Origin of the sequence: Erythrobacter fulvus, assembly GCF_028595285.1 — a bacterium.
GTDB classification, from domain to species: domain Bacteria; phylum Pseudomonadota; class Alphaproteobacteria; order Sphingomonadales; family Sphingomonadaceae; genus Erythrobacter; species Erythrobacter fulvus.
Genome location: NZ_JAQQXQ010000004.1, coordinates 1 through 54,855 on the forward strand (window position 1 = coordinate 1; position 54,855 = coordinate 54,855).

The following is a 54,855-nucleotide window of genomic DNA, read 5'->3' on the forward strand; positions in this document are numbered from 1 at the left end:
GATCTCCGCTTCACGCAGCTTGCCGATGATCTCTTCCGGCCTGTGCTTCCTTGCCATTCCATTCCTCCTTCGTGACCAATTCTAAAATAGAAATTGGGCCACTCAGAAGGGGGCAGATCACGAACGCGCGGAGGTCCGCTGCCATTCTAGCACTACTCTGGAGGGGATGTGCAGGATATGCCGTTAGCCACGATCTTCTGTTGTGCGGGTGACATCCGTCTGAGAACACAAGGCATCGGCATACCCGCAAAAATGATGCCCCATTACCATATGATCAACGTCTTTGACGCGATCGGCACCGGAGGTTTCGTCCGTCATTCCAAAGCAAACTGTTCTCGTTTCCGACCAGACAGGTTCGAGGCAAACCGCTCGGCAACATCGGCATGTCAAGCTTAGCAATTACTTACGCCGAGGTCCAACCGACATCAAGCGCGTGCAAATCCGCTTGGCGACAATGCGCGGATGGAAGCGTTCCCTCGAAAACCGGGCGGGAATTGATTGTGAGCCCAAAAGGAAAGTGGTCAGGGCTTGAATAGAACTAGACACACAGAAAATTGATTTCCTTTGATTAAATTCAAATCAAAGAAACTACACCCACATTCTCCCCCACACTCGCGCCGAGATTGACGCTGAGATTGCTATCTCGACCTACTTTAGCGAACGGTCTCGCGCGCACCCGCGCGGACGAAAAAACTGTGTTAGCGGTTCTACAGAGAATTGGCCCCGCTCTACGTTCGCGCGGCCATCAGGATTTTGCCGCCCCCTCTTTGGCTTAATCTGACGATGCGCTAAAATGCTACGAGATACGAAATGGGGGCCGCCAATGCTCAAGAGTTTGATTGCCTGCACAGTCTTACTAACGACGGTGCCTATTGCTGCTCAAGATCGTCTTTCCCTCATTTGTGACGGTGCGTTCAGAGGACAATTCAAAGACCGTGGAGTAGGTGGAGCCGTGGTCACTCCCGAAGGCCGGGTGTATTCGGGCGGCGCGGCAAGTTCACAATACGGGGATGTTCCCACCACGGCCCTATTCGAACTTGAAGATGGAACGGCCCGACTGAATTTGCCTCAGCCGCCCACGTGCTCAATCTGTGTTGGCGAAAAAGGCTGGCGGGATGTCAAAGATCTTCAGGTCAACGAGGACAAGATCGAAGGCCGCATTCGCTATGGCCTTTTCTCGGGGACAAAATTCATGATCGACCGCCGCACAGGCATAATGACGGGCGACAACGGCTTTACGGGAATGTGTAGGGCGCAAGACCTTGCTGAGCGCAAGTTTTAGGACAGCACGCCGGATTGCTCGAAGCTATAGACACTATCTACGCGCCCGTGCGGAATGAGCAATAAATCCAGCCGCGTCCCTAGCTTCGCGCCCGCGCGTATTGCTCCGCGAACCCTCTAATTGCGTCTACATTAGAGGCATTGAGCGGGAACGTCCGCTTTTAGGTTAGGGCGGGATTGACCGGCATGACCGCAACTGGGTGGGAAGCCGACCGGCGGCGCTCGCTATTCCTGTTCGACTCCCGCACTTGGCGGGCTCACGAATTCGCCTAGCCTTGCATTGTCGTTGAATGCTTCTTGAAGATCGGGACGTCCTCGAAAAATCTCCGGATCGGGCGCGACCTTGTTCGAAGGCAGATCTGCAACCGTCATTCGGTTATCGATTGGACGCGGGGATGGTTCAAACTCTTGTGCGACCGGTGGACTCGCCTGGCCCGGCTGAAGCGAAGAACGGCTGACATCATCAAATCCTTCGCGATAATCTCCGACCCAATCGGAGAAGAATGCAATGAGCACCAAGGCAGCAATTGCACCCAGACCGAAAAGTTTCGCGTTATCGCTCACTCACAAAGCCACTCAGGATCACGCAAGTCTTCGCTCGACCAGAGCTGGGGGGATGAGCCATCGCGTGAGCCGATATAGACATCGACATTCCGCCAGTTCACACTGAAACGGTAGAGGATTTGCGAATTGTCGCAGCTATAGGCAAGGTTTGCATCCCTTGCGTTGAAAAGCGGTTCCGCAAGGTTACCTTGCGCATCATGTTGCTGGAGCAGCCCGCTTTCGTTGTCTCGCACGGCGATCCGCACCAGGCCCGAGGATGCGGGCTTTGACACTTCCATCGAGCTATCAAGGTTCCCGCCCGTCACGATCTCGCGCGTGGCTCCGTTCTCGAGGTTATAGGCCACGACGATATAGCTCGCTGTCAGAGCTGTGAAAAACACCTCGTTCGTAGTCGCGAAATTCGGGCTGAAATTGGGGTCCGAGACGCCGTATCCGACTTCGATCCGCTGTGGCAGATCGTTGGGGACGTCAATGTTCACAACGACAAGGTCGCGTGTGTCGTCCTTGATTTCCGTATGATAGGGAAAAACCAACTTCGAGCCATCGGGCGAAAAGTCGATATTATTGATATCGTTTCGGGTGTCGCTCGGGAGGGCCGGAACAAACGGAGTGGAGCTGACCTCAATCTTGCATGGATCGGTGTCCCAAGTTGCAAGATAGAGATCATCGTTAAGCGCGTAGGCGATGCGCTTTCGTTTGGCCGAATAGGCAAATCCGCGCAGGCGTCCGGCAGCGTTGTCTTTATTGACCCGCAACACGAGGCAGGATTGATCGCCTTCAATATTCGCCAGGCGAATATCTTCGTATTTACTGGTTTCGACCTTGTAGGCGATCACGGGCACGAATTCGCTCGGGGGATCAGGCTCGCCTCCTCCTCCGCCGCCCTTACCTTTGCCTTCGGGTGGAGCGGCGATTGCCGAACCGAAGAGCGAAATAGCAGCGATCGAGGCTGAAACAATAAATAACCGGCGCAAAGTCTTTCTCCCCCCAAAAGAAGGCAAAGCGACTCCTGATTATTCTTTGGTTAATTCAAAAATATATATCCAAAACAGCTCCTGTCAAATCACTTGAAAATGATATGATTTTTTAGGACTTTATATGAGTCTGATTGCTTTGAAAATTTCGCTGAAGATTCTGGTGGCACGAGAGACAAGCGGCAATGGCAACAACGGGGTTGTTAGCCGACAGGCGGCTTTTTTCGTGTCGGCAGGGAAAGCCGATGCTCCCAGCTACCCGCAAGACAGATTCCGGCTCATCCCGCACCGCTTCCCAATGATGCGCCCGCCGTATTCGTGTCGTATCCCGATCGCCGCCGCCGCGTCCGGCTCCGCGCCTTTCAGGACGTAGGCCAGCGCCGCCCCCAGATTTTCGGTATAGAGCGCGCCGTCCGGCTGGCCCGCGCCCCCGATTTTTTCGGTTAGAATAACGGTGCGCCGATAGGGATTGCCCGTGATGCGCTCCACCCAGCGCATCGATCGCCGCCCGCTTATCTCGCGGCCTTTCGGCAAATGGGCCAGGATGTGCAGATGCGAGCCTTTCCCGTCGCCGTTCTCGCGCGTCCAGATGTAGGCCGTTTCGCCGCGCAGCCATTCGCGCCAGTATTTCAGGAAAGCGGTGGTCGCCTGCATCGCGTCCGCATCTGTAAGGCCAGCCGCCTCCCAATGCACCGTTATTAAACGGGTAAACGGCTTTCCGATCGCGCTGGCCCGCCGCGTGGCCGCCACCAGTTTCCGCGCCTTGTCGAGCGTCAGTCCCTCGCTTGTCCGATCGGCACGGTTGCGAGGGCCGCCATGTGCAAACCGGGAGCGCGCGGCAGCCGATGGCCCGCACCCTAGCGGTATAGGTATAATCGCAAGAGCCGTGCCATTGCCCAAGTCAGCCGCGCAATCCGCTGGCATCGCACCCTTTTTTAGGGCTTCCGAAAACTCCCCGCATCGCCCAGCGCCAGCGCCAGCCGCTTCGCGTAAAATACGCGTATTTACGGAAACTTGATCGCCCTCGCCTCGCGGCATCTGCAAAGCCTGTCTTGTTTTTCAAGTGAACGGTGGCGAACGGGTGACGGGAACGGCTCGCAATGTCCGCCCCCGCCCCGTTATCGCCTGTTTTCTGCCTGTATTAACAGGCAGCGCCGTCGCGCTCGATCGCCTGCAATCCGGCCATCAATTCGCCCAGACGCTCAAGCGGGATGGCAAAGCCGCCACCATAGCGCGCGGCACATGGCCGGAGATCGCCGCCGTCCTTGGGACGATACCACGGCCACACTTGTAGCCGCGCCTCGCCATTCCAGACAGTCGCCTCAAGCCGCCAGACGTGCCGCCCGTGCTCTTGCTCGAAGATCAGCATGGCGCACCGCCTTTCAGGACGGCCACAGGGCCGCTTGCAAGCGCCTTGCTGGCGCTGTGGGCGGTTGCCTGTCCGCTTGCCGTCCAATCGCCACAGGATGGCCTCACGCTATCCTGTAGGCCGCTCGAAGCGCCTTTTCGGAGCAAGGCGAGCGCCGTCTCCAGTGGCAGCTTGCGCCACCCAGCCGGGAGCGCCCCGGCATCACGGCTGGCGAGCCAAGCGGGAGCCGTTTTCGACAAAGGCCGGACGCGCCACAACTTGCAATCCGTCACCGGACAGCAGGACACGTGCTCACGCCAATTGGCTCCCGCGTCACAGGCTCCACAATCCCGGCACTTGCCATCGATCGCCGCGCGAAGGGAATGGCCGCTCATGGCGCACCCCCTTCCCCTCCGGCTGGCATCAGCGCGGGAATTGATTGCCCTGCTTGCGGGGCGGGGTTAGGTGAAGGCGTCGAGCGCCTAGCTTTGACACCAGTCGAGCCGGGAGCGGTTGCCGCCGTCCCGGCTCGCATTGTTTGGGCCGCCCGCATCTCAAGCGGCCTCGCCCATTTGTGCTTTCTCCACCAGTCGCCGGATGCTTTCGACTGTCACCAGCCGCCGCGTCCCGATCGTCACGGTGTCGAGCAACTGCTCCGAGATCAGCGCGTAGGTTTTCGTTTTCCCAATGCCCAATGCCCGCGCCGCGTCCGAGACGCTGCATAGGACGGGTTCGAAGTTACTCATAACCATGGTTTCCCTTGTTGGCCGTGCCTGCTCGCACGATTGCGAGAGGTGCCGCAGGGATACGCAAGGGCTTAGATCGAGTCGGCCAATATGGACAATTTGAGGCCAGAAACCGGAGTTATTGGCCTCCGTCCCTTAGCTTCTGCATTTCCTCGAAAAGCTTTTTCGCTCGTGGCCTCACGGATGAAAGCGCGGGTTCTTTGCCCTGATTTGAAAACCAGTCGAGCAACTTGCTTTCAACGTCTGCCTGCAAAGCTGGTTGCCAATTTGTATCGCCCCATAGAAGGGCGACGGCAGCTATCGCTCGCTCCCAATCGTATTCGGGTGTGCGACCGCCCTTCGCTTTGTCAGCAGGGGTTACCGTCTGCCCCTGTTCGGGCTGCTCGATGCAGATGTCCCAAGCCGAAAACCATTCCTCCCTGTATCCCTCTTCGAAAAGGCTACCGGAGCAAGTCGCATAGCCGATTTGATCTTTCGGCCATTCATATCGCCCGATCTGCAAGTCCTCTAATTCCAAAATTTCGAGATTAATCCGCTTCGATGTAGTGAATCGCCCTGCAATTAAATGGGTTCGCAAGTCTGCCCAGCGCGTCGCCGAAATGCGGCCCGGCCCCTCCTCGAAGAAATGCCCATCATCGGCATATGCGCGCCATTGAAATTCCGCCCATGACGAAAGATCGCCATTTGCGAGCAGCTCCAGAAGCAAAATCGCTGGAGATGGTAGCCCTTCAAATGCAAGCCGATTGATAATCTGCGATAATGACCACGATCGTGGTAGCCGCTCATCATATAACCATTGCTCCCACTCTAGGGCTGCAATGATCTCTAGAGCGCGTTTGCTATCTTCCATGCCCCCGCTTCCCTTGCGGCTCCCGATAAATGGGGAAGCGCGTGGGAAGCGCGCTTATCGGCTGGCCTGCCTATCCCCTGCAATAACTTAGCCAGCATTTGCCGCGTTTGGGAAGTCGATCACCGTCCCGCCCGTGCGGCTTGCGCAATATGCGCCCCAAGCCTCCATCAGCTTCGCGCGCTTCTCCAGATGCGTTGTCCGGCGATAGGCCGCTTCCGTCGCGTCGGGTGTCTTGTGTGCCTTCGCCGCGTCCACCACGGCATTGGCAAAGGTGGTCTTGTCCGCCGCCCAATCGGTAAAGGTCGATCGAAAGCCATGCACGTGGAACGGCTCGTCCGCATCGCGGAGCACTTTCAGCAAGGTCATGTCGGACATTGGCTCGCCGTTCATGCCGGGGAAAATCAGGTTTGTGCCTGCTAGCTTGAGCGCCGCCGCCTTGCGCAGCACCGCCAGCGCCGCCTCGCTTAACGGGACGATATGCGCCTTGCCCCGCTTCATGTGCTCGCCGGGACACGTCCACAGCTTCGCCTCCAGGTCGATCTCATCCCACCTGGCAAGCCGCGTCTCTTGGCTCCGCGCCGCCGTGAGCACCGTAAATTCCAACGCCAGCCGCCCGAAAGACGGCTTTGCGCGCATCTGCTCCAGAAATTCCGGCACGGCCTTGTAAGGCATAGCCTTGCGGTGCTGGCGCTCGCCCGTTTGCTTGGGCAGGCCATTGCCTGCTTTCAGGGAGCCGCTGCTCGAAGGCGCTTCATGTGTCCGCCACCCGCGCGAATGGGCGAAATTCAGCACGGTGCAGACGCGGTGCCGCACCCGCCGCGCGGTTTCGGGATATTCCTGCCAGATAGGCAACAGGGCCGCGATGATATCGCTCGCGGCAATGTCGTTTGCAGGCCGATCGCCAAAGCGGGGAAAGACGTGGCGCTCAAGGCTGGCGAGCCATTGAGCCGAATAGCCTTCGCTTTTCCAGCCGCCCTTGTTCTCGCCGTGATACCGCTCGGCCGCTTGCCGGAATGTCACGGCCTCTGCCCTGTCCTTGCGCCGCTCCGCGATAATGTCGCGGCCTTCGATCTTGATTGCCTTACGCGCCAGCACGGCCATCCCCCGCGCCTCTGCCAGTGAAATCAGCTTGGCGCTCCCAAGAGAAACATCCCGCCGTTTTTTGTCCCGCTGCACCCGCACATACCATGAGGCTCCGCCGCGCTTATCCACCTTTAGAAAAAGGCCGTCGCCGTCCTGATAGGCTCCCGGCACTTTCAGCGCGTCTTTCACTTGCTTGGCAGTCAGCTTCCCCATGTCGATCTCCAGCCGATCGAAAGTGTGGGGGGATTTGGCCGAAAATGGCCGGGACGTTCTCACTCCCCCACATTTTCCACCCACACTTTACCGCGAATTGGGGCGGCTGGCAATGAACGGAAGCGCGCACGGGTGGACGGTTTTTCCTTGGGAAACCGCGCTTTCCGGCGATGTGGAGTGGTTCTCAGCGAAAGGGAAAGTGGTGGACAGGGCTGGATTCGAACCAGCGTACGCTTGCGCGGGCAGATTTACAGTCTGCTGCCTTTAACCACTCGGCCACCTGTCCACACAGTCCCCTTGTGCAAGGGGGGCTTTCCTGAGCGTTGCCGCTTCCGAAAATGCGCGAGTCCGCAAGGGTCCCGCTGCCGAGAGGCGCCCCTTTGGCGAAGCACTGCTTGCCTGTCAATGGCCCTGCTGGCAGGGGGCAGGTTATGGTGCCGGCAAGGAGTGAAAATGGCCAAGGTTGAACGCAAGCGTGCATTACGTGGACGCGCGGGACGGATGAAAGGCGGACGCGGTTCGGGCCGGGCCAGCACCGGGCAGGTGCGCCTGTGGGGCCGTCACCCGGTCGAAGCTGCCTTGAAGAACCCGGAACGCCAGCATCGCAAGCTGTGGGCGACTCGTGAAGGCATCGCCAGCCTCGATGGCGAGCTGCCGGCCGATTTCCCGATCGAATATGCCGACGTCGCCGATCTCGCGCGGCTGGTCGCCAAGGATGCGCCGCACCAGGGGCTGGTGCTCGAATGCGCGCCGCTGGAGGACGTGTTCCTCGACGAAGTGGCGCTGGGCGAGCCCGATCGCCCGGTGGTGGTGCTCGACCAGGTCACCGATCCGCATAATGTGGGCGCGATCCTGCGCTCGGCTGCTGCGTTCAATGCCGCGGCAATCATCACACAGGACCGCCACGCTCCGCCCGAAAGCGGGGTGCTGGCCAAGTCCGCTTCCGGCGCGCTGGAAACCGTGCCCTGGGTGCGGGTCGTCAACCTCGCCCGCGCGCTCGAGGAGCTGGCCGAGGCCGGATACTGGCGCATCGGGCTCGCCGGAGAGGCACAGGATGCGCTGGCCAACATCATGCCGACCGGACCGCTGGCGATCGTGCTCGGCGCGGAAGGTGAAGGCCTGCGTCACAATATCGCTGCGCATTGCGACGCGTTGGCGAAGCTGCCGATTTCCTCCGCTATCGAGAGCCTCAACGTTTCGAATGCGGCAGCGATTGCGCTTTATGCGGCCGCCACGCGCGGGTAGAAGGCGCGAAGGGAGGGAATTGCCATGACTATGTTTTCGTCTATCCGCCTGCGCGCCGCGGCGCTGCTGGCAGGTTTCGCACTGGCCCTGTCGGGCTGCTTCATGGCGCCGGGCAAGTTCACCTCTGAGTTGACCCTCACGGGGCCGGACAGCTTCACCTTCACCTATGACGGCGAGATCTTCTTCCTCGGCCTGTCCAAGCTTGCGCAGATGGGCGCAGCAGCCGACACCGAGACCTTCACGGCCACCTGTTTCGACGAGGAAACCTACGAGGAACGCGCCTGCACCGCCGCGGAAGAGGCCGAACAGCGCACCGAATGGGAGGCCGGCGCCGCCCGCCGCGCAGAGGAGAAGAAGAAGGAAGCCGAACAGATGGCTGCGGTGATGGGCGGGATCGATCCGTCAGACCCCAAAGCGGCAGAGGAAATGGTACGCCTGCTCGAACGCCAGAAGGGCTGGAAGCGGGTCGTCCACAAAGGAGACGGGCTGTTCGAGGTGAGCTACGAAGTCTCCAGCACGCTGGGCCATGATTTCATGTTCCCGACGATCGAGGGTTTCCCCGCGACCAATCCCTTCGTCCAAATGATCATGCGCGACGGCGGCCAGGTACGGATCAACGCGCCCGCTTTCGTGCTGCAGAACAAGGACAACCCGATGACCGCGCTGATGGGCGGCATGGCACCGCTGGCCAATCTCGCCACAATGAACGCCAGCGCCGAAGACGGGGTTGCCGAGGACGAGGAGCAAATCCCGGGCATGCCGATGCTCGACGGCATCTTCACCATACGCACCGCGATGGGCATGCGGATCCTCGCCAATAATACCGACGAAGGCCCTGCGGCCATGGCGGGCGGCGGCGAGATGCTGCGCTGGGAGATCACGCCGCGCACCGGCACCGCGCCAACCGCGCTGATCGTGACCGGCGGCTGAAGCATCCGCGACAGCCGGGCAAAGAAAAAGCCCCGCCGGCGATAGCGCCAGCGGGGCTTTTTCTGTTGACGCTCTCGCCGGTTGCGGGGCGCGTCAAACGATCAGTTGACCGCGTCCTTGAGACCCTTGCCCGCCTTGAACTTGGGCTGGTTCGACGCCTTGATCTTCATTTCCTCGCCGGTGCGCGGGTTGCGGCCGATCGAGGCCTTGCGCTTGGCAACCGAAAAAGTGCCAAAGCCCACCAGCCGCACTTCATCGCCGCCCGACAGGGCCTTGGTGATGGTGTCGAACACGCTTTCCACCGCGTTCGAGGCATCGCTCTTGGAAAGGCCGCTGGCATCGGCAACGGCGCTGATCAGGTCGTTCTTGTTCATCTGGGAACCCCCTCGGCTCGAGATTTTGTCGTTTAGGTGAATCGCCCCACGAAAAGTCCGAAGTTGAGACTGTTTCGGCAAGGCTGTCAAAGGCAAATCGCCCCCGATGCCAGAAGCCGGCGACATGGCGGCGGTTTGCGTGACTACGCAGCCCGCCACAACTGGCATCGACGGTTCCTTGGAACGGAGTTGAAGGCGACCCTGCCGCGAATCACGGCAAGCGTCGGCCTTCTAGCGATTCAATGCGCGGTTGGCACCTCCGAAGCGGTCGTATTTGCACCCGAAGCGGCGCTTCCCGGCTGGCTGGCAAGATCGTCGGCCTCGGTCCATTCGATCGCCTCAAGCGGCTGCACCAGCGCGCGGGCCAGCACTTCATCGACGTGGCTTACCGGAATGATCTCGAGCCCTTCCTTGGCATTGGCCGGAATCTCGGCGAGATCCTTGACGTTCTCTTCGGGGATAAGGACAGTCTTGATCCCGCCGCGCAGCGCAGCGAGCAGCTTTTCCTTGAGGCCCCCGATCGCCAGCACGCGTCCGCGCAGCGTGACCTCGCCGGTCATCGCCACGTCCGGACGCACCGCGATGCCGGTCAGGGTCGACACGATCGAGGTGACCATCCCGATCCCCGCGCTCGGCCCGTCCTTGGGCACCGCCCCTTCGGGCAGGTGGATGTGGACGTTCTTGCGGTTGAACAGGCTCGGCTTGATCCCGTAGGCAGGTGCCCGCGCCTTGACGAAGCTGAAGGCCGCCGCGACGCTCTCGTTCATCACCTGACCCAGCTTGCCGGTGGTCTTGATCTCGCCCTTGCCCGGCGTGGTGACGCTTTCGATCGTGAGCAGCTCGCCGCCGACCGAAGTCCACGCCAGACCCGTCACCGCGCCGACCTGCGGTTCTTCTTCCGAAACACCGTGCTTGAATTTGCGCACGCCGGAGAAGTCGCCGAGGTTTTCAGGTGTGATGGTGACGCTGTCGGTCTGCTTTTCCAGAATGCGGCGCAGCGCCTTGCGGCACAGCTTGGCAATCTCACGCTCCAGCGTCCGCACCCCCGCCTCGCGAGTATAGTAGCGGATCAGATCGCGCAGCGCGTCCTCGGTGAGCGTGAATTCGCCCGCCTTCAGCCCGTGCGCCTTGACCTGCTTTTCGACGAGGTGTCGCTGGGCGATCTCGACCTTTTCATCCTCGGTATAACCTTCGAGGCGGATGATCTCCATGCGATCAAGCAGCGGCTGCGGCAGGTTCAGACTATTCGCGGTGCACACGAACATGATGTCGGAAAGATCGAGGTCGAGCTCGAGATAGTGATCCTGGAACTTGGCGTTCTGTTCCGGATCAAGCACCTCGAGCAGCGCCGAAGCCGGATCGCCGCGGAAGTCCTGACCAAGCTTGTCGATCTCGTCGAGCAGGAACAGCGGGTTCGACGTGCCGGCCTTCTTCAGATTGGCGACGATCTTGCCCGGCATAGAACCGATATAGGTGCGCCGGTGGCCGCGGATCTCGGCCTCGTCGCGCACGCCGCCCAGCGACTGGCGCACGAATTCGCGGCCGGTCGCCTTGGCGATCGACTTGCCCAGCGAAGTCTTGCCCACACCCGGCGGGCCGACGAGGCACAGGATCGGGCCTTTCAGCTTGTTGGTGCGCGCCTGCACGGCAAGATATTCGACGATGCGGTCCTTGACCTTTTCCAGCGCGTAATGATCGGCATCGAGGATCGCCTGCGCCTTGGCGATGTCCTTCTTCAGCTTCGACTTCTTGCCCCACGGCAGGCCAAGCAGCACGTCGAGATAGTTGCGGATCACCGTCGCCTCGGCGCTCATCGGCTGCATTGCCTTGAGCTTCTTCAGCTCGGCATTGGCCTTGGCGCGGGCTTCCTTGGAAAGCTTGGTCTGCTCGATCTTTTCGGTGAGCTCGGCGATTTCGTTGCCGTCCTCGCCGTCACCACCGCCCAGTTCAGACTGGATCGCCTTCAATTGTTCGTTGAGGTAATATTCGCGCTGGGTCTTCTCCATCTGGCGTTTCACGCGCCCGCGGATACGGCGTTCGACCTGCAGCACCGACAGCTCGCCTTCCATGAAGGCCATCACCAGTTCGAGCCGCTTGAGCGGATCGCTCTCGGTCAGAAGACCCTGCTTGTCCGACACCTTGGCGCTGATCGCAGCGGCGATGGTATCGGCCAGCTGGCCGGCATCGTCGACATCGGTAAGATCGATGCCGGCATCCTCGCCCAGCTTCTTGTTGAGCTTCACATATTCGCCGAACTGTTCGGTCACCTGACGCATCAGCGCGGTAACCTCGCTACCGGACACGGTTTCGGGTTGCTGGGGTTCGACTTCGGCAAGCAGGTACGTGCCGGCATTCTCCAGCGCGGCCAGGCGCGCGCGGGTCTTGCCTTCGACGAGAACGCGCACCGTGCCATCAGGCAGCTTCAGCAACTGGAGCACCTGCGCGATCACGCCGACATCATACAGATCATCGCCTTCGGGATCGTCGCAGCCCGGATCAAGCTGGGCGATCAGGACGATGTCCTTGGAAGCTTCCATCGCGGCTTCCAGCGCCGCCACCGACTTGTCGCGCCCGACAAACAGGGGCACGACCATGCCGGGAAAAACGACGATGTCGCGCAAGGGGAGGAGAGGGTAGGTCTGGGTCATGTTCTTGTCCGCGGCGGCCATATGGGCCTGCCTTCAACGGGAATATGGGTAGCCCCCCGCCCTCTCGCAATGGCGCCGCGCAGCTTAGCTGTGGACGCCGGACGCTCCTGAAGCGCTCAACCCAATCCGGGCAGGTTGAACCCCGGCGGCAGGCCCATGGAGCCCTGCATTTCCTTCATCTGCTCGTTCGACACACGGTCGGCGCGGTCGCGGGCATCGTTGAAGGCAGCGGCAACCAGATCCTCGACAATCTGCTTGTCTTCCGGCTTCATCAGGCTTTCGTCGATCGTCACGCCGAGAATGCGGCCCTTGGCGCTGGCGCGGACCTTCACGAGGCCGCCGCCGGCGGTGCCCTCGACCTCGATCGAATCGAGCTTCACCTGCATGTCGTTCATCTGCTTCTGGATGGTTTCGGCCGCTGCTTGCGCTGCCTTCATCATCTCTTCCATCGACTTCATCGGGGCGTACTCCTCAGTTCCAGGGGGGACGGGCCGCGCGGGCGACGTTGCCCTCGGTCCCGAGCAATTCGGCCTCGGGGAAGGCCGCGAAGGTTGCCTTGACGAGCGGATCGGACCGGATGCGCGCATCTTCGGCCTCGGCCTCGGCCTCGGCAGCTTCGTGCAAGGACGGTTGCGCAGGGCCGGAGCCGCGCTCGACATGCCAGCGCCGACCGGTCAGCTTGAACAGCGCCTCACGAATCTCGGGCGCGGGATCATCGGAAAAATTGTCGACCCGCTCGAACACGAGCCGCTCCGCTGCGAGTTCAATCACCCGCACGCGGCTGCGCATCATCTCGGCGGCGTGAAGCTGGCCCGAGGCATCGACCTGTTCGACCAGCCTCGCCCAATCCGGCAAATCCGCGGACGCTGGCGGCGCTGCGGCACCCGGCGCAGCAGGCGCGACACTCTCGGTCGCCGCAGCGGTAGCCGTAGCGGGAGCCACAGCGAACCCTCCCGCTGCCAGTTCCTCGATCCGCTTCGCCAGCTTACCGGGATCGGGCATCTGTGCAGCGTGCAGGATGCGCAGCAACGCCATCTGCAAGGACACGAGCGGATCGGGGCCCGTGCGGATCTCGTCATGGCCCTTGAGCAGCAATTGCCACAGGCGGTGCAGTTCCCCTGCCCCCAGCCGCGACGCGAAATCGGCAAGCGCGGCGCGTTCTTCCTCGGCCGGAGCATCGGGTTCCGCACCGGAAACCTGCGCCAGAGTAATGCGGTGCGTCAGATCCATCAGCGCGCGCATCAGCGCCAGCGGTTCGACTCCGAGCGCATATTGCTCGTCCACCGCAACCAGCAGCGCCTTGGCGTCGCCTTCGAGCAGATGGCCGAGCAAGCGGCGCTGCGCGCTCTTGTCGGCAAGGCCCAGCATGTCGCGCACGCGCTCAGCAGTGACCTTGCCCTCCCCGTCGAGATCGGCGTGGGCGATCGCCTGATCTAGGATCGACAGCCCATCGCGCACCGAACCTTCGGCGGCATTGGCAATGATGCTCAGGGCCTCGGCTTCGGCCTCGACCCCTTCCAGACCGCAGACCCTGGCGAAATGTTCGGCCAGCATCGGCGCGGGAATGCGCCTGAGATCGAAGCGCTGGGTGCGGCTCAGCACCGTCACAGGCAGCTTGTCGACCTCGGTTGTGGCGAACAGGAACTTCACATGCGGCGGCGGTTCCTCAAGTGTCTTGAGCAAGGCATTGAATGCGTTGCGCGACAGCATGTGGACTTCGTCGATGATGTAGATCTTGTAGCGCGCCGAAACCGCAGCATAGCGCACCTGTTCGATGATCTCGCGCACGTCATCGACCCCGGTGTTCGAGGCCGCGTCCATCTCGATCACGTCGATATGGCGTCCTTCGGCGATCGCGGTGCACGGCTCACACTTGCCGCAAGGATCGATGGTTGGCCCGCCCTCGCCGTCCGGTCCGACGCAGTTCAGCGCCTTGGCGATCAGGCGCGCGGTCGATGTCTTGCCGACCCCGCGCACGCCAGTCATCAGGAAGGCGTGGGCCAGCCGGTCACGCGCGATCGCGTTGGCCAGCGTGCGCACCATCGCTTCCTGCCCGATCAGTTCGGAGAACGTCTGGGGACGATATTTGCGCGCCAGAACCCGATAGGGCTGGTTGGCGGCTACGGGTGCTGGTGCAGGTGCTGGTGCAGGCTCGGGCACCGGAGCCGCTACCGCAGCCGCCGGCGGCTCGGCCTGTGGCGCGGGATCGCCAAACAGCGCGTTCTGACCGGCAGCCTCCAATTCGGCAGCGGTCGGGCCGGTATCTTCTTCACCCGTGTCTTCGGGGGGCAGTTCGGGATCGGAATCGCTCATGGCGCAAAGCTAGGCGCTTGGGGCCGGTTTGTCATGCTGCGCATGGCGGCGATTTTCGTGGAAAAGGAGCCGGGCGACCCGCCGCAATCCACCTGGGCTGCTTCCTTCCGGACCTGACCCGGTGAGCAGACGCAAACGTCCACCCGACTCCCGGGCGGGCATATGGCGGGGTTGGCGACGGATTTCAAGCCAGCATTGACGAGAGAGATCGACCCGCAGGTCCGCAAGGGCGACGGCCCGCCCGCAGCTGGCTCAGCTCTGCTGCGCGCCTAGCGAGGACGCGGCCCCGGATGGGGCTGCGCAAAGAAATCAGCGAAAATTATCCGCGTAGGCCTGCAGCTTCAGCCGCTTTGGCGGGGTCGCATGGACGCGCGCGGTGATGCCGTATTTGGCTGCATAGGCCTGCGCCGCCTCTTTCGAGGGGAAAGTAAGCCTGACCTGCGACTGGGTGTCGCCCGTGCCGGTCCAGCCCATCAGCGGATCGGCAAAGCGCGCCTGCGACTGTTCGAACTCCAGCACCCATTCGTCGGTGTGGGCCTTGCCGGACTGCATGGCATGCTTGGTCTTCTGGTAGATTCTCGCGCTCATGAGCCGCCCCTTAATTCACGAATCGCTGCGGTTGAAGGCGTTTTTGGTCTTCATGCTCGGCTTTTCGGTCCACGGCTCATCGGGCCAGCGGTGCTTGGGATAGCGGCCCTTCATGTCCTTCACCACATCGCGCCAGCTTCCGCGCCAGAAGCCGGGCAGATCACGGGTCGACTGGATCGGGCGACCTGCGGGACTGGTAAGCTTGAGCAGCAGCGGGGTGAGACCGATCATCGGTTGCACATCCAGCCCGAACAGCGCCTGCACCCGCACCTCGACGCTAGGGGCATCGTCCCCGGCATAGTCGATCGCATGGCGGGTGTCGGCGGGGGAGGTGAAATGGGTGGGCGTAGCGCGCTCAAAGGCCTGCCGCTGGTTCCAGTCGAGCAGGCCCAGCGCGGCTTCGGCATAGCGGTGCGGCGGCAAATCGAGATCGCGCCGCCCGGTAAGCAGCGGCGCGAGCCAAGCGCCGGCATGCTCGCACAAGGCCCCTTCCGAAAGGGCATCGACCCCTGCGAAACGCGCGCGGGCGAGGAAGCCTTCCGGCAAGAGTTCCCCCAGCTTCTCCAGCGCCTTCTCCACAAGGATATCCACAAGCAGCGCCGGATCGGGCGCAGGCTCGGGCACGCTCGCCAGCACGATCGCACCGAGCCGCCGTTCGCGCCGCGCCTCGACGCGGTCTTTCTCCTTGTTCCAGCGGGTTGTGATGCGTTCCTGAAGTTCGTCGGCAAACAGCACGGCGATCCGGTCGGGCCCGATTTCGCACCCGGCGGTGATGCGTGCGCCCTTCGCTTGCCCCTGCGCGTCGCCGATCACGATCCATTCGGCGCGCGCCAGCGGCGAGGCGGGGTCGAGCACATAGCCGCGCCCGCCCGCGCTCAGCCAGTTCTCGCCGCTTGCATCGCGCCGCCGGGCGACGAAATCCGGCCGCGCCAGCGCCAGAGCCTCGGCAGCGTCGGCGGCGGGGCTTTTGCCGATTGCACCGGCGAGCTTGCCCGCCTGCCCTGCCCAGCCCTGCGCGATCCGCGCTGCCGATACGGCGCGCGGGTTGCGGTCACCGCGCCACCTCGCCAGGCGCTGCATCAAATCCTCTCCGCGCCCGCCCAGCCCGCGTTCCTGCAACAGCATCACCAGCCGCGCCGCGTCCTCGCCGCAGCCCGCGTTTGCGCCGTGAAGCAGCGCGGCAGCCTGATCGGGGGCCATCGGCAGGGCGGCTATCGCTTCCCCCAGCGGCGTGATCCGCCCCGACGCATCCAGCGCGCCTAGCGCCTCAAGCGCCGCGCGCCCCGCCGCAACCGAAGGCGCGGGCGGCGGATCGAGCCACGGCAGCCCCGCCGGATCAGCCGTGCCCCACTTCGCCAGCCGGAGCATGAGCGGCGCGAGATCGGCCTGCATTATCTCGGCGGGAGCGAATTCGGGACGGCCTGCATGGCCCGCCTCTTCCCACAGGCGATAGGCCACGCCCGGCCCCTGCCGCGCCGCTCGGCCCGCGCGTTGCGCTGCCGATGCCTGCGAGGCGCGCCGGGTGACGAGATGTGTGGTGCCCGCCGCACGGTCAAACTCGGCAAGGCGGGCGAGCCCGCTATCGACCACCACACTCACTCCATCCAAGGTCAGCGAGGTTTCGGCAATCGCGGTGGCCAGCACGATCCGGCGGCGGCCTTCGGCGTCGCGCCGGATCGCGGCGCGCTGCGCTACGGGTTCGACCTGCCCGTGGAGCGCGTGGATCGGCACATCGGAAAGCCGCGCCTCCAGCCGCTCGCGCACCCGTTCGATCTCGCGCACGCCTGGCAGGAAGGCGAGGATATCGCCTGACTGTTCGCGCAATGCGGTAAGGACGGCGGCGGCCATACGATCCTCGATCGCCTGCGAGGCGTCGCCGCCAAGCCACCGGATTTCCAACGGAAAGCTGCGCCCCTCGCTTGTCAGAACGGGTGCATTATCGCCCAGCAGCCGGGCGAAGCGCGCACCATCGATGGTTGCCGACATCACCAGCACGCGCAGATCATCGCGAAGCACGGCACGGGTTTCGAGCGCTAGTGCGAGGCCCAGATCGCTATCAAGCGCGCGTTCGTGCGCCTCGTCGAACAGCAGCGCAGAAACGCCGGGCAGTTCCGGGTCTTCCACCAGCCGGTTCACCAGAATCGCCTCGGTAACGACAAGGATGCGCGTCCTGCCCGAAACCTTGCTGTCGAGCCGGGTCATGTAGCCCACGGTCTCGCCCGGCTTCTCTCCGAGCATTTCCGCCATACGCTCGGCAGCGGCGCGGGCGGCGACACGGCGGGGCGAGGTGAGAATGATCTGGCCGGTGCACCACGGCTCGCCCAGCAGCTCGGGCGCGACAGCAGTCGTCTTGCCCGCCCCGGGCGGTGCCACCAGCACGCCCACGCCGTGCTCTGCAAGCGCGGTGCGGATCGCCGGAAGGACGGCGCAAATGGGAAGGTCGGGGTGCATTGCCCCGGCCGATAGCCCGCTCAATGCCCGCGCGCGACCGCGAATTGCGCCGCTTCGGCCATCGCCGCGCGCGCTTTGCTGTCGGGGAAGATCGAGATCGCATCAATCGCGCGGTGCGCGAAGTGGCGGGCGCGTTCGCGGGTGTCTTCCAGCGCGTTATGCTTGCCGATCAGCGCGATTGCATGGGCAAGGTCTTCATCCGAGCTGCGATGCCCGATAATCGCATCCTTCCAGAACTTGCGCTCTTCCTCGTTGCCGCGGGCATAGGCGAGGATCACCGGCAGCGTCATCTTTCCTTCGCGGAAGTCGTCGCCCTGGTCCTTGCCCATCTCGGCGGCGTCGGAATCATAGTCGATGGCATCATCCACCAGCTGGAAGGCGACACCGAGGTTGCGGCCATATGCCTCAAGCGCGTGTTCCTGTTCTTCCGAACATTCGGCCACCACCGCGCTGATCTGGCTGGCGGCGGCAAACAGCGCGGCGGTCTTGGCGCCGATGATGTGGAGGTATTGTTCTTCGCTGGTGTTGATCTGGCGCTGGGCGGAAAGCTGCGAAACCTCCCCTTCCGCGATCACCGCGCTGGCGCGGGACAGGATCGAGAGAACCCGCAGCGAGCCGTCCTCGGTCATCAGTTCGAAAGCGCGGGAAAACAGGAAATCGCCGACCAGCACCGTCGCCGGATTGCCGAAGATGATGTTGGCCGCCGCCTTGCCGCGCCGCAGTTCGCTGCCGTCGACCACGTCGTCGTGCAGCAGGGTGGCGGTGTGGATGAATTCCACCGCCGCGGCGAGCTTGTGGTGGCGCGTGCCCTTGTAGCCGACCAGTTCCGCCCCGGCGAGCGTCAGCATCGGGCGCAGCCGCTTGCCCCCGCCCGAGATGAGATGCCCGGCAAGACGCGGGATCAGGGGGATCTCGCTCTGCATCCGGTCAAGGATTACGGCATTGACGGAGTTCATGCCCGCAGCCGTCAGCGACAGCATCGGATCCAGCGTCGGTGCCTTGCGCGGCAGAGGGACGATATCGGCACTCATGTCCCCCCGGCATTAGGGCCGCCCGCGCGTGCTTGGCAAGCGCAGAATTGCTGCTAGTTTCGCGCCCCATGCCGCAGGAAACGCAAGCCCCCGACGCCGTTCTGGCCGCCTATCGCAAAAGCATCGACAATATCGATGCGGCGCTGATCCATATCCTTGCCGAACGCTTCCGGATCACGCAGGCGGTGGGTGAATACAAGGCGAAGGCAACCTTGCCCCCTGCCGACCCCGATCGCGAGGCGCGCCAGATCGCACGGCTGAGAAAGCTTTCGGAAGAGGCCAACCTCGATCCCGAATTCTCCGAGAAATTCCTGCGCTTCATCATCGACGAGGTGATCCGCCACCACGAAAAGGCACGCGGAGGCTGACAGCTGCCTCAGGGCGCCTCGCGTTCGCGCGCAGGCGGTGGGGGCGGCGCGGGCGGCGGTGCTGTGTTGCGCCCCTGCGGCAGCGCCGGCGAACCGGGCGGGAGAGGCTTGCCGTTTGCGAGCGATTCGGAAATGTCGCGCTGCGCTTCGAGCGCGTCGGCACGATCACGCAGGAAGCGACGCTCGGCCCGGGTCAGCCGGATGATTTCCCCGTTGGCGAGCAGGGCATGGCGTCCGCGACCCGGATAGATGATCCCGCCCGAAGTGCAGATCGAACCCTGCCTGCGCGGTTCATCGCAGCGCGGGCCGATCGCACCGGGATCAATCACCGGGGGCACGTAAGGGTTGTTGAATACTGTGCGTTCAACATCGAACCCGGAAGAGGATGACGAAGCACAGCCCCCCAGTGCCAATGCGCCGGCGAGCAGAACCGTGCGAGTTGCCATCATCCCTGCGGCCTCCTGTGCGAATGGTACGAAATCAATCCCTTGGTAGGCGTGAACCGGGCCTGAACCTGACGGGTGGGGCCATGGCAGGCCACGCAGCCGGAGCTTGGCCGCGTGACCTGTGCCACATGTCAGCCGCGCGGGCGCTTGCCGCCCCGGGCGCGCGGCGACTTGCTGCCGGGTGCCGCGGTGCGCGGGCCGCTGCGGGTGATGTTGGTGCTCACCTGTCCGTCGGCGCGCGTGGTGGTGCGGTTGCGGTCATACACTGTCTCGCCCGCGCCGTTGGTTGCAGTCTGGCGCGCCCAGGAATTGCCCTTGCCGTCGCGCCCGCGCTCGCCTGCGAGGTTCAGCGTTTCGCCGCCGCGTCCGGTCGCGGTGCCGGTGAAGGTAGAACCATTATCGGTGCGTACCCGTTCGCCCGACAGGGTGCGGGTGTTTCCCTGCGGTCCGGTCTGCACGACGTTCACGGTCGAACCGGTATCGGTGCGCTGGCGAACGGCAGTCGTCGTCGCGGTGTTGCCGGTGGCGATGTTGGTGACTTCCCGCTCGCGTGTGGAAGTGCCGCTCTCCCGGTTGACCGTAGTCGTCCGCGTTCCGTTGACCTTCGGGCCTTCAAAGGTGCGGGTGCGGGTCTGATCCTGCGCGGCGGCAGGCAGGGAAAATGCCAGCGCGGTCAGCGTGGCGAGCATCAGGGGGGTCTTGATCATTGCCAAATTCCTCATCCGTTTCGTGACTTTCGGCATCCATCCCGCCGTGTCGGGGGCATGCGGCGGCGGACATGAGGAAAACGGACGGGGAGCGGCTACCCTTCGCGAAAGCTACGTTATCTTCGTTCAGCGGGGGCTTTCGTCCGGCGCTATGCCGGAGGGGGACACCACTTCCGGCATGTCCTGCGGCGGCGCTTCGGGAACCGGCCCATCGACCGCCGCCGGAACCCCGTCGCGCAGACGCTGCTGTTGACGCTGGCGCCAGGCTTCCATCAGCTCGCGGCGCTGTTCGGGCGGCAGGCGGCGCAGCGCCTCGCGCCGTTGTTCGGGCGTCATCTGCCGCAGCCGCTCAAACCGTTCGCGCCGTTCGAGCGCGCGGACATCCTCGCGCAAGGGGCGGATGATGTCCTCGCCGGTCAGCGCCTCGCCGCTCTCGATCCGCTCGCGCAGTTCCTCGCGCCGCGCTTCGATCCGCTGCGAGGCCAGCCCTTCGCGGCGCGTGCGTTCTTCCTCGATGCGCTGACGCAGGCGGGCTTCCTCCTCCGGAGTCGGCACGGGCAGCCCCGCAGCCCGGCGACGCTCCTTCTCGCGCTCGATGCGCTCGTCGAGCAACTGACGGCGGGCCTCCATCCGACCTTGCCGCACCTCATCGATCCGGCGGAAGGCCTCGGCAAGTTCCTCCGGGGTGTCGATCGCGCCCTCGATCCGCACCGGCGCGAGCGCGGCGGGTGCAGGGTCGGCAGGCGGCTTGATCGCGGGCGCAGGCGCGGCGACGACAGGCGGCACCCTTTCCTTGCCGGTGATGCTGGCCCACACCTTTTCTGGTGTGGGCACGGGGACGCCGACGCGTTCAAGCAGCCCGGTCGCGGCCGCTGCCGTTGCCAGCGCGCCGAAGCCGACCGCGCCGATGGCGATGCGCCGCCCCAGCCGCCAGCCGCGCGCGCCTCCGCCACCAGACCGTCGCAGTTCGGGAAGCGGTGCCGGACGTGCCTGCGCAGCGACCAGAACCTTGTCGGCAAATCCGGCAGGCAGTTCGGGCACGGCGAAATCGTCGAGCGCCCGGGCTAGCTGGCTGCCGCGTGCGATGGGGGCGTCCTGATCGTTTTCGTTCACGCTCATCGCGCGTCTCCCTGCGCGGCGAAGGCTTGCCGCAGGCCCGCGCGGGCGCGATGAAGCAGGCTCTCGAACGCCTTGATGTTCATGTCCATAGCCGCAGCCGCCTCGGCATTGGGCAGTTCCTCGTAATAGGTCAGCACGATCGCCGCGCGCTGACGTTCTGGCAGCGCCAGTACAAGCGCGCGCGCGGTGCCGTCGCGCTGATCGGCCTCGATCATCGCATCTGCCAGCGGCGCCTCGTCCGCACGCTCGGGCACTTCCTCGCCCGATACCCGCCGCGCCTGCCGCAGCCGGTCGATCGCGAGATTGGTGACGACCCGTGCCAGCCAGCCCGACAGCCGCAGGGCACCGCCCGCAGGCGTGCCCGCCGGATGCCGCGCGGCCAGCCGCGGCGCATGATCCCACAATCGCAAGCAAGCTTCCTGCACAATATCCTCGGCTTCGTGAGCATCACCGGTCATGCGGAAAGCAACCCGGTTGAGCGGCCCGGCATAACGCGCGATCACCTCGCGCAGAGCCACCGCGTCTCGCGCCGCCAGCCGCGCGACCAGCGCCGCGTCATCGGCCGCAGGGGCCGCGGGTGAAGGCTCACCACTGGCGGTCATGTCTGCGCGCAAAAGGCCTCGTCTACGGTTGCATCTTTCGGGTTGCTCCGGACCGTTAACGCGCGGCCGCGCGAAACCCTTCGCAGGTTCTTCACGCGCGGGGCAAGCGCAGTTCGACCAGCAATCCGCCGAGGTCCTCACTGGTGCCGAGTTCGACGCTGCCGCCGTAGATTTCCGCCACGTCGCGCACGATCGCAAGGCCAAGGCCGGTGCCCGGCTTGCCGGTATCGAGCCGCGCGCCGCGATCGAAGATGCGGGTGCGTTCGGCCGCCGGAATGCCGGGGCCGTCATCCTCGATCCAGATCAGGCATTGTCCGGCACGACTTTCGGCACCCTCATCCTCGGGGTCGATCGTAACGAACACACTGCCGCCGCCATATTTGGCCGCGTTCTCGATCAGATTGCCGAGCATCTCGTCCAGATCCTGCCGCTCGATGGCGACTTCGACGGTGCGGCTGCCGGCAATGTCGAGCCGCCCTTGCGGATAGAGTCGCTCGACCGCGCGCCGCACTGCCTCGGCACTGGCGAAGACATTGGTGCGTGCATGGCCAACCGCACGGCGGCCCACGGCGCGGGCACGGGCGAGATGGTGATCGACATGACGCTGCATCGTGCGCGTTTCGCGCATAACGGTCGCGCCCAGATCCGGCGCGCGTGCAGTGGCGGCATTGGTCAGCACGGTCAGCGGCGTCTTGAGCGCATGGGCGAGATTGCCCGCGTGGCGCCGGGCTTCCTCGGCCTGGCGCTCGGAATGTCCGAGCAGCGCGTTGAGCTCCTCCACCAGCGGCTGCACTTCCAGCGGCAGCGGCTCGGTGATGCGGCCCGCCCCGGTGGTGCGCAGGTTCTGGATCGCCGCGCGCACCCGCCGCAGGGGAGAAAGGCCGTAACGGATCTGCAGCAGCGCCATCACCAGCAAGCCCAGCCCCAGAACGGCGAAGCTCCAGATCAGGATCAGCCGCACCCGGTATATCTGTGCGTCCATCTGCTCGGTCGCGCTGGCCACGGCGAAGGTCCAGCGCGTCTCGCTGCCGGGCAGGATCACAGTGCGTTCGGCAATGCGCAGCGGCTCGCCGGGGAACTGCGCGGAATTGTAGAAATGCACATCGCTGTCGAAATGATCGGCATCGCTGCGCACGCCTTCCAGTTGGAGCGTGCGATCCCACAGGCTGCGCGAGGGCCAGGGTTCGTAGCTTGCTCCGCTGATCTGCCAATAGAGGCCGCTGCCGGGTTCCAGAAAGCGTTGGTCGCCCAGAGTACGATAGAAATAGACCTCGCCGCTGGCGTCGATCTCGGCTGAGGCGATCATCGCGGTAAGGATGTAGTCGAGCTGTTCGTCGAAGTTCGATTCCACCTGTGTGGTCAGCGTGCGTTCGAGCGCGATACCGCCGCCCAGCAGCAGGACGAAGATCCACCCAGCCGCGATCAGTACCATGCGCCGGGCAAGGCTGGCCCGCGGGCGGGCCGGCAGGGCTGCCAGTGCGGCGTCCGGCACGGCTTCGGCCTCGCCCGCGGGCAAGCCGGTCTGTGCGTCGCCGCCCTCGTCCGGCGCCTCAGGCGCGCGGAGCTTCGGCGGGGTCGTCGAGGCTGTAACCGAGGCCACGGATGGTCGTTATCACGTCTGCGCCAAGCTTCTTGCGGATACGGGTGACGAAGACTTCGATGGTGTTCGAATCCCGGTCGAAATCCTGATCATAGATATGCTCGATCAGCTCGGTGCGGCTGACCACCTTGCCCTTGTGGTGCATCAGGTAGGACAGCAGCTTGTATTCCTGCGCGGTCAGCTTGACCGGCTCGCCCGCCAGCGTGACCCGGCCCGAACGGGTGTCCAGCCGCACGTCGCCGGCGGTCAGTTCGGATGAGGTGTTGCCCGAAGCGCGGCGGATCAGCGCGCGCAGACGGGCAATCAGTTCCTCGGTCTGGAACGGCTTGGCGAGATAATCATCCGCGCCCGCATCAAGCCCCGCGACCTTGTCCGACCAGCTGTCGCGCGCCGTCAGCACGAGCACCGGAAAGGTGCGGCCCTCGCGCCGCCACATGCCGAGCACGGTCAGCCCGTCGATTTCCGGCAGACCAAGATCGAGGATCACCGCATCGTAATCCTCGGTCGAGCCCATGAAGTGCCCGTCCTCGCCATCGACCGAAAGATCGACGGCATAGCCGTTATGCTCCAGCGTCGACTTGAGCTGCGCGCCCAGCGTGGGCTCATCCTCGACGATCAGAATACGCATGTTCCACCATTTTCCTGCTGCCTGAACGGCGGTTTGGTGCGCTTTTGCCGCGCCAGCGTCAAGCAGACGCGACGGGAAGACCCGCCGCCTGTCCCCCGATCATGCGGCACTCAGCGCGACCGTCCGATCACCTTGCCCGTGCGGGCATCGACATCGACATAGGTTACGCGCCCGTCCTTGATGAACTTGAGCCGATAGGCGCGTGCAGTCGAATCATAGGCCGGGCCCAGATATTCGCTGTCGCGCATCTGCGGCAGGATGCGCCGCTCGATCTCGCGCAGCGAAAGCTGGGTGCCGGCCTGCGCGTCGCGCCGCGCCTCGCCCTGATCCCCGCGCGGCGGCTCCTGCGCCGCAGCCGGTGCGACGAGACCCGCCACTGCCAGAGCGGCGAGAATACCTGCAAAGAAAGAACGAAGACGTTTCATGGTGTCTCCATGCCTAGCGGCGCGGCTTTGAACAAGGTGTGAATGGGCCATCACCCTGCCTCGGGTGTATCCTTGTTGACTAGTTCATAGGTGATCGAGATGCTGATGCCGGTTGAAACCATGCCAGGTTGCACGGGTGGCGGCGCGGCCGAAGGCATGTCGGCGCTCATCCGCAGCATCGCGCTTTCCGGCATAGGCCCGCTGCCCGAAATGCTTTCCCGGACCGAAAGCACCCTTGCCCCGTCATAGCCAAGCATGGCGGCATAGGCGGTGGCACGATCGGTCGCCCGCTCAAGCGCACGCTTGCGCGCCGCGTCCTTCGCGGCATCGTCGTTCTCGATACTGAAATTCGGCCCGGAAAGATCGGTTGCACCGGCAGCCACCAGCGCGTCGAGCACCTTGCCGGTATCCTCGATCTTGCGCAGTTTGACGCTGACCCGGTTCGACACCTGATAGCCGCGGAAGATCTGCCGCTGGCCCTCGCGGTCGTAATCATAGCGAGCATTGAGATTGATGCCGGTGGTCTGGATGTCCTTCTCGGCAATGCCCAGCGCCTTGATGCGGTCGATCACCTTCTGCATTTCGGCAGAGTTCATCCGCAGCGCCTCCACCGCAGTCGGTGCCTCGCTGGTGACGCCCGCGCCGATGGTAGCCATATCGGGGGCAACCGTGACGGCTTCGTAGATGTCGAGTTCTATCACCGGGCCGCTCGCGTCGATCTCGACATTGGCGGCATAGGTCTGCGCAGGCAGTGCAAGCGCCGCGGCAGTGGCGGCAAGAGCAAGTGCGGGACGGATCATAAGCGGTTCCTCCATTAAGCCCGTCCCATTGGACGCGTGCAGCTTTCGCACTACTGAACCGCCTTGGCAGGTTCCAGACAAGTCCCTAGGTGGCGCAGGCCATGGCACAACCTCCTATCTTCTCGCTCGAAGGGCTCGCACTGCAACAGGGCGGGCGCTGGCTGTTCGGCGGCCCGACACCTTCCAGCGGCGCGGCGCCGATCGACCTGCACGTGTTGCCCGGAGACCGGCTTGCGCTGATCGGGCGCAACGGCGCGGGAAAGACGACGCTGCTGAAGATCATCACCGGCAGGATCGAGGCCGACCGCGGCCAGCGGCGGGTAAAGCCGGGGACGAAGATCGTGTTCCTCGAACAGGAACCGGATTTCAGCGGCGCGAAAACCCTGATGGACTTCGCGCTGTCAGGCGACGATGCCCCTGCCGCGCACGAGGTGGAGGCCATCGCCGGACAGCTCGGCATCGACATGACCCGCGACGCGGCCACCGCCAGCGGCGGCGAAAGACGCCGCGCGGCGATCGCCCGCGCGCTGGCACAGGAACCCGACTTGTTGCTGCTAGACGAGCCGACCAACCATCTCGATCTGGGCGCGATCGACTGGCTGGAGGACTGGCTGTCGCGCTATCGCGGCGCGTTCATCACCATCAGCCACGACCGCACCTTTCTCACCCGCCTGACGCGCGCGACCCTGTGGCTCGACCGCGGGACGCTGCGTCGCAAGGAAGTCGGCTTCGGCGGGTACGAGGCGTGGGAAGAACAGGTCTACGCCGAAGAGGCCCGCGCGGCAGAGCGGCTCGATGCCAAGCTGAAGATCGAGGCCCACTGGCTCGAACGCGGGGTAACCGCGCGGCGCAAGCGCAACCAGGGACGGCTGGAAAAGCTGCACCAGATGCGCGCGGTGCGGGCGGCGATGATCTCGGGCGCGGGCACGGCCAAGCTCAAGCTGGCGAGCGATGATGACTTCAAGTCCAAGTCGGTGATCGTCGCGGAAGGCATTTCCAAGACCTATGGGGAACGGCCCGTCATCAAGCCTTTTTCTCTACGGATCCAGAACGGCGACCGGATCGGCATCGTCGGCGCAAACGGCGCGGGCAAGACCACGCTGCTCAAGCTTCTGACGAGGGAAATCGAGCCGGATACCGGCAGCGTGACCCACGCCCGCACGCTTTCCGGGGTGATGATCGATCAGCAGAGGAAACTGCTCGAACCCGATGCGACCGTGCGCCAGATTCTGGCCGAGGGCGGCGACTGGATCGACGTGCGCGGGGTGCGAAAGCACGTGCAGGCATACCTGAAAGACTTCCTGTTCGATCCGGGCCTTGTCGATACCAAAGTCGGCATCCTTTCGGGTGGAGAGCGTTCGCGGCTCTTGCTCGCCCGCGAATTCGCCCGCACCGCAAACCTGCTCGTGCTCGATGAGCCGACCAATGATCTCGACCTCGAAACGCTGGATCTGTTGCAGGAAGTGATTGCGGATTTCGACGGCACGGTGTTGATCGTCAGCCATGATCGCGACTTCCTCGATCGCACGGTTACGATAACGCTGGGCCTCGACGGGTCGGGCAAGGTCGATATCGTCGCAGGCGGTTATGCGGACTGGGAGGCCAAGCGCAGGAAGCCGGTCGCCGCGAAGCCGGCTGCGACCGCGCGCAAAGACGAGGCCGCAGCTCCGCCCCCTCCCCCGCCGCCCAAGGCCGGGCCGAAGCTGTCCTACAAGGACCAGCGCGACTACGAGATTCTGCCCGCGCGGATCGCGGAGCTGGAAGTCGCGATCGCGAAAGGCGAGGCGATCCTTGCCGATCCCGAACTCTACGCCAAGGACCCGCAGCGTTTCGCCACGATCTCGAAGGGGATCGAAAATGCCCGCGCCGAAAAGGACGTAGCCGAGGAACGCTGGCTGATGCTTGCCGAACAGGTCGAGGGCTAGGCCCACCCCCGGTTCAGGTGATGCGGTAGAACTCGGCCACCCGTTCGAGCGCGATCCTGAGCACCAGCTTACCGCTGCGCGCAGGCCAGCCGAGGCCTTTTTCAGCTTCGGGCAGCGCCTCGCCGGTGCAGACCACCCGCCAAAGGATGTCCTCCAGCCCTCGCCCCGCCGCCTTGATCGCCCCGTCAAAGCGGCGGCGCGCGGCGATCTGGCGTTCGGTCGGGGACAGGCCGCGCTCGCCGGTGGTCTTCACCCGCACCGGATCCCAGCGCATGGTCACATTCGGCGCGAGCTGCGCGCGTTCGTAGTCGCCGCGCAGCGCCTCACCCGCATCGAACAGGCGATCATCGAGATGACCGCGCGCATGCAGCCAGGAGAGCGGCGATTCGGCGAGGTTGACGGTGACGGTGCGCACCGCCCGCCGTGCCTGGGCAGACCGCGAACGGCGCGGGCCTTCGGATGTGAGTTCGCGTTCGACCAGTTGGCGCTTCATGATGGCTGCTCCCTTGTGACAGGAAAGCGGCTTGCCAAAGCGGCGTATCTGTAGGAAAGAAGAAACCGTTCTGGTTAATCGAGGCAGATCGCCCCATGCTCAACCGCATCCGCGATATCCGCAAGGCGAAAGGCATGACCCTCGCCGATCTTGCCGCCGCCTGCGATCCGCCGACCACCGCCCAGACGATCGGACGGCTCGAAACCGGCATGCGGCAATTGTCGCTGAGGTGGATGGACAAGATTGCTGCGGCGCTGGAAGTCGATCCGGCCAGCCTGATGCGCGCCGACAGCACCGACAGCGCACAGATCGTCGCCGAACTCGCAGCCGGCGGGGCGCAAGCGCTCACGTCCCCGCGGGAGGCGCTGCTACCCAGCGATCTGGCCGCTGCGGACGGCCCGCCCGCGCTGGTGATGGCGGTGAGCGAGAGCGTCGGCGAATATCGTCCCGGCGATCTGGTGTGGCTGCGCCAACTCGCACCCGACGCGGCCCAGAGCGCGATCAACCGCGACTGCCTGCTGCCCCGCCCCGGCGGGCGCTTCGCCTTCGGACGGCTGATCGACCGGCGCGGCACGCTGGTCGGGCTGCTGCCGCCGGGCGCGGGACAGAAGCAGGTGGTGGTGGACAATCCGGCTTGGATTGCGGTCGCCTTCATGCTGGTCAGAGAGCTTTGACCTCCGCGCGCGCAGGTATCGATCCCGTGAAGCACGTCCTTGCCGTCTCGACCCTCTATCCCAATCCCGTCAATCCGCGGTTCGGGACCTTTGTCGCACGCTCGCTTGAGGCGCTGGCAAAGCGCGGCGACTGGCGGGTAACCGTCGTCAATCCGATCGGTCTACCGCCGCTCGCACTCGGCCGCTATCGGCCGCTGGCGGAGCTTCCGGCCGAGAGTATCGAGGGCGGCGTTACCATCCACCGGCCGCGCTTCACGCTGATCCCGCGCATCGGTGCGCGCCGCAACGCCGCCGCCATCGCGCGGGCCTGTCTACCGCTGGTAGAGCGGATCCATGCCGAAACGCCTATCGACGTGCTCGACGCGCAGTTCTTTTTTCCCGACGGCCCCGCCGCCGCCGATATTGCCCGCAAGATCGGCCTGCCGCTGTCGATCAAGGCACGCGGAAGCGACATCAGCTTCTGGGGCGAGCAGGATTTCGCCCGCCAGCAGATGCTCGATGCCGCACGCACAGCGACCGGACTGCTTGCCGTCAGCCACGACCTTGCCGGACAGATGGCGGCGATGGGCATGGATGCGGGCAAGATCACGGTCCACTATACCGGCCTCGACCGCGACCGCTTCCGTCCGCTCGAACACACGCAACTGCGCAGCCAGCTGAGCCGCGAGCTGGGGTTCGACATGCCCGACAATGCGCCCCTGCTGGCCTGTGTCGGCGCGCTGATCGAACGCAAGGGCCAGGGCATTGCCATAGAGGCGCTGAAGGACATTCCCGGAGCGCGGCTGGTGCTGGTCGGCAAAGGCGAGGACGAGGCACGCCTGCGCGCGCTGGCAGCGAGCGAGGGCATGGCAGACCGAGTTTTCTTCGCCGGATCGGTCGATCACGATCTGATGCCGCTGATCCTCTCGGCCGCCGACGTGATGGTACTGCCGACGGTGAGCGAGGGGCTGGCCAATGCCTGGGTCGAAGCTCTGGCCTGCGGGACGCCGGTGGTGACAACCGACGTCGGCGGCGCACGCGAGTTGATTTCCTGCGACACCGCAGGCCGACTGGTTGATCGCAATCAGCAAGCCGTGGCGGCGGGGATCAACGCCGTGCTCAACGCCCCGCCCCGGCGCGAGGCAGTCGCTGCCTTGACCGAAGGGTTCAGCTGGGAAGCCAACGCTGCTGCGCTGGCCGCGCATTATGAAAGGCTGGTGGGCGCGGCCTAGGCCGCGCTCACCCTCACGCCTCGCCGCGAGCGATCTTTTCCTGACGATCGGTCGCGCTTTCCGTCGGCACGAAGCTGTTCGAGGTCACGCCCATCCAGATAAGCAGCGGTCCTGCCATGTAGATCGACGAATAGGTGCCAATGAACAGACCCGCAGTGATCGCCGCGACCATACCGAACAGGCTCGGCGGGCCGAACAGCAGCAGCGGGATCAGCGCGACGAACAGCGTCAGCGAGGTCATGATGGTACGCGCCAGCGTCTCGTTCACCGACAGGTCGAGCAGTTCGGGCAGCGGCATCTTGCGGAACTTCTTCAGGTTCTCGCGGATGCGGTCATAAACCACGATGGTGTCGTTCAGCGAGTAGCCGATGATGGCGAGGATCGCGGCAACGATCTGCAATCCGAACTCCATCTGGGTGATGGCGAAAAGGCCGAGCGTGACCGAAACGTCGTGCACCAGCGCGAACATCGCGCCCACGCCGAACTGCCATTCGAACCGCACCCAGATGTAAATCGACACGGCTGCCATCGCCGCCAGCAGCGCGAGGATTGCCGAATCCCGGAACTCGCCTGCGACCTTGCCCGAGACGGTGTCGTTCCCGTCAGTGCGCGCGTCGGGATATTCCTTCGCGATTGCGGCGATGACCTGATTGCCGATCTCGGTCGCGGCGCCGGGGGTTTCCTCAGCGCCTTCGGGCAGGGGGACACGGATCGAAACCGATTTCGGCCCGCCGAATTCCTGCACCACCGGATCGCCGTAACCCAGCCCGCCGACCAATTCGCGAAGGCTCGGGATCGGCGCCTGCTCGCGCTCCTCGAAAGTCAGGCGCACTTCCTGCCCACCGGCGAAATCAACGCCGAAATTGAGCCCCTGGGTCAGCACCGCAGCCCAGCTACCAAGGATCAGCACGATGCTGACCACAAAGAACGGCACGCGCAGTTTCAGGAACTTGATGTTGGTATCGTCCGGGACGAGCTTTAGAAGTTTCATCGGTCTCGCGCTCCTTCAGATGGTAATATCATTGGGGCGCGCCTTGCGCAGCCACCCGGCAACCCACATGCGGGTCAGGGTCACGCCGGTGAAGACCGAGGTGAACAAGCCCACCACCAGCACCACCGCGAAGCCCTTGACCGGCCCCGAGCCGAAAGCAAACAGCGCCACGCCGGCGATGAAGTTGGTGAGGTTCGCGTCCCAAATCGCGCGGCTGGCTTCCTTATAGCCGGTTTCGACTGCCGCGATGACCTTGCGGCCGCGCTTGCGTTCCTCGCGGATACGTTCGTTAATCAGCACGTTGGCGTCCACCGCCGCGCCAATGGTGATGACGAAACCGGCGATCCCCGGCAAGGTCAGCGTCGTATTGAGACCGGCCATGATACCCAGCAACATCAGCACGTTGAACACCAGTGCGATGGTCGCATAGATGCCGAAACGGCCATAGGTGGCAATCATCAGCGCAATCACCGCAAGGCTGCCGATGCTCATGGCGAGCAAGCCCTTGCGGATCGAGTCCGCGCCGAGATCGGGCCCGACGGTGCGTTCCTCGATCACCTGCAGCGGCACCGGCAAGGCACCCGAACGCAGCGCGATGGCGAGGTTGTTGGCGCTTTCAGGATTGAAGCTGCCAGAAATCTGCGCCCGCCCGCCAAGGATCGGCTCGTTGATATTGGGCGCGGATAGCACCTGCCCGTCGAGGATGATGGCAAACGGCTTGCCGACATTCTCGCGCGTCAGCTTGGCGAACTTGGCCCCGCCCTGCGCATCGAAGGAGATGTTGACGACGGATTCGTTGGTCTGCGGATCGACCCCGGCCTGCGCACCGGTGAGGTTGTCGCCGCGGATACCGCCGAGCCGCCGCACCGCCTCGTACTGGCCGGCCTGCGGCGTTCCCGGCGCATAGGGAAACACTTGGCTGCCCGGAGGTGCGATGCCAGCCTGGACGTTTTCCGGCAGAGCATTGAGATCGACCAACTTGAATTCGAGCTGGGCAGTCTGGCCGAGCAGGCTCTTCAGTGCGTCGGGATCGTCAAGGCCCGGCACCTGCACGACAATGCGGGTATCGCCCTGACGGATAATGGTTGGTTCGCGCGTACCGAGTTCGTCGATACGGCGGCGCACCACCTCGGTGGCGCTTTCCATTGCTTCATCGAGCGCGGTCTCGATCCCCGACGTCGTGGGCGTCAGCACGATGCGCTGCCCGTCAACCACCGCCAGATCCCATTCACGGGTGAGATTTGCGCCCTGCATCACCGGTTCGAGCAGCCCGCGGGCACGGTCGATATCGGCGGCGCTTTCAAGCATGAAGCTCATCCGGCCATCGCCAGTCGAGACATCGCCGATCCGCACGCGCGGCTTGGCATTGCGCATCAGCTGGCGGACGGTTTCTTCCATGTTCTCGAGCCGCTGGGCGCGGATGTCACCGGCCTTGGCTTCGAGCAGCAGGTGCGAGCCGCCGGCAAGGTCAAGCCCGAGATTGACCTGCGGGTTGGGCAGGCTGGCGGGCCAGTCGAGACCCGAGACATTGAACAGCGACGGCAGCGACAGCACGGCTGCGGCCAGCGTCACGCCCCACAGCCAGAGCTTTTTCCATAAGGGGAATTCGAGCATTGCGTCAGAATCTCACGCAGAAGGGAGCGGCAGCTGGCAAAGCAGCGGCGGATCAGTCGTTGGCGGGCGTGCCGCCGGGCGGAATGATGTCGCCGATGGTGGCCTTAATCGCCTTGACCCGGACATTGGTGCCCAGTTCCAGTTCGACGAAGGTATCATCGACCTTCACCACCTTGCCGACGAGACCGCCGGCGGTGACGACCTGATCGCCCTTCTTCATGCCGGCGACCTTCTGCTGGTGTTCCTTCTGCCGCTTCATCTGCGGACGGATGATAAGGAACCAGAAGATCGCGATCATGCCGACGATCGGCAGGAAGTTGATCCATGCGGGCGGCGCTGCGGCAGCACCCGCTCCGGCGGCGGCGAGAAGGTCGATTGTCATGCGATAAAGCCCGTCAGGATCCCGTGATTGCGATGCGAGGCAAGCGCCCCGTGCGTTCAAGTGGGCGCGCCTAGCAGCAATGCAAGCAGGCGGCAATCATGCGGGCGGCAGCGGTGCATAGATGCAACACCGTTTACACCCCAAACCCGCTTGCCAGCCTCGAACACGGGCCCTATAGGCGCCGCTCCACTGGAACGGGACGTAGCGCAGCCTGGTAGCGCATCACACTGGGGGTGTGGGGGTCGGAGGTTCGAATCCTCTCGTCCCGACCAGTGGAGAAATTCTCCTCAATCCGTCCGAAGACGCGCCGCAGGCCCCCTAAAGGTTGCGGCCCACGGTCTCGAACGCGTCGTCGCTGCCGCCGACGCTGTCTCGCACCACGGCGACCCCTGCGGCCTTCTGCGCCTTGAGTTCGGCCTTCAGCTTGGCCGGATCGCGCGCGAAGACGAAGCCGAAGCTCACCCCGCCCTCCTTGCCGATGGTCGCATGGTGAAGCTTGTGTGCCTGCACCAGCCGCTTGGCATAGCCCTTGCGCGGCACCCACCGGAAATAGCGCTGATGCACCAGTCCGTCATGCACCAGCGTGTAGATCACCCCGTAAAGCGTCACGCCCACTGCGGTCCACCACAGCCATTCCCACCACAGCGATCCGACGATGTACATCACGGTGCAGATCGATCCGAATACCACCGCGAAAAGATCGTTCTTTTCAAGAGTGTTGTCATGCGGTTCGTGGTGGTCGCGGTGCCAGCCCCAGCCCCAGCCGTGCATGATGTATTTGTGCGCATACCATGCGAACAATTCCATGCCGATCAGCGCGGCGAGGACGATGGCGGCGGCTTCGAGCCAGCTCATGCGGGCACCTTTGTAGCTAGTCCGGTTGTACCCACCCCGGCCCGGCGCGCCTGCGGCAGCGCCCACCACGGCACGTCAGGACGGCGGTGATGTTCGAGATGATAGCCGAAATGGAAGCAGGTGGCGAGGCTGGCGAGCGTGCCGAAATCCTCGCTACGGGTGTTGTGATGGTCGTGAAAACGGCTTGTCGCGGCGGTGCTCGCGCTCGCTTGCGGCAGATGGCGGTGCGGGCGGAAGGTGCCGAAATAGAACAGCTGGAGCGATGAACAAAGCGCCGGCATCCCGTAGAGCAGCACGATCTGCACCATGGGAACGCCGATCACCAGCCAGTAGATGCCGACCACGCTGTGTACGTAGAGGATCGATCGCCAGCCGAAATAGCGCCGGAAAAACGTGGCATACCAGCGCAGGAAATCATCCGGGTTGTTCTCGTCGAAATCGGGATCGCCCGCGTGCCCTGCAAGTTTGTGGTGGGCGAAATGAGCATCGCGCAGGTGCTTCCAACCAAAGCCCGCATAGAGCGCCAGCAGCACCGCACCGATCGCGCCGTTGAGTTTCGGCCTGCCCGGCACCAGCGAGCCGTGCATCGCATCATGGCTGACAATAAACACCCCGACCGATAGCCAGCACCACACTGCCGCCATCACCAGCGCCAGCGGCCAGTTGCTCCATGTCAGTTCGAACACGAACATCGCGTAGAAATGGATCGCCAGCCAGCTGCCCGCGATGACAAGGGCCAGCGCCAACCCGATAGCGCCCTGCATCGTCCGTGCGGGAAGATTGAAGTGCGACTTCATGTCAGGAGGATACGCAAACCCGGCCCATGAGGATGCCTATAAAGTGCTGGAGCCGCCGTGCAATCGCGATTGCGCGAAGGGAGCAACAGAATGCTTGCGCTTTGCGGCATCCCAATGGATGGTGGTTCCGACACGACCTTGATGCTGAAATCTGGAATGTAACGCCTTGAACGCTATTTCGATGACCGACCGGCCGACTGCTGCCGGCGGTGAAACTGCTGCGATCGATCCCCGCAGACTTGCCTATGAACTCCGGCCCTTCACCAAGGTACGGACAGGACGCAGCATATGGGAACTGGCGGTGACGCTTGTCCCGTTTGTCGCGCTGGTTCTGGCGATGCTGATTGCGCTCGCATCGGGTTACGCAATCGGGCTGGCGCTGGTCCCGGTGGCGGGTCTGCTGCTGCTGAGAGCCTTCATTATCCAGCACGACTGCGGGCATGACGCCTTCCTAGCGAAACGGGCAAGCAACGATTGGCTCGGCAGAGCGCTGGGTGTGCTGACCTTCACCCCCTATGATTGCTGGCGGCGCTCGCACACGCTGCACCACGCCAACACCGGCAATCTGGATGCGCGCGGCTTTGGCGACGTCGATACCCTAACCGTGCGGGAATTCCAGTCCGCCGGACGCTTTCAGCGCCTGTTCTACAGGGTCTATCGCCATCCGGTTGTGCTGTTCGGCATCGGTCCCGCCTACCTGTTCCTCCTGCGCCACCGCCTGCCGATCGGCCTGATGCGGGAAGGAACGCGGTACTGGGTCAGCGCGATCGCCACCAACCTTGCCACTGCTGCGATTCTGGCAGCGCTGATGGCGGTGTTCGGGATCGGTAACACCTTGCTGGTGATCATCCCGACCTTGCTGGTCGCGGCCTCGACGGGGGTCTGGCTGTTCTACATCCAGCACCAGTTCGAACACGCGCACTGGGACAAGCGTGAAAACTGGTCGTTCCACGATGCGGCGCTGAAGGGCAGCTCGCACCTCGATCTGCCCCAGCCGCTGCGCTGGTTCACCGGCAATATCGGAATGCACCATGTGCACCACCTAGCCAGCCGCATTCCGTTCTATCGCCTGCCGAATGTGCTTGCAGCCTACCCGGAGCTGCGCAACCTAAACCGCTTCACCATCGCCCAGACGCTGAGGCCCCTCACCCTCACCTTGTGGGACGAGGATCAGCGGCGTCTTGTATCCTTCCGGGAGGCAGCCCGCGCATCAGGGTGACAGGGTGGGAGGCCGGGGCGCGGCCCCGGCGCTTCATTCCCCCTTGGGAAAGAAGAATTCGCGCAGGTGTTCGCCGATACGCGCCGGGCGCAGGGTTTCGGCGTCGATGCAACACCACGATGATTGCACTTCGGCCAGCACATCCTCGCCGCGCTTGATCAGCGTCGAGTAGAACGCGCGCGCGCCATTGAAGCGTTCGAGCACGGTCTGTGCGATGACGTCATCATCGAGGAACGCGGGCTTGCGATAGGTAATCTCGTGCTTGAGCGCGACCCATGCTTTGCTGGCGATATCCTCCGCCGGGGCGAGATCGTTCCAGTGCGCCAACACGGCATCCTGCACCCAGTTCAGGTAGCGGGCATTGTTGACATGACCCATGAAGTCGATGTCGGCCGGATCGACCTTGATCGGGTGATAAAACGGCGATGCGGGAGATTCGGTTGCTGACATATTTGTAAGTTATAGCCTAGAAAGCTTGCAAATCCATGACGAATTTGACCGGCGTCAATCGCGCACCTTGCACGAAGGCGCGGAGCGTGTCTAAGCGCACCTTCCAACAAGGAGCCGAGATGTCATGGCGAGCCGCCCGCGCACACTCTACGAGAAGATCTGGGACGCCCATACCGTCGAAACACGCGACGACGGAACGGCACTGATCTATATCGACCGGCACCTCGTGCATGAGGTTACCAGCCCGCAGGCTTTCGAGGCGCTGAAGGTCGCCGGTCGCCCGGTGCGCCGGCCAGAACTGACCCTCGCCGTGCCCGATCACAACCTGCCGACGACGCCGCGACTGGACAGCACGGGCAAGCCCGTTCCGATTGCCGATCCGGAAAGCGCCGCCCAACTTGCCGCGCTCGAGGTGAACGCGCCGGCTTTCGGCATCCGCTACATCCCGGCAACCGCGAAGGAACAGGGGATCGTCCACGTGGTCGGCCCCGAACAGGGCTTCTCGCTGCCCGGCACCACCATCGTCTGCGGGGATTCGCACACCGCCTGCCACGGGGGCCTCGGCGCGCTCGCCTTCGGGATCGGTACGAGCGAGGTCGAACATGTCCTCGCCACGCAGACCCTGCTGCTCCAGCAGTCGAAGCCGATGGAAGTGCGCGTCGAAGGCGATCTTGGCCCGGGCGTGAGCGCGAAGGACCTGATCCTGCACATCATCGGCCGGATCGGCGCGGCGGGCGGCTCCGGCTACGTGATCGAATATCGCGGGCGCGTGTTCGAGCAGATGACGATCGAGGAACGCCTCACCGTCTGCAACATGAGCATCGAGGCGGGCGCGCGCGCCGGCCTGATCGCGCCCGACGATGTCACCTTCGCCTATCTCAAGGGCCGCCCGATGGCCCCGCAGGGCGATGAATGGGATGCGGCCGTCGCTTACTGGCGCACGCTGCATACCGATGATGGCGCGGTCTTTGCCAAGTCGGTGACGATCAACGCAGCCGATGTCGAACCGAGCGTTACCTGGGGCACTTCGCCCGAGGACGTTGTGCCCATCGGGGGCTGTGTGCCGCATCCGGAGGAATTCGCCGACGAGAGCAAGCGCGTCGCGGCGCAGAAGTCGCTCGACTACATGGGCCTCGTCCCCGGCACCCCGATGACCGAGGTGAGAATCGAGAACGTCTTCATCGGTAGCTGCACCAACAGCCGGATCGAAGACCTGCGCGCCGCCGCCGCAGTGCTTAAAGGTCGCCGCAAGGCCGACAACGTGCGCTGGGCCATCGTCGTCCCCGGCTCCGGCCTCGTGAAAGCACAGGCCGAGGAAGAGGGGCTCGACAAGATCTTCACCGAGGCCGGGTTCGAATGGCGCGAGCCGGGTTGTTCGGCGTGTTTGGGTATGAACCCCGACAAGGTGCCGCCGGGCGAACGCTGCGCCTCGACATCGAACCGCAACTTTGTCGGCCGGCAGGGGCCGGGTGCGCGCACCCACCTTGTCAGCCCGGCGATGGCGGCGGCTGCCGCAGTCACCGGGCGGCTCGCCGATGTGCGAGCGCTCGGCTGATCTTGCGGACTTGAAACCGCCCCCCTTCAGGCGCATGGAACTGACATGACCGATAAGAAATCCGACAAGAAATCTGGCACCAACAAGGCTGCGCTGGGCGCGGCGGCAATCGGTTCGGCGGCGGTGGCGGCAGCCCTGCTCTATGCCGGGCGCAAGCTTGCCGCCAAGAAGAAGCCTAACGAGCCGACCCAGCCCGGCGCGATCCCCTCGGGCGAACCGCCCGAAACCGACTGAGGAGCACGGCGCATGCAACCGCTGACCCGCGTCGAGGGCCGCGCCATCCCGCTCGGCCTCAAGAATGTCGACACCGACATCATCATCCCGGCCAAATGGCTCAAGACCATCAGCCGCGAAGGTCTGGGCGCTGGCGCGTTCGAGGTGCTTCGGGCGGAACCGGGCAATGTCTTCGACGATCCCGCTTACAAGGGCGCGCCGATCCTGATCGCGGGCGACAATTACGGCTGCGGATCGAGCCGCGAACACGCGGCATGGGCAATGCTCGACCTCGGCATCCGCGTGGTCATCGCACCGAGCTTTTCCGACATTCATTCGGGCAACGCCGTGAAGAACGGCATCCTGCCCGTGGTGCTGCCGCAGGAGGCGGTTGATCGTTTGCTGGAGGTGGCGCGCGAGGGGCTGGAGATCACCGTCGATCTGGAACAGCAGACCGTCACCACCCCCTATCAGGACCGCTTTACCTTCAAGATCGACCCGTTCCGGCGGCACTGCCTGCTCAACGGGCTCGACGAAGTCGGCCTCACGATGGCCCGGGGCGAAGCCATCGGCGCGTTCGAGGCCAGCCGCACCGCTGTCCAGCCGTGGCTGATGCGCGGCACCGCGATCTGATCATTACCATTCGGGAGAGGACATCATGAAAGCCATTCGCACCCACCAGACCGGCGGGCCGGAAACCCTGACGCTCGACGAGGTCGAGGCCCCCACCCCGGGCAAGGGCGAGGTGCTGGTGGCGGTCAAGGCCTGCGCGATCAACTATCCCGACGGACTGATCATCCGCGACATGTACCAGTTCAAGCCGCAGCGCCCCTTTTCGCCCGGCGGCGAGATTTCGGGCGTGATCGAGGCGGTCGGCGAGGGCGTCGAAGGCTTTAAGGTCGGTGACCGGGTGATGGCGGGCATCGGCAATGGCGGCCTGGCCGAAAAGGTCGTGGTGCCCGCTGGACGCATTTTCCCGGTGCCCGACGGCGTGCCGTTCGAAAAGGCGGCGAGCCTGCTGATGACCTACGGCACCACCATCCACGGCCTTAAAGACCGTGGCCACATCAAGGCGGGCGATACCGTGCTGGTGCTGGGCGCAGCGGGCGGCGTGGGCCTGTCGGCGGTGGAACTGGCCAAGGCTTTCGGCGCGCGCGTGGTCGCCGCTGTTTCCTCCGAAGCCAAGGGCGAAGTGGCGCGCAAGGCGGGCGCCGATGAAGTGGTGATCTACCCGCGCGAGGCGATGGACAAGGATGCGTCCAAGGAACTCGCCAATGCTTTCAAGGCAGCCTGCGGCCCCGAAGGCGCGAACATCGTCTATGACATCGTCGGCGGACAATATTCCGAACCCGCCTTGCGCGCGATCGCGTGGGAGGGCCGCTTCCTTGTGGTCGGTTTCCCGGCCGGAATCGCCAAGATGCCGCTCAACCTGACGCTGCTGAAGAGCTGCGACATCTGCGGCGTGTTCTGGGGTGCTTTCACCGCCCGCGAACCGGTGAAGTTCCGGGCCCAAGTCGAAGAGCTGTTCGACCTGATGAAGGCAGGCAAGATCGATCCGCTGGTGTCCGAGACCTTCCCGCTCGAGCGCGCGGGCGATGCCATCGCCAAGCTGGAAAACCGCGAGGCGGTGGGCAAGCTCGTCGTCACGATGGAATAATGTATCACCGCGTGCGGCTTCGTGCTTGAAGCCGCGCGCAGGGGCCTTTATCGCTGCGGGTGGATCGTACCCGAGGGGACATAAGAAATGACCGATTTCAAGGACCGCGAACGCGCAGAGGAAGCCCATTTCGCGCTCGAGGAAGAAGTGGCGTTCCGCATCGCCGCACGCCGCAACCGGCTGATGGGCGAATGGGCGGCCGGGCTGATGAATCTTACCCCGGAAGAAACCGACGCCTATAAGAAGGCGGTGGTTCAGGCCGATTTCGAAGAAGCGGGCGACGAGGACGTGATCCGCAAGCTGCTCGGCGATCTGACCGCTGCCAGCACCGACATCAGCGAGGCGGATATTCGCGTCAAGCTTGAAGAGATGACGATCGCGGCGCGCCGCCAGCTGCTCGGCGAAGTCTGATCCTTACGCGAAGGGAGCCATCGCCATGCCGATGAGTGCCGCCGCCATCGAGGAAGCCATCCTCGCCGCTCTACCCGGAGCCACGGTTGAACTGACCGATCTCGCCGGTGACGACGATCACTGGGCCGCGACCGTCACCGCGCCGCAATTCGTCGGCAAGACCCGCGTCGCGCAGCACAAGATGGTCTATGCGGCCTTCGGTGGACGCATGGGAGGCGAACTCCATGCCTTGCAAGTGACCACCAAGGTTCCCACCTGAAACGCAACACCCGTTCAACCGCATCAGGGGCCACCCGAAACATGTCCGATACCAACGCCCGTATTTCCGATCTCGTCACCAGCAACGACGTCGTCCTGTTCATGAAGGGCACGCCGCTGTTCCCGCAATGCGGCTTTTCAAGCCGCGCGGTTGCGATTCTCGATCACTGCGGGGTCGCCTATGAAAGCGTCGACGTGCTGCAGGACATGGAGATCCGGCAGGGCATTAAGTCATTCTCCGACTGGCCGACCATCCCGCAGCTTTACGTGAAGGGCGAATTCGTCGGCGGCAGCGACATCATGATGGAAATGTTCGAAGCAGGCGAATTGCAGCAACTGCTCGACGAGAGCGGCGTCGAGAAGGCCGCGTAACAGCCCTTCCGCCGATCTTGCGCGCGCCTGTTCCGGCAATGGCGGGCGCGCTTCGGATACCAGAATAGAAAAGCGCCCCGCAGGACCAGTGCGGGGCGCTTTTTCATTTCAGGGGAGGCGCCGCCCGAAAACCAGGAAAGGCGCGCCTCTTATTGAAGACCATCGGGACCGCCACATACTATGCATATGGCGTGCCAAATCGCGGAAATGTCGGAAATCAGGGATTTTTCGGGGCACCGATACGGGCAGTCCGGAGCGATGTGTAAAGCAGCCCGACACTCCTCTCCAAAGCGGCAGGATAGTGCCTGCGTGCTTGGCAAGCGCCCGCCGGCGCGCCATGCTGACCGGTGATGAGCACTGATTCCCCAGCCCAGGGCATTCCCGCAGCCACCATCATCATCTTCCGCAACGCCCCGGCGGGCGGCGCGCCGGAAGTGCTGATGACCGTGCGTTCACGCAACATGTCCTTTGCCGGGGGCATGGCGGTGTTCCCCGGCGGGCGGGTCGATCCGGCAGACTTCGCTCTGGGCGAGGAAATCGCCGACCGCGCCGCCATCCCCGTCGATGAAGCCGCCCACCAGATCGCCGCCGTGCGCGAAACGCTGGAGGAAACCGGCCTCGCGCTCGGGCTGGCGGGGCAGATCGATGCCGACCGCGCCGCTGCTGCCCGCGCGATGCTGGCTGAAACACAGGCGCTCGCGCCGGTGCTGGCGGAGTTCGGCTGGAATCTGGACCTTGCCCAGATCACGCCCTTCGCGCGCTGGTTCCCGAAGAACGAGAACATCCCGCGCGTCTATGACACCCGCTTCTATCTCGCCAATCTGGGTACGGGCGCGGTCGATGTTTCGATCGACCATGCGGAAAACACCCATTTGTTCTGGACATCGGCGCAAGGCGCATTGGATGCGGCCGAGCGCGGCGAGATCAAACTGATCTTCCCCACCCGCCGCAATCTCGAACGGCTGGCGCTTTTCGGCAGCTACGAGGAGGCCCGCGCGCAGGCCGAAGCGATTCCGGTGCGCACGATCATGCCGCAGGTGGTGGAGCAGGACGGCAAGCCCTGGCTGACGATCCTGTCCGACGCCGGCTATCCGGTTACCGCAGAACTGCTGGAAAATGTGGCCCGGGGATAACACCCGCCCTCAAGCAGCTGTTGCGAAGCACAGCCGCTGGCTGAACCGGTAGGGCGACAAGGACTCACAAAAACGGCGGCGCGGGTTTTTCCCGTCGCCGCCGTGTCTGGCCTACCCGAGGGGCTCAGAACTTGTAGCCAAGCTCCACACCGAAGCGCTGCAAGCCGCCCGGCGAGATGAACGAGCCGCCGAATTCCACCGCAGTGATGACTTCGTTGAGATAGCGCTCGTCGAACAGGTTTTCGGCATAGGCGAAGATTGACCAACGGTCGGTCTCCAGCCCGATGCGCATGTCGACGACACCGAAGGTATCGCGCTGCGAAACCGAGTAATCGGCATCGCCCACGAAGGCCGGCAGCGCCAGCGCCGAACCCGGCAGCAACCCGCTGAACAGGGTCGGGTTGGTATCGTCCTGCAGAGTGTGGAACCACGTCGGGCCGGTAATCCGGTAATCGACGCGGCTGACGAAGTTGATCGTGTTCGACACCGGCAGATCGAGCTGGGTGCCGAGGTTGATGGTGTAATCGGCGGTATAGGGCGACTTGTTGCCCACCGTCACCGGACGCGAGGCATTGGCCTTGATCTCGCTGTCGGTGACGTTGGCCGAACCGAACACCGTCCAGCCTTCCAGCAGCTCGGCGGTGAGGTTGAGCTCGGCCCCGAAGATTTCCACCTCGTCGATGTTCGAGACAACGCGCAGCAGGCCGAAACCGCCGACGAAGAACTCGAAGAACTGCATGTCGTCGATATTGGTGTAGTAACCGGCCAGATCGAAGGTGATCCGGTTGTCGAGCAGATTGCCCTTGATCCCCGCCTCGAACGCGCTGGAGACTTCCTTGCGGTACTGGTCGTTGATCAGCACGTTGGTACCGATGAACTGGTTGAACGCCTGATCGACGATCGCGGCCGAGCCCTGGTTGTTGAAGCCGCCCGATTTGAAGCCGATACCCCAGTTGGCATAGAGATTGATATCGTCGGTTGCCTCGTAACGCAGCGAGATCTTGGGCTGGAACTGCTTGAAGGTCTGCGACTGATCGGGGATCGGCTGGACCACGCCGCCGACGACCTGCTGACCGGGATTGATCGGGCCGCCGGTGATCGGATCGAACACGGCAGGCACAAGGCTGCTGATGCTGCGGTCTTCGATATCGTAACGTCCGGCGACGCTGATGTTGAAGCGATCCGACACATCGAAATCGGCCGATGCGAACAGCGCGTAGACGTCAGTCGAGAAATCGTCGTTATACAGCTGGGTGGTGGGGTTGGCCGAACCCGGCGCGTTATAGAGCTGGCGGGTCACACCATTGCCGAGGTCCGCTCCGAGGCTGACGCCCACTTCGCGATCGATGTGCAGGTAATAGGCCCCGACCTGCCAATTGAACGGCCCGTCGCCGTTGGAAGCGAGACGGATTTCGGCGCTGAAATCGCTCTGTTCGCGGATCTGGAACTGGGTGCCGTCGCAGGTCGTCGGGCTATAGGGGCCGAAGGTCGAACCGTTGGCGGGCGCGAAGATGAACGGCACCGGGATCTGGCCGATGAAGGTCGGCGCGTTGAGCGGGAAGCCGGTGAGCGCCGCGGTCGAGCCGAAGCATGCGGCATTAGCAGCAGCTAGAGCGCCGGTCGCGGTTCCGGTGAAGTCAAGGAAGCGCGCGAAGTCGGCCGAGGTGCCGTCTGCGGTAAGCGACTGGTCAACATCGCTGTAAAGCGCCCAGGCCGTCAGCGTGACGCTGTCGAACTGGTGTTCGATCTTGGCCGAAGCCTCGAAGGTGGTCTGATCGTTGGTCGGACGGATGTTCGAATAGAAACCGAACGGGTGGGTGTTCACGTCCTCGAAGAAAGCGGGATCGACCGCAGCGAAATTGGGCAGGTGGAAGCTGGCGTTGAAGTTGATCGACGCCCCCGTGAGATCGGCATAGCGCGCCTTCACGTCGAGTTCGGTATTCGGCCCCAGCTCGGCCACGAAACGCCCGTCGACCGACCAGATTTCCTGATCATCGATGGTCTTGGAATTATTGAGGAAACGGTTGCGGAAGAAGCCGTCGGTGGTCGAATAGTTGCCCGACAGCACAAAGCCCGCCGTGTCGCCCACCGGCACCGAGACATATCCGGTGGCAAGATAGGTGTTGTCTTCGGCAGCGCGCAGCGTCGCCCCGGCTTCGAGCCGGTCGCCCGGCTTCAGGGTCTGGATCACGATCGCACCCGCCGCAGCGTTACGCCCGTAAAGCGCGCCCTGCGGGCCTTTGAGGATTTCGACCTGCCGCAGCGTGCCCTGGTTCTGATTCAATTGTGCGGTGTTGGTCTTGAGGATCCCGTCGACCACCAGCGCGACCGAGCTTTCCGCGTCGCGCGCACCGTTGATGCCGCGGATGTTGATCTGGGTGTCGCCCGCTTCGGCCGTGCCGGTAACGATGGTGACGCCCGGGGTCAGCTGGATGAAGTCGTCGGCGCGCTGCACCCCCGTCTTCGCCAGCGTGTCCGCGCCGAACACAGTGACCGACGCCGGCACATCGGCAAGGGTTTCCGACTGGCGGCGGGCGGTGACGATGATTGCGTTATCATCTTCTGCGGCCTGACTGGTGCCGGGGGCATCCTGCGCCATTGCAGGGGTGGCAAAGGCAATGGCGCCAAGAGCCGCGCCAGAGGCAAGAACGAGACGGACATTCATGGGACGGCTCTCCTAGATGCGAATGAGAGGATTGGAGGGATCAGACGAGGACATTGGCCCCGCTCATGTAGACATAGACTTCCTGAAACTTCGGCCCTTCGGGGCCAGGCCGCAGGCGCCAGAAATTGGTGTTGTGAAGCAAGGTGACATTGCCGTCCGCGTCATGCAGTTCGGCCACGAAATTCGCAGTGATGCGACCATTCTTCTCGTCCACCGTGCAGGTGAAATCACGGTGGATGATGGTTTCGTAGGCTCCGAAGAAATCCTCGAACATGCGCCGGATTTCGGCCTTGCCCGCGTGGCGTGTGAAGGCAGTCTGGACGCAGAACAGCGCGGTATCGTGAAAGCACGACAGCGCCCCTTCCATGTCCTTTGCATCGACGCGGGCGAAATACTTGTTCAGCGCGAAATCGATCAGCTCGGCGCGCGACATCACAGGTTCGTACTGCATCAGGCGTCCCCTTCCTTCAGCAGGTTGTCACCCGACATGTAGACATAGACGCGGTGGAACAGCCGGTCCTTCAGGTAGAAGCGGTTGCAGTTCTCGTAACGCAGCTCCTCGCCGCCGTTGGGCGTGATCAGAACGGTGAACTGGCTGCAGATCGCATTGGTTTCGGGATCGGCAGTGTGGACGAAATTGCCGTGCCAGATGCTCTCGAAATCGGCGAACAGCTTGACGAACATCGCCCGGATCGCTTCGCGGCCCTGATGCACGGTGTTGCTGGTCACCTCAGTCAGCACCGCGTCGGGCGTGAAGCAGTCGAGCACCTGATCCATGATCTTGTTGTCGACCCCGTCGAAATACCGCTTGGTGACGATATCGACATAGAAGGGATAGGGCAGCGGCGCCTGGCCGGGGCCGCCTTCGGTCCAATCGCTCATCAGTACCAGCCTTTACGGATGTTTTCGTGCATCGGCACCTCGGGGGCGGGGAAGGCCTTCTTCGAATGGGTCAGGCCGAGTTCGATCAGGGTTTCAAGCTGCTTGTAGGCAACCTGCCCCGGGTTCAGCACCGGCACCGGCAACTCGCCCTGCAAGTAAGCAGCCGACTGGTGCATCGTGGTGGAACCGAGGACGACCACATCGGCCCCGTCTTCCTCAATCGCCTTCATCGCTTCGGCCTTGAGCTTGGCGAAGACGACTTCCTCCTTGCCTTCGAGCAGTTCGGTGACGTCGGGCCGCGTGTCGATCGATCGCACGCTGGCGCAGCGGTGTTCCCAGCCGTGCTGGTTCAACACCTTTTCGTAGAGCGGGAACCACTGCGGCCACATGGTGATGACGGAGAATTTCTTGCCGAGCATCATCGCCGCAGCGAAACTTGCCTCGCCCGGTCCGACAACGGGGATGTTGAGTGCCGAGCGAAGCGGCCACAGCCCAGAATCGCTCACCGTGTCGATCAGCACGCCGGCATAGCCTTCGGCTTCTGCGGTGATGCCGGCCTGGAACACCGTCCAATCCATCAGCAGTGTATCGTGATAGGAGTCTCCCAGCGCCGCACCCCAGCGCACCGCCTCGAAGGTCGGCGCAAAGCCGGGACGCACGAAGCCATCAGGAAGCTGCTGGGCGCGATTGGCGACCCCGGCTTCATCCATCGCAATCGGCACGATAACCTTGATGCGGTTCACGGCACTCCCCTGTTGCCATTTCGCGAACCGTTATTGTATACAAATCGCTCCCGTCAAGTGCTTTCCCTAAAAGAGCCGATAGTGACAGGACAGGTGTGTTTTTGCAGCCGCAGCGCTTGTCGCGGCAAGTGACTGACTCCAGTAAGGACATGAGATGAACGCACCCCCCTGCCCCAATAGCGATCCGGTGATCCGCCGATGAGCCGCGCCTCTGATCAAGCCTATCAGAAGATCCGCGCCTATTTGCTGAGCGGAGCGGCACAGCCGAGCGAACAGCTGACCGAAGACCAGCTGGCGCAAATCGCGGGCGTCAGCCGAACGCCTGTGCGCGAAGCCGTGCGAAGGCTCGAGGACGAGTTGTTGCTGGTGCGCAGCGACACCAAGCGATTATTCGTGGCCGACTGGAGCCGCGACGATATCGAGGAAATGTTCACGCTCAGGCAGATGCTCGAATGCCACGCTGCCGAGCGCGCTGCGCGCCGCCTCTCGCGGGCGCAAGTGGCCCAGCTGGAGACCGTGAACCGCATCCTGAAGGACGCGATCGAGCGTCCGGTGCCCGATGTGGCGCGGTTTCTCGAAGCGAACCGCAGCTTTCACGAGCTGGTGATCGACGCCGCCCATTCGCCGCGCCTGGGCCAGATGCTGGCAAAGCTGGTGGAAGCACCGGTGGTGCTGCGGACAGCGCGCAATTACTCGCTCGACGATCTGCGCCAGTCGGCGCGCGATCATGACGAACTGATTGCCGCCTTTGCAGCGCGTGATCCCGAATGGGCCCGCGCGGTGATGGGTAGCCACCTGCGCCGCGCGTTTCACAGCTTTGCCAATACGGTAGGCCCGGCGGCCGGTGAAAGCACCTCCGAAGCTGCGTAACAACGCCGCACCCGGCGGAACGCTCCAATTGCACAAGCTGTGCGCAGGGCGATTGCAATTGTATACAAATTGGGTAAGTCAGCGCTCGGTCTCATCTTGACGGCAGGCGATTCACCATGGCGAGCGAAGCTATCGAACTGGTCGAAGTCGGTCCGCGCGACGGATTGCAGAACGAGCCAGACATCATCGCGACAGAAACCAAGCACGCGCTGATCGGGCGGATGATCGGTTACGGCGCACGGCGGCTCGAAGTGGCGAGCTTCGTGCACCCGCAGCGCGTGCCGCAGATGGCCGACGCGGAAGCCGTGATCGCCGGCCTGCCCGATCGCAAGGATTGCACCTATATCGGCCTCGTCCTCAACAAGCGCGGCGTGATGCGCGCGCTCGCCACCCGCGATGATGGTGCGCGCGGAATCGATCAGGTCGGCTGCGTGATCGTCGCCAGCGACACCTTCGGACAGAAGAACCAGGGCCAGACCATCGCCGAAGGGCTGGCGGAAACCCGCGATATGCTCCGTTTCGCCAAGGCCGAAGGGATGCGCGCGCAAGTCACCATATCCGCCGCATTCGGCTGCCCGTTCGAGGGCGAAGTGAAGCATTCGACCGTGCTCGCCATTGCCGAGGAACTGGCGATCGAGGCTCCGGAAGAAATCGCGCTGGCCGACACGATCGGCGTCGGCACCCCAGCAGAGGCGGGCGAATTGTTCGGCAAGCTGGGCGAACTGCTCGGGCAGAACATCCCCATGCGCGCCCATTTCCACAATACCCGCGGCACCGGCATCGCCAATGCGTGGGAAGCCTACAAGGCGGGCGTGCGGATTTTCGACGCCTCGCTCGGCGGGCTTGGCGGCTGTCCCTTCGCCCCGCGCGCGACGGGCAATATCGCCACCGAGGACCTTATCTACATGATGCAGCGTTCCGGTGTGGCAACGGGCATCGATCTCGAGGCCGCGATCGCGGCGAACAAGTGGTTTGCGGGGCAGCTGGGGCGCGAATTGCCCTCGGCCGTCGCGCGCGCGGCGTAAGCGGCGCAACAGGACAAGGCAAAAGGAGCCGGCATGACGTACAGGTTGGGTGTGGACGTGGGCGGGACTTTCACCGACCTGCTGCTGTTCGACGAGGCAAGCGGCGCGTTCTGGCGGCACAAGACGCCCTCGACCCCGCACGATTCCTCGGAAGGCATCCTCACGGGGGTCAAGGCGATCACCGAAAAGGCCGGGATCACGGCAGCAGACATCAGCTATTTCCTCCATGGCACCACCGTGGCGACCAATGCCGTGCTGGAGGGCAAGGGTGCGAAGGTCGGCCTCGTCACCACGCAGGGCTACCGCGACATTATGCAGATCGCGCGCAGCTTTGTGCCCGGTGGCCTTGCCGCGTGGATCGTGTGGCCCAAGCCGCAGCCGCTCGCACGGCTCGAACACACCGTCGAGGTGCCGGGGCGCATGGACGCGAAGGGCCGCGAGGTCGCCCCGCTTGATGAAGATGCAGTGCGCGCGGCGCTGCGCAAGCTCAAGGGCGACGGGATCGAGGCGCTCACCGTCAGCCTGATGAACGCCTATCTCAACGGCGCGCATGAAAGCCGCATCGGCGAGATTGCCGCCGAAGAACTGCCCGGCATCCCCGTTTCGCTTTCCCACGAAGTCCTGCCCGAAATGCAGGAATACGAACGCACGCTTTCGACCGTGGCTAATGCTGCGGTGCGTCCGGTGGTGAGCAAGTATGTCTCCAACCTGCGCAACAAGCTGGAGGCCGAAGGCCTCAAGGGTCGGCTCTCGCTGCTGCGTTCGGACGGCGGCTTGATGAGCAGCCAGAAGGCAGAGGAACACCCGGTCAACATCCTCATGTCCGGCCCCGCAGGAGGCGTGACGGGAGCGCTGTGGGTGGCGAAAAATGCTGGCTTCGAAAATATTCTGACGCTCGACGTGGGCGGCACCTCGACCGACGTGGCGCTGATCCAGGGGCTGGAGCCGCGCCGCCAGCGCACCACCGAAGTCGGGCACCTGTCGGTGCGCGCTTCAGCGCTCGATGTGAAGACGGTGGGCGCGGGCGGCGGCTCGATCGCGCACGTTCCCGAACTCACCAAGGCGCTGCGCGTCGGCCCGGAAAGCGCGGGCGCGGTGCCGGGGCCGGTGGCCTATAACAAGGGCGGCACGCTGCCGACCGTGACCGACGCAAACGTGGTCCTCGGCTACCTGCCGGAAGACCTGCTCGGCGGCAGCTTCAAGCTTGATCGCGAAGGCGCCAAGGCGGCGGTGCAGACCATCGCCGATGCGCTGGGCGTGACGCTGATGGAAGCCGCGCGCGGGATCATCGATATCGTCAATGAAAACATGTTCGGCGCGCTGCGGATGATTTCGGTGCAGCAGGGCTACGACCCTCGCGAATTCGCGCTGATGGGCTTCGGCGGAGCGGGCCCGCTGCACGTCAACGCGGTCGCACGGCTGATGGGTTCCTGGCCCGCGATCTCGCCGGTCTCCCCCGGCGTGCTGTGCGCCCTGGGCGACGCGACGACGCGGATGCGGACGGAGACAGCGCGCAGCTTCTCGCGCCTCGCCAAGGATACCACCATCGCCGATCTGGTCGCCGTGCTCGACGAAATGGCCGCGCAGACCCGCAACGAACTGCTGGCCGACGGCATCCCGGAGGACCAGATCACTTCGGAATTCGAAATCGACGTGCGTTACGCCGGGCAGGCCTTCGAGGTGCCTCTGACGATTACTCAGGACATTCTCGAGAAGGACGGGATCGAAGGCATCCTCGCCCGCTTCGACGAAGAGCACCTGCGTCTGTTCACCTTCAACATGGATACCCCGCACGAGATCGTGAACCTTCGCGCCGTGGCGCTGGGTCAGGCCCCTGCCCTGCCCGCTGCCGAATTGCCCAAGGGCGACGGCAATCCGTCAGCCGCCAAGATCCGCGACCACGTGCTGTGGATGGACGGCGAGGAACGCGCAGCGGTGATCTACGATCGCGCGAAGCTGCGGCAGGCCGACGTGATCGAAGGCCCGGCGATCATCACCGAGATGGATTCAACCACGCTCGTCGAACACGACTGCCGCGCGACTGTCGACGCGGTGGGCAACATCCTCATCACTCTGAAGGCGGAGGGCTAAGACCATGCCGGCTCGCATTATCGAACCCAACACCACCCCCTTCCAGAAGGTCGCGATTGATCCGGTCACGCTCGACATCATCGAGAACGCGCTGCGCAACGCACGCATCGAGATGGACGCGACCCTCGTGCGCACCGCGATGTCGCCCGGCATCCGCGAACAGGGCGACGCCTTCCCGTTGATCTCCGATCCCGCGGGCAAGATGATCGTCGGCCAGTTCGGCAGCTTTATCGACGGCTTCCTGCAAAGCTTCGACGGCACGATCGAGGACGGGGACATGATCTTCCTGTCCGATCCCTATTCTTGCGGCGGGGCGATTTCGCACTCCAACGACTGGCTGGTGCTGCTGCCGGTGTTCAAGGACGGGCGGCTGCTCGCCTATACCGCGATGTTCGGCCACCAGAGCGACATCGGGGGCTCGGTTCCCGGATCCATGCCCATCGGGGCGTCCTCGATCTTCGAGGAAGGCGTGCGCATCCCGCCGGTGAAGATCTGGAAGAAGGGCGAATACAACGAAGACCTGATGAAGCTGGTGATGCACCAGACCCGCAAGCCCGACTGGTGCCAGGCTGACCTCAACGCCCTGATCGCCTCGTGCCGCGTCGCCGCGCGCCGCGTGATCGAAATGGCCGAACGCTTCGGCGACGATGTCTATGTCTCGGCCACGCAGGAACTGCTGGCGCGCAACCACCGCGCGATGAAGGCACTGATCGGCATGGCCGTGGCCGAAGAACCCGTCAGTTTCGAGGATTACATCTGCGACGACGGCAAGGGCTACGGCCCCTACAAGATCCGCTGCACCATGTGGCGCGAGGGCGACAAGGTGGTGCTCGATTTCGACGGCACGGATCCGCAATCGGCCGCCTCGATCAACTTTTTCCTCAATGAAAACATGTTCAAGATGTTCTTCGGCATCTACATGATCATGGTCTTCGATCCGCAGATCCTGTTCAATGACGGGTTCTACGATCTGATCGAGGTGCGCATTCCGGAAGGCTCTCTGCTGAAGCCGCATTTCCCCGCCGCACTGTCGGGCCGGACGCATGCGCTGGGCCGCATCTTCGACATTCTCGGCGGGCTTCTGGGGCAGAAGACGCCGGAATTCCTCAACGCCGCCGGGTTCTCCTCGTCGCCCCACCTGTTCTATTCGGGCTGGGATGCACGCGAGGACGGAACGCGCGACTGGTTCCAGCTGTTCCAGATCGGCTTCGGCGGCATTCCGGGGCGTCCACTGGGTGACGGCCCGGACGGGCACTCGCTTTGGCCGGGCTTCACCAATGTCCCCAACGAATTCCTCGAACGCTACTTCCCGCTGCGGATCGAGCGTTACTCCACCGCGCCCGACAGCGGCGGCGCGGGCCTGCACCGCGGGGGCAACGGCATCCACATGACCTACCGCTTCCTCGCCGACGGCGAGATCGCGATCCATGACGACCGTTGGTTCGTGCCGCCCTGGGGCGTCAACGGCGGGCATCCGGGCGAGCGTGCGAAGAAGGTGCTCGAACGCGCCGACGGCACCAGCGAAATCGTCGGCAACAAGGTGGAAAGCGTGGCCGTGAAGGCGGGCGATCTGCTCCACTTCATCACCTGGGGCGGCGGCGGTTGGGGTGACCCGCTAGCGCGCGATCCGGAGCTGGTCGGTCTCGAAATCCGTCAGGGCCTCGTCACCCCCGCAGGCGCGCGCGCCTATGGTGTTGTCGCTGACGGCGAAGGCGTGGTGGACACCGCCGGAACGCAAGCGCTGCGCGCGGAAATGGCTGCCTCGCGCGGGGAACTGCCGCTGTTCGATTACGGCCCCGGCATCGATGCGCTGCGCGCCAACTGCGAAGCCGAAACCGGCCTGCCCGCCCCGATCCAGCCGGTCTGGAACATGCGGGAGGCCGCAGAATGAACGCCGTCACCCCGACCGCCAACACCAGCGCGCTGGCGGGCATCAAGGTGGTCGAGATGGGCCAGCTGCTCGCAGGCCCCTTCTGCGGCCAGTTGCTTGGCGACATGGGCGCCGACGTCGTCAAGATCGAACCGCCGGGCGCAGGCGATCCGATGCGCAACTGGGGCCAGGGCGACGAGAAGGTGCAGTGGGAAGTGATCGCACGCAACAAGCGCTCGGTCACCTGCAACCTGCGCGTGCCCGAAGGACAGGCCCTCGCCAAGCGGCTGATTGCCGATGCCGACGTGCTGATCGAGAACTTCAAGCCCGGCACGCTCGAACGCTGGGGCCTGTCGCCTGCGGAACTCCACGCCATCAACCCCGGCCTGATCATCGCCCGCATGTCGGGCTACGGGCAGGACGGCCCCTATTCCGACCGCGCCGGGTTCGGCGGGATCGGCGAGGCGATGGGCGGCTGGCGCTATATCGTCGGCGAACCCGACCGTCCGCCCAGCCGTATGGGCATTTCGATCGGCGACACCCTGTGCGCGACCTATGGCGCGCTGGGTGTGCTCGCCGCGCTGCACCACCGCGACAAGACAGGCGAAGGCCAGGTGGTCGACTCCGCGCTCTACGAGGCGGTGTTGCAAGTGATGGAGGGCCTTGTGCCCGAATATGACCGCAACGGCGTGATCCGCGAACGTTCGGGCTCGGTGCTGAAGGGCATCGCGCCGTCCAATGTCTATACCTGCAAGGACGGCAGCTACATGATCGGCGCCAATGGCGATGCGATCTTCGCCCGGCTGTGTCAGGCCATGGGCCGTCCCGAACTGGCCACGGACGAACGCTATTCGAGCCACATCGCCCGCGGCATCCATCAGGACGAGCTCGACGCGCTGATCAACGACTGGACCGGCACGCTCACCGTGGACCAAGTCGATGCGCTGATGATCGAATATTCGATCCCCGCGGGCCGGGTCTATCGCGCGCCCGACATGCTCGCCGATCCGCATTTCCAGGCGCGCGAGGCGATCATAGAGGTCGAGACGCGGGAGCGCGGCAAGCTGAAGATGCAGAACGCCTTTCCCAAGCTTTCGAGGACACCCTCCACCATCCGCCGTCCGGCTCCTTCGTTCCCGGGACAGGACAATGCGGAGGTCTATGGCGAGCGGCTGGGCCTCGATGCGGGCGAGCTTGAGAAGCTGGCCGCGGCGGGGATCATCTGATGGCCGGCCCCTCGGCAGCCGATAATTATGCAGGCGTGTACGAGGGGCGGCTCCAGCCGGGGACGCGTCCGGCGCTGCTGATCGTCGATGTGGTGGCGGCCTACCTCACCGAAGGCTCGCCGCTGTTCATGCAGAGCGCGGCGGCGGCGAAGGACAGCAACCGCCGCCTCGCCGATGCCGCACGCGCGGCAGGCGTGCCGGTGATCTTCACCAATGTCCAATATCAGCCCGGCGGCGCGGACGGCGGGGTTTTCTACAAGAAGGCACCGGTGCTCAAGGCGTTTGACGAAGGCTCGCCGCTGGGTGCCTTCCCCGAGGATCTGATCCCGCAGCCGGGTGACCGCGTGTTCACCAAGCAATACCCCTCCGCCTTCTTCGGCACGGGCCTTGCCGAGGTGCTACACGCCGAGGGTATCGATACGCTGCTGATCACAGGATATTCGACCAGCGGCTGCGTACGGGCGAGCGCGCTGGACGCGATGCAATACGGCTTTATCCCGCTCGTCGTGCGCGAAGCCTGCGCCGACCGCCACGAGGGCCCGCACGAGGCCAACCTGTTCGACCTTCAGGCCAAATATGCCGAAGTGATTGACGAGGCAGAGGCGTTCAAGGTCATCGGCGCCTGAGGCCCAAACAAAAAAATGGCGCGCCCGGCAGGACTCGAACCTGCTGCCTCAAGATTAGAAGTCTCGCGCTCTATCCAGATGAGCTACGGGCGCGCGCCGGAGAGGCCAATAGCGCGCTTTGATCGCCAAGGGAATCGCGCTAACCCACCATCCGATGGAAAACAGCTCTCCCGCCAATATCGCCGCCGATCCCGCCGCCGCCTTTGACCGCGATCCGGATGACGGCATCCAGGCCACCAGCCATGCGCCGGTGCATTTCCGCTATTACGATCTCGTGATGGCTGCCTTCGTCGCGATCCTGCTGCTGTCGAACCTGATCGGCGCGGCCAAGCTATCGACCGTGGCGGGCTTTACCTTCGGGGCGGGCATCCTGTTCTTCCCGCTCGGCTATGTCATCGGGGACGTGCTGACCGAGGTCTATGGCTATGCCCGCGCGCGCCGCGTGATCTGGACGGGGTTCGCCGCGCTGACCTTCATGGCCTTCATGTCTTTTGTCGTGGTCGCCATGCCGCCCGCCGACAGTTGGACCGGTCAGGCCGCCTATGACGAGGTATTCGGCAGCACCTGGCGCATCGTCGTCGCCTCGATCACCGCATTCTGGGCGGGCGAGTTCGTCAATTCCTTCGTCATGGCCAAGATGAAGGTGCTCACCAAGGGCCGCCTGCTATGGACCCGCACGATCGGATCGACCTTCGTCGGACAGGGCGTGGACAGCCTGATCTTCTACCCGATCGCCTTTCTCGGCATCTGGACGACGCAGGACGTGGTGACCGTGATTGTCACCAACTGGGCGCTCAAGGTGGGCTGGGAAGCCGCGCTTACCCCCGTCACCTATGTGGTGGTGAACAAGCTCAAGAAGGCCGAAGGCGTGGACCTGTTCGATCTCGACACCGACTTCTCGCCCTTTGCCAGCAGCAAGGAAGGTTAGTCCCCGCGCGAGAGAAGTTCCTCGGCCGGCGCGATTTCCACCCGCCATTCGGTCCCGAGCCGGCCTGCGAGAAGCTTCATATCCTTCTCTGTCGGCACGCCGAACAGCGCGGCGTGGCTTTCTGCCAGTTTCAGCACCAGCACGCTGTCTTCCAGCGCCAGCCGGCTAACTTCGAGCGAACGGCGCGAGCGCGCGCCCAGCCGTCGCGCCAGCCGTAGCGCAAGGCCCCAGCGCACCGCTTCCTCCAGCGCCTCCTCGCTCGCCAATGCGCGCACGCGAGCGGGCAGGTCGAGCACGTTGCCATTGGCTGCAATCGCCGCCGCCATCATTGCCCGATCCTTGCCGTCCACCCCGATCCAGCGCTTGTGCAGCGCCCAGTCGATCG

General features: G+C 64.0%; 57 protein-coding genes, 3 tRNA genes and 1 other RNA gene (1 of these 61 only partly in view). 24 read left to right on the forward strand and 37 right to left on the reverse strand.

Annotated elements, in window-relative coordinates:
• Positions 1 to 823: 823 nt before the first annotated feature.
• Complete coding sequence (locus tag OIK40_RS05910; protein WP_273677003.1) at positions 824 to 1,282, forward strand: hypothetical protein; 459 nt, start codon at positions 824 to 826, stop codon at positions 1,280 to 1,282.
• 224 nt (positions 1,283 to 1,506) lie between these two features.
• On the opposite strand, the gene OIK40_RS05915 is transcribed toward OIK40_RS05910, so the two are convergent.
• The 8 genes from OIK40_RS05915 to OIK40_RS05950 all read right to left on the reverse strand — a co-directional run bounded on the left by OIK40_RS05915 (position 1,507) and on the right by OIK40_RS05950 (position 7,345).
• A complete protein-coding gene (locus tag OIK40_RS05915) occupies positions 1,507 to 1,845 on the reverse strand; it encodes a hypothetical protein (RefSeq protein ID WP_273677004.1) in 339 nt (112 codons plus the stop codon).
• The gene (locus tag OIK40_RS05920) at positions 1,842 to 2,819 is read right to left on the reverse strand and encodes a hypothetical protein (RefSeq protein ID WP_273677006.1); all 978 of its coding nucleotides are present in this window, start codon (positions 2,817 to 2,819) and stop codon (positions 1,842 to 1,844) included. Before OIK40_RS05920 ends, OIK40_RS05915 begins: the two co-directional genes overlap by 4 nt.
• 255 nt (positions 2,820 to 3,074) lie before the next feature.
• On the reverse strand, positions 3,075 to 3,569 hold the full coding sequence (locus OIK40_RS05925; RefSeq protein WP_273677008.1) for a hypothetical protein: 495 nt from the start codon (positions 3,567 to 3,569) through the stop codon (positions 3,075 to 3,077).
• Positions 3,570 to 3,960: 391 nt separating this feature from the next.
• Complete coding sequence (locus tag OIK40_RS05930; RefSeq protein WP_273677009.1) at positions 3,961 to 4,188, reverse strand: hypothetical protein; 228 nt, start codon at positions 4,186 to 4,188, stop codon at positions 3,961 to 3,963.
• Positions 4,189 to 4,721: 533 nt separating this feature from the next.
• Positions 4,722 to 4,913, reverse strand: coding sequence for a helix-turn-helix domain-containing protein (locus OIK40_RS05935; protein WP_273677011.1), 192 nt, complete (start codon positions 4,911 to 4,913; stop codon positions 4,722 to 4,724).
• A gap of 118 nt (positions 4,914 to 5,031) precedes the next feature.
• A complete protein-coding gene (locus OIK40_RS05940; RefSeq protein ID WP_273677012.1) occupies positions 5,032 to 5,763 on the reverse strand; it encodes a hypothetical protein in 732 nt (243 codons plus the stop codon).
• Positions 5,764 to 5,850: 87 nt separating this feature from the next.
• A complete protein-coding gene (locus OIK40_RS05945; RefSeq protein ID WP_273677013.1) occupies positions 5,851 to 7,059 on the reverse strand; it encodes a tyrosine-type recombinase/integrase in 1,209 nt (402 codons plus the stop codon).
• 200 nt (positions 7,060 to 7,259) lie between these two features.
• Positions 7,260 to 7,345: transfer RNA gene (locus OIK40_RS05950), tRNA-Tyr, on the reverse strand.
• 167 nt (positions 7,346 to 7,512) lie between these two features.
• Here OIK40_RS05950 and rlmB point away from each other — a divergent pair.
• Together rlmB and OIK40_RS05960 are read left to right on the forward strand one after the other, a co-directional pair.
• The gene (rlmB, locus tag OIK40_RS05955; protein WP_273677014.1) at positions 7,513 to 8,304 is read left to right on the forward strand and encodes a 23S rRNA (guanosine(2251)-2'-O)-methyltransferase RlmB; all 792 of its coding nucleotides are present in this window, start codon (positions 7,513 to 7,515) and stop codon (positions 8,302 to 8,304) included.
• A 24-nt stretch (positions 8,305 to 8,328) separates the two neighbouring features.
• On the forward strand, positions 8,329 to 9,234 hold the full coding sequence (locus OIK40_RS05960) for a hypothetical protein (protein WP_273677015.1): 906 nt from the start codon (positions 8,329 to 8,331) through the stop codon (positions 9,232 to 9,234).
• A 101-nt stretch (positions 9,235 to 9,335) separates the two neighbouring features.
• Here OIK40_RS05960 and OIK40_RS05965 read toward each other — a convergent pair whose 3' ends face one another.
• The 8 genes from OIK40_RS05965 to OIK40_RS06000 all read right to left on the reverse strand — a co-directional run bounded on the left by OIK40_RS05965 (position 9,336) and on the right by OIK40_RS06000 (position 18,639).
• Positions 9,336 to 9,608, reverse strand: a complete 273-nt coding sequence (locus OIK40_RS05965) for an HU family DNA-binding protein (RefSeq protein ID WP_273677016.1) — start codon at positions 9,606 to 9,608, stop codon at positions 9,336 to 9,338.
• A gap of 239 nt (positions 9,609 to 9,847) precedes the next feature.
• Entirely contained in the window at positions 9,848 to 12,256 is a 2,409-nt protein-coding gene (gene lon / locus OIK40_RS05970) for an endopeptidase La (protein WP_273677412.1), read from the reverse strand.
• Positions 12,257 to 12,372: 116 nt separating this feature from the next.
• Entirely contained in the window at positions 12,373 to 12,714 is a 342-nt protein-coding gene (locus OIK40_RS05975) for a YbaB/EbfC family nucleoid-associated protein (RefSeq protein ID WP_273677017.1), read from the reverse strand.
• A 13-nt stretch (positions 12,715 to 12,727) separates the two neighbouring features.
• Positions 12,728 to 14,569, reverse strand: coding sequence for a DNA polymerase III subunit gamma/tau (locus OIK40_RS05980; RefSeq protein ID WP_273677018.1), 1,842 nt, complete (start codon positions 14,567 to 14,569; stop codon positions 12,728 to 12,730).
• 59 nt (positions 14,570 to 14,628) lie between these two features.
• Positions 14,629 to 14,723, reverse strand: an RNA gene (ffs, locus tag OIK40_RS05985) — signal recognition particle sRNA small type.
• 155 nt (positions 14,724 to 14,878) lie between these two features.
• Complete coding sequence (locus tag OIK40_RS05990; protein ID WP_273677020.1) at positions 14,879 to 15,157, reverse strand: ETC complex I subunit; 279 nt, start codon at positions 15,155 to 15,157, stop codon at positions 14,879 to 14,881.
• A 15-nt stretch (positions 15,158 to 15,172) separates the two neighbouring features.
• Entirely contained in the window at positions 15,173 to 17,608 is a 2,436-nt protein-coding gene (gene hrpB, locus OIK40_RS05995) for an ATP-dependent helicase HrpB (RefSeq protein WP_273677022.1), read from the reverse strand.
• Between the two features lie 20 nt (positions 17,609 to 17,628).
• Complete coding sequence (locus OIK40_RS06000; RefSeq protein ID WP_273677024.1) at positions 17,629 to 18,639, reverse strand: polyprenyl synthetase family protein; 1,011 nt, start codon at positions 18,637 to 18,639, stop codon at positions 17,629 to 17,631.
• A 68-nt stretch (positions 18,640 to 18,707) separates the two neighbouring features.
• Between OIK40_RS06000 and OIK40_RS06005 the strand changes: the two genes are divergently transcribed.
• The gene (locus OIK40_RS06005; RefSeq protein WP_273677413.1) at positions 18,708 to 19,007 is read left to right on the forward strand and encodes a chorismate mutase; all 300 of its coding nucleotides are present in this window, start codon (positions 18,708 to 18,710) and stop codon (positions 19,005 to 19,007) included.
• Positions 19,008 to 19,015: 8 nt separating this feature from the next.
• Here the strand turns inward: OIK40_RS06005 and OIK40_RS06010 are convergent, their stop codons facing one another.
• From OIK40_RS06010 to OIK40_RS06045, 8 genes are all read right to left on the reverse strand, one after another.
• Positions 19,016 to 19,456, reverse strand: coding sequence for a hypothetical protein (locus OIK40_RS06010; protein ID WP_273677026.1), 441 nt, complete (start codon positions 19,454 to 19,456; stop codon positions 19,016 to 19,018).
• 128 nt (positions 19,457 to 19,584) lie between these two features.
• Positions 19,585 to 20,160, reverse strand: a complete 576-nt coding sequence (locus OIK40_RS06015) for a hypothetical protein (protein ID WP_273677028.1) — start codon at positions 20,158 to 20,160, stop codon at positions 19,585 to 19,587.
• A gap of 126 nt (positions 20,161 to 20,286) precedes the next feature.
• The gene (locus OIK40_RS06020) at positions 20,287 to 21,279 is read right to left on the reverse strand and encodes a hypothetical protein (RefSeq protein WP_273677029.1); all 993 of its coding nucleotides are present in this window, start codon (positions 21,277 to 21,279) and stop codon (positions 20,287 to 20,289) included.
• Positions 21,276 to 21,881, reverse strand: coding sequence for a sigma-70 family RNA polymerase sigma factor (locus tag OIK40_RS06025; protein ID WP_273677031.1), 606 nt, complete (start codon positions 21,879 to 21,881; stop codon positions 21,276 to 21,278). Before OIK40_RS06025 ends, OIK40_RS06020 begins: the two co-directional genes overlap by 4 nt.
• A 91-nt stretch (positions 21,882 to 21,972) precedes the next feature.
• The gene (locus tag OIK40_RS06030) at positions 21,973 to 23,481 is read right to left on the reverse strand and encodes a sensor histidine kinase (RefSeq protein ID WP_374211789.1); all 1,509 of its coding nucleotides are present in this window, start codon (positions 23,479 to 23,481) and stop codon (positions 21,973 to 21,975) included.
• On the reverse strand, positions 23,432 to 24,109 hold the full coding sequence (locus OIK40_RS06035; protein ID WP_273677032.1) for a response regulator transcription factor: 678 nt from the start codon (positions 24,107 to 24,109) through the stop codon (positions 23,432 to 23,434). Before OIK40_RS06035 ends, OIK40_RS06030 begins: the two co-directional genes overlap by 50 nt.
• Before the next feature lie 110 nt (positions 24,110 to 24,219).
• Positions 24,220 to 24,534 carry a PepSY domain-containing protein gene (locus OIK40_RS06040; protein WP_273677033.1) on the reverse strand — a complete coding sequence of 105 codons (315 nt, stop codon included), beginning with the start codon at positions 24,532 to 24,534 and terminating at the stop codon, positions 24,220 to 24,222.
• 50 nt (positions 24,535 to 24,584) lie between these two features.
• Positions 24,585 to 25,349, reverse strand: coding sequence for an SIMPL domain-containing protein (locus OIK40_RS06045; protein ID WP_273677035.1), 765 nt, complete (start codon positions 25,347 to 25,349; stop codon positions 24,585 to 24,587).
• An 86-nt stretch (positions 25,350 to 25,435) separates the two neighbouring features.
• On the opposite strand from OIK40_RS06045, the gene OIK40_RS06050 reads away from it, so the two are divergent.
• A complete protein-coding gene (locus OIK40_RS06050; protein WP_273677036.1) occupies positions 25,436 to 27,259 on the forward strand; it encodes an ABC-F family ATP-binding cassette domain-containing protein in 1,824 nt (607 codons plus the stop codon).
• Positions 27,260 to 27,272: 13 nt separating this feature from the next.
• Here the strand turns inward: OIK40_RS06050 and OIK40_RS06055 are convergent, their stop codons facing one another.
• Complete coding sequence (locus OIK40_RS06055; RefSeq protein ID WP_273677038.1) at positions 27,273 to 27,752, reverse strand: DUF6456 domain-containing protein; 480 nt, start codon at positions 27,750 to 27,752, stop codon at positions 27,273 to 27,275.
• 95 nt (positions 27,753 to 27,847) lie between these two features.
• On the opposite strand from OIK40_RS06055, the gene OIK40_RS06060 reads away from it, so the two are divergent.
• The gene (locus OIK40_RS06060; protein WP_273677040.1) at positions 27,848 to 28,426 is read left to right on the forward strand and encodes a helix-turn-helix domain-containing protein; all 579 of its coding nucleotides are present in this window, start codon (positions 27,848 to 27,850) and stop codon (positions 28,424 to 28,426) included.
• 26 nt (positions 28,427 to 28,452) lie between these two features.
• On the forward strand, positions 28,453 to 29,637 hold the full coding sequence (locus OIK40_RS06065; RefSeq protein ID WP_273677415.1) for a glycosyltransferase: 1,185 nt from the start codon (positions 28,453 to 28,455) through the stop codon (positions 29,635 to 29,637).
• A 13-nt stretch (positions 29,638 to 29,650) separates the two neighbouring features.
• On the opposite strand, the gene secF is transcribed toward OIK40_RS06065, so the two are convergent.
• The 3 genes from secF to yajC are packed head-to-tail and all read right to left on the reverse strand — an operon-like array spanning position 29,651 to position 32,624.
• Positions 29,651 to 30,628 (reverse strand): protein translocase subunit SecF, encoded by a 978-nt coding sequence (secF, locus tag OIK40_RS06070; RefSeq protein ID WP_273677042.1) that lies wholly within the window; start codon positions 30,626 to 30,628, stop codon positions 29,651 to 29,653.
• Positions 30,629 to 30,643: 15 nt separating this feature from the next.
• The gene (gene secD, locus OIK40_RS06075) at positions 30,644 to 32,242 is read right to left on the reverse strand and encodes a protein translocase subunit SecD (protein WP_273677043.1); all 1,599 of its coding nucleotides are present in this window, start codon (positions 32,240 to 32,242) and stop codon (positions 30,644 to 30,646) included.
• 52 nt (positions 32,243 to 32,294) lie between these two features.
• Complete coding sequence (yajC, locus tag OIK40_RS06080) at positions 32,295 to 32,624, reverse strand: preprotein translocase subunit YajC (RefSeq protein WP_273677044.1); 330 nt, start codon at positions 32,622 to 32,624, stop codon at positions 32,295 to 32,297.
• Between the two features lie 195 nt (positions 32,625 to 32,819).
• Between yajC and OIK40_RS06085 the strand changes: the two genes are divergently transcribed.
• Positions 32,820 to 32,896 (forward strand) — tRNA-Pro (locus OIK40_RS06085).
• A 46-nt stretch (positions 32,897 to 32,942) separates the two neighbouring features.
• Here the strand turns inward: OIK40_RS06085 and OIK40_RS06090 are convergent.
• Positions 32,943 to 33,479 carry a sterol desaturase family protein gene (locus OIK40_RS06090; RefSeq protein WP_273677045.1) on the reverse strand — a complete coding sequence of 179 codons (537 nt, stop codon included), beginning with the start codon at positions 33,477 to 33,479 and terminating at the stop codon, positions 32,943 to 32,945.
• Positions 33,476 to 34,276 (reverse strand): fatty acid desaturase, encoded by an 801-nt coding sequence (locus OIK40_RS06095; protein ID WP_273677047.1) that lies wholly within the window; start codon positions 34,274 to 34,276, stop codon positions 33,476 to 33,478. Before OIK40_RS06095 ends, OIK40_RS06090 begins: the two co-directional genes overlap by 4 nt.
• 181 nt (positions 34,277 to 34,457) lie before the next feature.
• On the opposite strand from OIK40_RS06095, the gene OIK40_RS06100 reads away from it, so the two are divergent.
• On the forward strand, positions 34,458 to 35,495 hold the full coding sequence (locus tag OIK40_RS06100; protein WP_273677049.1) for a fatty acid desaturase: 1,038 nt from the start codon (positions 34,458 to 34,460) through the stop codon (positions 35,493 to 35,495).
• A 33-nt stretch (positions 35,496 to 35,528) separates the two neighbouring features.
• Here the strand turns inward: OIK40_RS06100 and OIK40_RS06105 are convergent, their stop codons facing one another.
• A complete protein-coding gene (locus tag OIK40_RS06105; RefSeq protein WP_273677051.1) occupies positions 35,529 to 35,945 on the reverse strand; it encodes an acyl-CoA thioesterase in 417 nt (138 codons plus the stop codon).
• A gap of 124 nt (positions 35,946 to 36,069) precedes the next feature.
• Here OIK40_RS06105 and leuC point away from each other — a divergent pair, with 124 nt between their 5' ends.
• The 8 genes from leuC (at position 36,070) to OIK40_RS06145 (ending at position 41,544) form a co-directional block, all read left to right on the forward strand.
• The gene (gene leuC / locus OIK40_RS06110) at positions 36,070 to 37,500 is read left to right on the forward strand and encodes a 3-isopropylmalate dehydratase large subunit (protein ID WP_273677053.1); all 1,431 of its coding nucleotides are present in this window, start codon (positions 36,070 to 36,072) and stop codon (positions 37,498 to 37,500) included.
• Positions 37,501 to 37,545: 45 nt separating this feature from the next.
• Positions 37,546 to 37,734, forward strand: a complete 189-nt coding sequence (locus OIK40_RS06115; protein WP_273677055.1) for an isopropylmalate isomerase — start codon at positions 37,546 to 37,548, stop codon at positions 37,732 to 37,734.
• Between the two features lie 12 nt (positions 37,735 to 37,746).
• On the forward strand, positions 37,747 to 38,346 hold the full coding sequence (gene leuD / locus OIK40_RS06120; protein WP_273677057.1) for a 3-isopropylmalate dehydratase small subunit: 600 nt from the start codon (positions 37,747 to 37,749) through the stop codon (positions 38,344 to 38,346).
• 25 nt (positions 38,347 to 38,371) lie between these two features.
• Positions 38,372 to 39,370 carry an NADPH:quinone oxidoreductase family protein gene (locus OIK40_RS06125; protein ID WP_273677058.1) on the forward strand — a complete coding sequence of 333 codons (999 nt, stop codon included), beginning with the start codon at positions 38,372 to 38,374 and terminating at the stop codon, positions 39,368 to 39,370.
• Between the two features lie 87 nt (positions 39,371 to 39,457).
• Entirely contained in the window at positions 39,458 to 39,781 is a 324-nt protein-coding gene (locus OIK40_RS06130) for a DUF1476 domain-containing protein (RefSeq protein WP_273677059.1), read from the forward strand.
• Positions 39,782 to 39,806: 25 nt separating this feature from the next.
• A complete protein-coding gene (locus OIK40_RS06135; RefSeq protein WP_068865424.1) occupies positions 39,807 to 40,040 on the forward strand; it encodes a BolA family protein in 234 nt (77 codons plus the stop codon).
• A 41-nt stretch (positions 40,041 to 40,081) separates the two neighbouring features.
• Positions 40,082 to 40,411 carry a Grx4 family monothiol glutaredoxin gene (gene grxD, locus OIK40_RS06140; protein WP_273677062.1) on the forward strand — a complete coding sequence of 110 codons (330 nt, stop codon included), beginning with the start codon at positions 40,082 to 40,084 and terminating at the stop codon, positions 40,409 to 40,411.
• A 350-nt stretch (positions 40,412 to 40,761) separates the two neighbouring features.
• Positions 40,762 to 41,544: an NUDIX hydrolase gene (locus OIK40_RS06145; protein WP_273677064.1), complete on the forward strand. Its 783-nt coding sequence runs from the start codon at positions 40,762 to 40,764 to the stop codon at positions 41,542 to 41,544.
• A 124-nt stretch (positions 41,545 to 41,668) separates the two neighbouring features.
• On the opposite strand, the gene OIK40_RS06150 is transcribed toward OIK40_RS06145, so the two are convergent.
• From OIK40_RS06150 to OIK40_RS06165, 4 genes are read right to left on the reverse strand one after another with little or no spacing between them, the layout of a single operon-like run.
• Positions 41,669 to 44,209, reverse strand: coding sequence for a TonB-dependent receptor (locus tag OIK40_RS06150; RefSeq protein WP_273677066.1), 2,541 nt, complete (start codon positions 44,207 to 44,209; stop codon positions 41,669 to 41,671).
• Between the two features lie 40 nt (positions 44,210 to 44,249).
• Positions 44,250 to 44,660 (reverse strand): nuclear transport factor 2 family protein, encoded by a 411-nt coding sequence (locus OIK40_RS06155; protein WP_273677068.1) that lies wholly within the window; start codon positions 44,658 to 44,660, stop codon positions 44,250 to 44,252.
• Positions 44,660 to 45,091, reverse strand: a complete 432-nt coding sequence (locus OIK40_RS06160) for a nuclear transport factor 2 family protein (RefSeq protein ID WP_273677070.1) — start codon at positions 45,089 to 45,091, stop codon at positions 44,660 to 44,662. The genes OIK40_RS06155 and OIK40_RS06160 overlap by 1 nt, the downstream gene beginning before the upstream one ends.
• Positions 45,091 to 45,834 carry an aspartate/glutamate racemase family protein gene (locus OIK40_RS06165; protein ID WP_273677072.1) on the reverse strand — a complete coding sequence of 248 codons (744 nt, stop codon included), beginning with the start codon at positions 45,832 to 45,834 and terminating at the stop codon, positions 45,091 to 45,093. The genes OIK40_RS06160 and OIK40_RS06165 overlap by 1 nt, the downstream gene beginning before the upstream one ends.
• Before the next feature lie 198 nt (positions 45,835 to 46,032).
• On the opposite strand from OIK40_RS06165, the gene OIK40_RS06170 reads away from it, so the two are divergent.
• The 6 genes from OIK40_RS06170 (at position 46,033) to OIK40_RS06195 (ending at position 53,542) form a co-directional block, all read left to right on the forward strand.
• The gene (locus OIK40_RS06170) at positions 46,033 to 46,704 is read left to right on the forward strand and encodes a GntR family transcriptional regulator (RefSeq protein WP_273677073.1); all 672 of its coding nucleotides are present in this window, start codon (positions 46,033 to 46,035) and stop codon (positions 46,702 to 46,704) included.
• Between the two features lie 116 nt (positions 46,705 to 46,820).
• Positions 46,821 to 47,729 (forward strand): hydroxymethylglutaryl-CoA lyase, encoded by a 909-nt coding sequence (locus OIK40_RS06175; RefSeq protein ID WP_273677075.1) that lies wholly within the window; start codon positions 46,821 to 46,823, stop codon positions 47,727 to 47,729.
• 33 nt (positions 47,730 to 47,762) lie between these two features.
• On the forward strand, positions 47,763 to 49,820 hold the full coding sequence (locus OIK40_RS06180; RefSeq protein ID WP_273677077.1) for a hydantoinase/oxoprolinase family protein: 2,058 nt from the start codon (positions 47,763 to 47,765) through the stop codon (positions 49,818 to 49,820).
• A 4-nt stretch (positions 49,821 to 49,824) separates the two neighbouring features.
• Entirely contained in the window at positions 49,825 to 51,711 is a 1,887-nt protein-coding gene (locus OIK40_RS06185; RefSeq protein ID WP_273677079.1) for a hydantoinase B/oxoprolinase family protein, read from the forward strand.
• On the forward strand, positions 51,708 to 52,916 hold the full coding sequence (locus tag OIK40_RS06190; protein WP_273677080.1) for a CaiB/BaiF CoA transferase family protein: 1,209 nt from the start codon (positions 51,708 to 51,710) through the stop codon (positions 52,914 to 52,916). The genes OIK40_RS06185 and OIK40_RS06190 overlap by 4 nt, the downstream gene beginning before the upstream one ends.
• The gene (locus OIK40_RS06195) at positions 52,916 to 53,542 is read left to right on the forward strand and encodes an isochorismatase family protein (RefSeq protein ID WP_273677081.1); all 627 of its coding nucleotides are present in this window, start codon (positions 52,916 to 52,918) and stop codon (positions 53,540 to 53,542) included. Before OIK40_RS06190 ends, OIK40_RS06195 begins: the two co-directional genes overlap by 1 nt.
• Before the next feature lie 16 nt (positions 53,543 to 53,558).
• Here OIK40_RS06195 and OIK40_RS06200 read toward each other — a convergent pair.
• A tRNA-Arg gene (locus OIK40_RS06200) sits at positions 53,559 to 53,635 on the reverse strand.
• A gap of 61 nt (positions 53,636 to 53,696) precedes the next feature.
• Here OIK40_RS06200 and OIK40_RS06205 point away from each other — a divergent pair.
• Entirely contained in the window at positions 53,697 to 54,470 is a 774-nt protein-coding gene (locus OIK40_RS06205; RefSeq protein WP_273677417.1) for a queuosine precursor transporter, read from the forward strand.
• Here the strand turns inward: OIK40_RS06205 and OIK40_RS06210 are convergent.
• On the reverse strand, positions 54,467 to 54,855 hold the 3' end of the coding sequence (locus OIK40_RS06210) for a Ppx/GppA family phosphatase (RefSeq protein WP_273677082.1). The gene runs 1,156 nt beyond the window's last position; 389 of the gene's 1,545 nt are visible here — the last part of the coding sequence; its start codon lies off the right edge, out of view — the gene reads right to left on this strand; its stop codon occupies positions 54,467 to 54,469. The two genes, OIK40_RS06205 and OIK40_RS06210, sit on opposite strands and share 4 nt — an antisense overlap.

Coding starts and splice junctions, on each gene's coding strand:
- OIK40_RS05910 (WP_273677003.1), top strand. CDS start 824: ATGCTCAAGAGTTTGATTGCCTGCACAGTCTTACTAACGACGGTGCCT.
- OIK40_RS05930 (WP_273677009.1), bottom strand. CDS start 4,188: ATGCTGATCTTCGAGCAAGAGCACGGGCGGCACGTCTGGCGGCTTGAG.
- OIK40_RS05935 (WP_273677011.1), bottom strand. CDS start 4,913: ATGAGTAACTTCGAACCCGTCCTATGCAGCGTCTCGGACGCGGCGCGG.
- OIK40_RS05940 (WP_273677012.1), bottom strand. CDS start 5,763: ATGGAAGATAGCAAACGCGCTCTAGAGATCATTGCAGCCCTAGAGTGG.
- OIK40_RS05945 (WP_273677013.1), bottom strand. CDS start 7,059: ATGGGGAAGCTGACTGCCAAGCAAGTGAAAGACGCGCTGAAAGTGCCG.
- rlmB (WP_273677014.1), top strand. CDS start 7,513: ATGGCCAAGGTTGAACGCAAGCGTGCATTACGTGGACGCGCGGGACGG.
- OIK40_RS05960 (WP_273677015.1), top strand. CDS start 8,329: ATGACTATGTTTTCGTCTATCCGCCTGCGCGCCGCGGCGCTGCTGGCA.
- OIK40_RS05965 (WP_273677016.1), bottom strand. CDS start 9,608: ATGAACAAGAACGACCTGATCAGCGCCGTTGCCGATGCCAGCGGCCTT.
- lon (WP_273677412.1), bottom strand. CDS start 12,256: ATGACCCAGACCTACCCTCTCCTCCCCTTGCGCGACATCGTCGTTTTT.
- OIK40_RS05975 (WP_273677017.1), bottom strand. CDS start 12,714: ATGAAGTCGATGGAAGAGATGATGAAGGCAGCGCAAGCAGCGGCCGAA.
- OIK40_RS05980 (WP_273677018.1), bottom strand. CDS start 14,569: ATGAGCGATTCCGATCCCGAACTGCCCCCCGAAGACACGGGTGAAGAA.
- OIK40_RS05990 (WP_273677020.1), bottom strand. CDS start 15,157: ATGAGCGCGAGAATCTACCAGAAGACCAAGCATGCCATGCAGTCCGGC.
- hrpB (WP_273677022.1), bottom strand. CDS start 17,608: ATGCACCCCGACCTTCCCATTTGCGCCGTCCTTCCGGCGATCCGCACC.
- OIK40_RS06000 (WP_273677024.1), bottom strand. CDS start 18,639: ATGAGTGCCGATATCGTCCCTCTGCCGCGCAAGGCACCGACGCTGGAT.
- OIK40_RS06005 (WP_273677413.1), top strand. CDS start 18,708: ATGCCGCAGGAAACGCAAGCCCCCGACGCCGTTCTGGCCGCCTATCGC.
- OIK40_RS06010 (WP_273677026.1), bottom strand. CDS start 19,456: ATGATGGCAACTCGCACGGTTCTGCTCGCCGGCGCATTGGCACTGGGG.
- OIK40_RS06015 (WP_273677028.1), bottom strand. CDS start 20,160: ATGATCAAGACCCCCCTGATGCTCGCCACGCTGACCGCGCTGGCATTT.
- OIK40_RS06020 (WP_273677029.1), bottom strand. CDS start 21,279: ATGAGCGTGAACGAAAACGATCAGGACGCCCCCATCGCACGCGGCAGC.
- OIK40_RS06025 (WP_273677031.1), bottom strand. CDS start 21,881: ATGACCGCCAGTGGTGAGCCTTCACCCGCGGCCCCTGCGGCCGATGAC.
- OIK40_RS06035 (WP_273677032.1), bottom strand. CDS start 24,109: ATGCGTATTCTGATCGTCGAGGATGAGCCCACGCTGGGCGCGCAGCTC.
- OIK40_RS06040 (WP_273677033.1), bottom strand. CDS start 24,534: ATGAAACGTCTTCGTTCTTTCTTTGCAGGTATTCTCGCCGCTCTGGCA.
- OIK40_RS06045 (WP_273677035.1), bottom strand. CDS start 25,349: ATGGAGGAACCGCTTATGATCCGTCCCGCACTTGCTCTTGCCGCCACT.
- OIK40_RS06050 (WP_273677036.1), top strand. CDS start 25,436: ATGGCACAACCTCCTATCTTCTCGCTCGAAGGGCTCGCACTGCAACAG.
- OIK40_RS06055 (WP_273677038.1), bottom strand. CDS start 27,752: ATGAAGCGCCAACTGGTCGAACGCGAACTCACATCCGAAGGCCCGCGC.
- OIK40_RS06060 (WP_273677040.1), top strand. CDS start 27,848: ATGCTCAACCGCATCCGCGATATCCGCAAGGCGAAAGGCATGACCCTC.
- secF (WP_273677042.1), bottom strand. CDS start 30,628: ATGAAACTTCTAAAGCTCGTCCCGGACGATACCAACATCAAGTTCCTG.
- secD (WP_273677043.1), bottom strand. CDS start 32,242: ATGCTCGAATTCCCCTTATGGAAAAAGCTCTGGCTGTGGGGCGTGACG.
- yajC (WP_273677044.1), bottom strand. CDS start 32,624: ATGACAATCGACCTTCTCGCCGCCGCCGGAGCGGGTGCTGCCGCAGCG.
- OIK40_RS06090 (WP_273677045.1), bottom strand. CDS start 33,479: ATGAGCTGGCTCGAAGCCGCCGCCATCGTCCTCGCCGCGCTGATCGGC.
- OIK40_RS06095 (WP_273677047.1), bottom strand. CDS start 34,276: ATGAAGTCGCACTTCAATCTTCCCGCACGGACGATGCAGGGCGCTATC.
- OIK40_RS06100 (WP_273677049.1), top strand. CDS start 34,458: ATGACCGACCGGCCGACTGCTGCCGGCGGTGAAACTGCTGCGATCGAT.
- OIK40_RS06105 (WP_273677051.1), bottom strand. CDS start 35,945: ATGTCAGCAACCGAATCTCCCGCATCGCCGTTTTATCACCCGATCAAG.
- leuC (WP_273677053.1), top strand. CDS start 36,070: ATGGCGAGCCGCCCGCGCACACTCTACGAGAAGATCTGGGACGCCCAT.
- OIK40_RS06115 (WP_273677055.1), top strand. CDS start 37,546: ATGACCGATAAGAAATCCGACAAGAAATCTGGCACCAACAAGGCTGCG.
- leuD (WP_273677057.1), top strand. CDS start 37,747: ATGCAACCGCTGACCCGCGTCGAGGGCCGCGCCATCCCGCTCGGCCTC.
- OIK40_RS06125 (WP_273677058.1), top strand. CDS start 38,372: ATGAAAGCCATTCGCACCCACCAGACCGGCGGGCCGGAAACCCTGACG.
- OIK40_RS06130 (WP_273677059.1), top strand. CDS start 39,458: ATGACCGATTTCAAGGACCGCGAACGCGCAGAGGAAGCCCATTTCGCG.
- OIK40_RS06135 (WP_068865424.1), top strand. CDS start 39,807: ATGCCGATGAGTGCCGCCGCCATCGAGGAAGCCATCCTCGCCGCTCTA.
- grxD (WP_273677062.1), top strand. CDS start 40,082: ATGTCCGATACCAACGCCCGTATTTCCGATCTCGTCACCAGCAACGAC.
- OIK40_RS06145 (WP_273677064.1), top strand. CDS start 40,762: ATGAGCACTGATTCCCCAGCCCAGGGCATTCCCGCAGCCACCATCATC.
- OIK40_RS06150 (WP_273677066.1), bottom strand. CDS start 44,209: ATGAATGTCCGTCTCGTTCTTGCCTCTGGCGCGGCTCTTGGCGCCATT.
- OIK40_RS06155 (WP_273677068.1), bottom strand. CDS start 44,660: ATGCAGTACGAACCTGTGATGTCGCGCGCCGAGCTGATCGATTTCGCG.
- OIK40_RS06160 (WP_273677070.1), bottom strand. CDS start 45,091: ATGAGCGATTGGACCGAAGGCGGCCCCGGCCAGGCGCCGCTGCCCTAT.
- OIK40_RS06170 (WP_273677073.1), top strand. CDS start 46,033: ATGAGCCGCGCCTCTGATCAAGCCTATCAGAAGATCCGCGCCTATTTG.
- OIK40_RS06175 (WP_273677075.1), top strand. CDS start 46,821: ATGGCGAGCGAAGCTATCGAACTGGTCGAAGTCGGTCCGCGCGACGGA.
- OIK40_RS06180 (WP_273677077.1), top strand. CDS start 47,763: ATGACGTACAGGTTGGGTGTGGACGTGGGCGGGACTTTCACCGACCTG.
- OIK40_RS06185 (WP_273677079.1), top strand. CDS start 49,825: ATGCCGGCTCGCATTATCGAACCCAACACCACCCCCTTCCAGAAGGTC.
- OIK40_RS06190 (WP_273677080.1), top strand. CDS start 51,708: ATGAACGCCGTCACCCCGACCGCCAACACCAGCGCGCTGGCGGGCATC.
- OIK40_RS06195 (WP_273677081.1), top strand. CDS start 52,916: ATGGCCGGCCCCTCGGCAGCCGATAATTATGCAGGCGTGTACGAGGGG.
- OIK40_RS06205 (WP_273677417.1), top strand. CDS start 53,697: ATGGAAAACAGCTCTCCCGCCAATATCGCCGCCGATCCCGCCGCCGCC.